The sequence below is a fragment of the Caballeronia sp. SL1002 genome (assembly GCF_057814995.1).
In genome coordinates, this window is the sequence record NZ_JBYMUW010000007.1 from 1 (window position 1) to 57,671 (window position 57,671).

Genomic DNA, 57,671 nt, shown 5'->3' on the forward strand with positions numbered 1-57,671 from the left:
TTGCCCCTGAACACGAAGATGTGGCCAGAGAATGGATCCTTCGCCAGCACGGTCTGCACCTTCGCGGCCAAGCCGTCAAAGCCGCAGCGCATATCCGTAAATCCGGCGGCAACCCAGATTCGCGTGTTTGCGAGCGGACCAATCATCGGATCAGGCACTGGATCACCACGCGAAGCGTGTTGGGATCGACGCTCCCTTCAACATGTACCTCGCCTCGTGGCAACTGGATTCGGAGCGTGCCAGGCGCCTGGGCCGAACGCGTCGCTGCATCCGGTTTGGCCGCGCCGCTGTCGCTGGCCGCATTCACGGTGACCGGCAGCAAGGCGCATTCGCGACCGTTCACGCCAAGGCGTCCATCCAGATACTGCTTGCGCCAGTCGAACAGCTGATTCGCGTTCACTTCGTGACTGCGTGCAATCTCAGCCACCGAACGTCCACTGGATAACGTCTCTTCGACGATCTGCCGTTTCTCGTCCACGGTACGCCGGCGATACTTCCGGGCGACTTTGACTTCGGTGAATTTAGTCACTGTGTCCATGATTCCTTTGTGGACACAGTCACATTTGTGCCCCCGGAAAGCATGGCGTCGCCTTCATCAAGCGTCTACACGGTCAGGGTCGGACGGTTACAGATCGCCCATGGCGACGGCAGTTTCAGCCGCCGCCTCGCCCAGCTCGCAAAGGTCGACGTGTTGCTACTTGACGATTGAGGATTGCAGGACCTGGACCAAGGTGCACGCAACGATTTGCTCGAAGTACTCGACGACCGCATCGGCACACGCTCGACAGTCATCACCAGCCAATTGCCCCTGGAACACTGGCATGCGTGGCTACAAGCCCCGACGCTCGCTGACGCGATTCTCGATCGTCTTGTTCATCAAGCGTCTGTTGACGAGCGACGAGCCGCCATTTTGCAAAGCGACGACGACCGATGAGATGATTCGGCAGAATGATCATACAACCGCCAGTGATTTTCGTTCGAGCGATCCATTCGCGTGAGTCTCGCCAAGAGCAGCGCTTTTGATCCCAGTCAGCAGTGCGATTGTGGTTTTTATGGCCAGCCTGTATGGGATAGATGAAATTATCAGATATAGGAGGCCAGCGTCGGATTCCCGATCAGGGGCGACACTGACAGGCGGTCGCCTGGCCAGACAACCAGAACTACTCGAACGGGCTGCCAAACTGCGTCAAGGCCCAGATCGCAAGCAAATAGACGCTTACCAAGGACTGAAATCCGGCTACGGAGCGCGCCCAACCGACAGCGACAAGTACGTAGTCATCAGTCTGCATTTTTGAGACCCATCCTCCGACGTTGAAGTCGTGCCAACCAATTTGGAACGCCGAAGCGAGGCTGAATTGTAAAGATTTCCACATTCGCCGCGTGCCCGTCAAAGCGAGGCGCTCCGCAGTGCGATCGGGATTAGCTGGGCTGGCATTCGCCCATACCTTGAATATAGAAGCGGCACCTTTTCCTGACATGGCGGGGTAATAGAGAATCGCGAACGCAGGAATAAATATGAGAATGATTAGTAACGCTCGCTCGGGTGCAAGGCCATACTTCGCCGTGAGATCGAAAAGAAACCATCTCAGAATGCCCTCAATATTTGAGCCGATGGACGGGCCTTCCGATGAGTCAGGGTCACGGTGTAGCAGGCGTTCCGTTCGCCGACGTTCGATCGCGTATGTCAACTGACGCTCTGCAACGCGACGACCTGCCTCTTTCATGCCCTGACGTACTGCAATTAGCCCTCGTGGGGACTCATCGAACGTCATATCTTCATTGACAAAGACGCTTCCGAGTATCGCGGTCGCGGGAAGAACGGCTTCCGGCTCAAATCGTGTGGAAGACAGATAGGCGCCCTGCATTCTTGCATCTTCCAACACGGTTCCGATCATAACCGCGCCAGATAATGATGCCGACGTGAGATCGGCGCCAGTTAGGTTTGCACCTGTTAGATCCGCACTAAAGGCAGTAACCCGCAGATTAGCCTTAATAAAGGTGGCACGACCTAGCCGTGCCTGTGATAGTTCCGCAGATTGCAAGTCTGCGCCATCAAAGATGGCCGAAGCAAAGTTTGAGCGAAAGAGCGTTGCTCTGCGAAGATTTGCGCGCGCAAAGCTCGCCTTCCTCCCCTCATCAATATTCGCGAGCGTTGCGGTAGAAAGGTCCGCACCATCAAATACAGCCTCATTGATCCTGCTTCCCGTAAAGTTCGCATTTCGCAGCGACGAACCTGTCAGATTCGCCTTCGTCAGATGAGCGTTCTGAAAATCTGCCCCTCGTAGCGGCAGCTTGGACAAATCCTGGAGAACCAGCCGTTCACCGCTCAGGTCGATGTTGCAAAAATCTTCCTTATGTATTTTGTCTGTCCTGAATTGCTTTACGGCTTTGACGAACTCTGCCGCGGAAGTCTTTTTTCCGTTGTAAGACCCTTCGCAGTCAGGGATGCGCGCATTTAAGGTAGCTGAAATCAATGAGGTGCCGGCAAGAACGAGCCATCGTACGAAACGGGCTTGATGACAGCTAAACCAGCCTTCAAAAAATTTGATCATCATCGTAGCCTTACGTAAGGATTGATGCGAACATTATGTGTAGATCGAGCTCTGGTCCCAGTCACATCACCCAGCTATGTGCGGAAACCCACACCACGAGCGTCGCGCTTGTTTCACCCCCAAAGCAAAAATACCTTTCCTGAGCGGGACATGCATGGTCGATTGCCCAAACGATGCGCGCATCGCGCCAATGGCTTCCCGCTCAAAGAACAGGTGCCCCATTGACATAACGCCTGTGTATCCCGAACACGAAAGGGAATCCAGAGGTCGGCGCCATTGAGGGCCGCTTTGGAGTGAAGTTATGACGTTCGAGGAAAGTCAACTGAAAGGCAGTAACGAGTCGATTTTCGCCGTTTGAGAGGGCCGAACGGGGATACGGCGTTATGTCAAAAGTGATCGCTGTGGGACCTTATATATAGCAGGACCGCATCGGCACGGACCGGTGCTCCTTCGGATTGCAACATCCGGCTGCGTTCGGCCGAGGCCGTGTCACAACTCAAAATCGCTAGGTTTTAGGGGGCGCCTTTACCCCTCCCGAGTAGCCGCGAGGCCGATGCAGAGCATTCTGACAAGCCGGATTTTGCGCTGAGCCGAAACGGCGTGCGTTTTGACACGCTCTTATATGGACACCGCCCGGTTTGCCAGGTCGATCTTGATGTGATGCCTTAACGAGGTATCGGCTACGGTCTTATATTCGGCCTTTTGCAGGCCGAAGCCGCGGGCCCTGATGGAATTCGCCAAGAACGTCCTCATCTGGGCCGCGTGCTTCAGGCACAAGAGCGTGTTCAGGTTTGCGTTCTTGCGGTCCGACCTGTTTCGCCATCACATGGATTCAACCTTAGCAACCTACCTGTCCCCCAAACGTTTCAATGCGTGATACTGCTAACTCGGTCTTATACTGACGTGACTCATTTCGTAAGTGCTCCCGTGTGCCAATATTGCCCACGCAGTTCGCGCCATCTTGTTCGCCAGCGCCACCGCCACTACGTTGCCAGGTCGCCGCTCCTGCATTCCCTTCTGCCAGGCAGTTGGCACCTTCGCGTGACACAGAACGGAGCGAGCTCCGTGGATCAGCAGCGTGCGTAGATACGGGTCCCCACGCTTTGATATCGAGCCCAACCGGATCTTGCCTCCCGTGCCGCTTTGCCGAGGGACAAGCCCGAGGAACGCAGCAAACTCACGTCCAGATTTGAATGTCTTCGCGTCTCCCATTGTTGCAACCAGGGCGGTGGCCGTGAGTCTGCCGATGCCCGGCACCTCGGATATCGCACGACACGCGGCTTCCTGCTTCTGCCAGGCGCCAATCCGCTTCTCAAGCTGCTCGATGTCTTGTTCAAACGCGTCGATGCGTCGTAGTTGGTCCTGAAGATTAAGGATGATCGATCCTGGGAGCACGTCTTCTAATTCAGCCATACGTTCCCGGACCTCGGCAAGCCCCGCCAATCGTCGCGCTCGAAACGTAACTCCGAATTCGTAGAGAAAGCCACGGAGCTGATTTACCTGCATTGTTCGAAACTTGACGAGTTGCGAACGCATGCGGTGCAAGCTGAGCATCGCTTGTTGATCCTCCGTCTTGGCTGCGACCGTACGCATTCCAGGCTGCTGCACAGCAGTCCAGATTGCTTTGGCGTCCGCTGCGCCGGTCTTGTTCGTTTGCACGAATGGTCGAATAAACGTAAGCGCTCGATCTGGCACACGGGACCAACGTGACCGCGTGGCAACAGTCGCGTCAATACGGTGGTTGGATCAAGCGTTGTTAAGCGGTCAAGGCGTATGCTTCGAGAAGTTAAACGGCAGCAGGTCGGTAACATCGGCGTCTAATGCTCGTTGCGGCAATTCGCTGAGTACCCGTACGAGATACGCATAAGGTTCGACGTTGCACGCTCGGCACGTGAGAATCAAGCTGTAGATCATGGCGCTGGCCTTCGCGCCAGCAACCGTGTCACTGAACATCCATGAGGATCTGCCGGTGCAGAATGGCCTGATGTCACGCTCGATCACGTTGTTATCGATTGGGGCGCGCCCATCGTTCACGTAGCGGCTCAGGTACGTCCACTGATTGCGTGTATAGGAGATCGCCTTGCCCAGCAGGCTCTCAGGAAGGATCTGCGGTGCCAGTTCGTCAAGCCATTTCTTGAAGGATTCGAGCAGCGGCACGCTGTGTAGCTGGCGCAGCCGGAAGGTGTAATCGACGCGCGTCTCGCTTTCGGGCAGATCCCCCTTTGCGAGTGTTTCGACCTGGTAGAGCGCCTTGAAGTATTCCAGTGCATGTGCGGCCCGCCCGCCTGGTTTCTTCATGCCCTTGAGGGCATCCACGAAGGCACGCCGGGCGTGGGCCAGGCAACCAAAGTGCATCGGACCTTCGAGCGTGCGCCAGGCGGCGTATCCATCGGTCATCAGCAGGCCCTTGTAGCCCGCGAGGAACGCCTGGGGATATTGCTGAGCGCGCCCTGGCTGGTAGTCGAACAGCACGACGGGTTCAGAGCAGTCTTCAGCGCTACGGTACACCCACATATACGAGGTGCTCTGAGCGGCTTTGCCCGGCTCCTTGAGCACCTGTACCGTGGTCTCGTCGCCGTGAATCAGCTGTTGCGACAGCAGTGTCTTGCGCAGCGCCTCGTACAGACGGCTGTAATGCAACTCAGCAGGCCGGATGATCCAGTTCGCCAGCGTAGCGCGTCCGACTTCGATGTCCGCGCGCGCCAGCGCATGGGCCATCCGGTACAACGGTGTTCCGTCAACGTATTTGCCCGCGGTGACCGTGGCGATCATCGCCGCACTGGCATTGCTGCCCGGCAACGGCTGGGCCGGCATCGGTGCGGTGATGACCGGCGTGCGCTCGGCGTGGCGCTCGCAGTGGCGGCATGCATACTTGAAGCGCACGTGCTGAAGCACCGACGCCTTGACTTCGATGTGCAACTGTTCGCTGAGCTCTTCGCCCATGCGGTGCAGCGCGTGCGCGCAGCACGGGCATACCTTCGCGCTCTCGGGCAGATCGTATTCGATGCGTTGGCGTGGCAGGTGCGCCGGTAAAGGCTTACGTCCCGGTTTGCTTCTCGTGGGTGCCGGCGGATCCGGCAGGCCCGTGTCGGGGAGCACAAACGCGTCGTCAGTGGCGCCGGCGTCCATGTCGTCGGGTTCGGAGCCGACGACCTGTTCGGCCTCGTCGAAGACGCGATCCTTGAGCTTCTCGCTGCTTGGGGCGAATCGCTTGCTTTGCGCGAGGCGGAACTGCTCTTCGAGCTGCGTGATCCGTTCGCCCAGCTGCCGATTGCGTGTCTCGAGTTCACGGATATAGGCCTGGGCGGCTGGCGGCAATCGGGAGAAGTCGTCCTCGTTCATGCTTCCACGATAACGAAGTGTCGCGCGCGATGGGTTTACGGGAATTTGTAACAGGCCGGCTGACGCTGACAGGTGACGCGCAATGCTCAACTGGCGTGATGATACGACCGTACCGGGTGGCGGCGCACAGCATCAATGTCGATGCCCTCCAGGAGCCAGTGCAACTGCTCGCTCGTCAGCTTGACTACGGTTTGCTGCCGGCTTGGCCAGACGAAGTGGTCTTCTTCGAGGCGCCTCAACATCATCCAGAAACCGTTGCGATCGTAGAACAGCAGTTTGACCCGGTCGCGTTTGCGGTTGTGGAAGGCGAACACGGCGCGTGCAAACGGATCGAGCTGCATGGACTGCTCGACGAGCGTCACGAGGCTATTGATGCCGGCCCTGAAGTCGATCGGTTCGCGATGCAGGAAGACCGCCAGGTCGGCTTCGAACCGAAACATCAGCGCGCTCCCAATGCGACGACCATCGCATTAACGATTGCCACGTCCTCTGCTGAACATTCGAGCTCAAGCTTCACGCCATTGGGCAGATGGGCAGACAGCCGTGCCAGTCGTGTTGAGCGTGGCGAAACGCGGGATGATTCTGCTCTGGTGGCGTGGTGCGACGCGGGCGCGGACGCCATGACCGCTGTCGGCTCGTCGATCGCTACGACCGGAACAAACGCTGACGGTGCGACCGGCTCGTTGTGCCCGATCGGGGGCCGGGCGCGATTACTCGCCTGAACCCATTTATGCAACTGGTTGGCATTAACGCCTGCCTTCAGGGCGAGGCCCGATAGCGAAGCGCCTGGCCGCAGACAGGCTTCGACGAGTCGTCGTTTGTCCGTCGGATCGAAGCTTCGCTTGCCGCCGACACCAACACGCGTCACGCGTAGGGGCAAAAAGCTGAGGTCATCTTCTGTCATGGATTGCGTCCGCAAAGTGAGGTTGCGGACGCAATCGTGAGCCTTCTCAACAACGCAAGCTAGGTGTGGGAAATCGCGCGCTTACGAATAAACTGCGCATGCAACAGCACTACTTCGTGCCCAAGCGCCCGAATCTTGCGTGCCCACCAGTGCGCGCTTCCGCAAGCTTCTAAGGCCACTCGACCAGCAGGACGTTGGGCTAGAAACGTGATTAAATCGTCGCGTCCAAACCGGCGATTGGCTATCTCACCGCTCTGTGCGTCGACCCAGTACATCTGGAACACCCGCTTTGCAATATCCAGTCCATATGTCGTAGCATTCATTTAGGGCCTCCGTTCCTCAAGTGGTTGTGTCGCAGCTCCACTTTGGCACATTGATGCCGTTCGGTTCTGGAGGCCCATCATGCCCACCTTCCCCGAAGGGAGGGTGGTGTCCATTCCATCTGGGCCACTTCGAGACGCTCGACAACTTGTGCTCAATCGTCGACAAGCTCTTCACAATGTTTGGATACGAGGAATCGGTGGCTGGCGCCGATCTGGAGAAACACGGCATACAACTTCCGAAAGGTGCAGTTCGCATTGGCGGGTTCGGAGATTCGGAGGCCCTGTCAGAATCTTTAATCGGTCTCCTGGCTGGTTCGAAGCGCGCGACCTGCAGCCTTTTGTGGTCCTACAATTTAACGGCGATGCAGTTCCCAAGGTAGAAGACACCGAAATCGTGCTTGATTGGCATGGACGACCAATTTTAGTTCGACACGTAACCGGGGTGGAAATCGTTCCGTTCGACTGCATAACAGATGATTTCGCGGCAAGTGAGGGAGAGGGCGATTGCTCGTTAAGGCATTGGCGAAAAGGAACACTTGCGTTACTTCACGGATGAGTGCGGGCGGATCGGTCGACGCGTTCAGAAATCGATGCCGCTAGTATGCGAGACGTTTGAGGTGCTTTACGCACTGCGCTGAATGTTCGGACGCGCGACCGCTTGTTGCATACAAAACATCGCAAACACGTCGACAACCGTTTGCAAGTTACGCGGCCCGCAAAGTTTTTATATTGCATTGGTCTTCGACCGGCCAAGAAGCGACCTTCCGCGGGCGACGGGATTGCAACACTCAGGCGTCCGTACGCCCTGAAGGCGGCCGTTGCCATCGCGGGAGGCGTAGGCTGCCTCTCGGCCGGAGCGGTCTTCCGCCCCGTAGCGCGGTTGAGCATCCGCAGTGGCGGCTTTCGAGAAAACGGAATGCCTTCGCTAACGCTATACTGCTTGTCGTCGCGATCTAAAGCGAATCGGAGACGACTTGCGCGTAAATTGTCCCGAGCTTATAGTCCGTGATCAGAATCCAACGGGAATTAAAAAAATGGTACACAAAGTTAATCTCGACGCCTTAATCCCACGCGAGGACTTTGACGTAAGCGATACTACAGTGCCTTCCGTACAGCCAACGACTATTCAAATCCGAAATCTGGAGCGCGCCGATTTTTTTTATAGCGTTATGCGCAAGCCTGATTTTCAACGTGAAACCAGTGATTGGTCTCCCGACAAAATTTGCGAATTTATCCAAAGCTTTATAGACGGCGATTTGATTCCTGCGCTCATTTTGTGGCAGTCGGGGAGTCAAATATTCGTTATTGACGGCGCTCATAGACTTAGCGCGCTAGTAGCCTGGGTTCACGACGACTACGGTGATCAAACAACTTCGCGTAGTTTTTTTGATGGAATTATTCCCGATGACCAAAATGCAGCGGCCGAGTTTACACGGCGATTGGTGAAGAGAAAAATTGGATCCTATGCCGAACACCAATTTGCAATACAGCATCCTGATAGAACAAGACCCGAAATTGTTATTCAAGCAAAACGCCTAGCTAGCCAATCAGTCCAGTTACAGTGGGTAAAGGGTGATGCAACGAAAGCTGAAGCTTCGTTCTTCAAAATAAACCAGCAAGCTTCGCCGATTGATAAGACCGAGCTACGGTTATTGAAGGCGAGAAAGTTGCCCAACGCGCTTGCCGCGAGGGCGATCGTTCGCTCGGGCACAGGCCACAAATATTGGTCCAATTTTTCTGAACCCATTAAGGCTGAGATCGAAGAGGTAGCAAAATATATCAACGAGCTTCTTTTTTCCCCCACTCTGCAGACCCCTATCAAGACGCTTGATCTACCTGTTGCAGGACGCGGGTACTCGTCACAAACCCTTCCTCTCGTCTTTGAGTTCGTAAATCTCGCGAATGAGGTCAGGGGTGACAGCTCGCTACTAAATGACGAAACTGGAGAAAAAACGATAGGGTTTTTGAAAAAATGTCGCGTAGCGGTCAATAGGATTTCCGGAAACCATGCTTCGTCACTCGGACTTCATCCGGCCGTGTATTTTTACAGCTCAACCGGAAGATATCAACCTACCGCTTTTATGGCGGTACTTGCTGTATTAGTTCAGTTCGAGAAGGACAATTCGTTTAGTGAGTTTATACGCGTGCGTCGGCCATTTGAGGATTTCATTTTAAAACACCGAAAATTGGTCAACCAAGTTACTGTTAAATACGGAAGCGGTCCGAAGGGGTACGCGCGGCTGAGAGACCTTTTCCTATGGTTGATAACTAAGTTGACCGAGAAGGAGAGCGAGGCCGCGATTCTTTTAGAAATGAGCAAGCACGCCAATTTCAGTTTCTTGCAACCCGCGGAACAAGACGAACTATCAAAACGGTCCGAATTTGGTACAGAGGCGAAATCCTCTGTGTTTCTACGGGACGCTCTCAAAGAGCCGCTGCGTTGCGGCATATGCGATGGTCTTATTCATCGTAACTCGATCTCCATCGACCATCTCGTCCGGCGTGCTGATGGCGGCAAAGGCAATACAGCAAATGGGCAGCTCACTCATCCCTTCTGCAACACTACTATCAAGAACTAGACAACTGTATGCGCACGTCGCATGAGGAAAACGAGGCTCAAGGACTGTTGCGTAACCGTCCGACCCTGACCGTGTAGACGCTTGATGAAGGTCAGTCGCAGCGCGTCAGAATCTGGTTGCCAACTTGCTGCGAATAACAGCGATGTTGCGCCTGATATCCCTGATTGTCGGTGTAATTCTCCTGGGTGTAGGCCGTATTGCCGATCATCTGCGTCGTTGCCTGCGAACTTTGGTTCTGGCTATAGTTGCCGTAGTTGTTGCCGCCGGGGATCGGTACCGGGTTCCATTGCAGGTTGCCAGCGTAAGCGGCAAAGGGAAGCAGAGCCAGCGCGAAACAGGATAGGTTTTTTTTCATTGGTTTGATCTCCGTGGGCAAGTGATAAAACCCTAATTTTAGGCGTCGTACACGCTGCAACAAGCGCATGTTGTTGCAGCGCACACGGTCGCGTCACTGAGCCCATCGCCATTTTCAGCGGCCGGAAAGTGACATCGAACGACTGCTCTGCGAAAACCATGAGTGTCGGGTTTTGGGGCGATTTTTTTCGGCGTGGCTCGAGCGCCCTTTCCGTCGGTCGGGCATTCGACCATCAAGACGGCTTGCCGGCTCGAACGGTCAGCAGATGACTAGCTGATAACAACCTTGGCATGACACGGCCAACGTTCAGTAATCGCGTCCCGTCTCAAGGAACTGTCGGTAACAAATGTGAGGACAGCAACGGGGGAAGCAATTAGACGTTCCACAAACGTAAGATTTCATCTAATCTTACGGTGTCACAAATCGTTACAGTAAAGCGGTAATATTTTCCACTTTTCCAACGCATGAGGCTGTTGCTATGAAAGCAAAGTTTCTGGTCCCAGTGAGTACGCTTGCTGCGGCGATGGCTGCCCAGCATTCCAACGCGGCGGTGATCACCCCGACGATCGACACGGAACATCATGCCACCCACGCGAAAACCGACGGTCTCGATTCGGGCAAGGCGTCTCAGGATCTGAACGTCAAGGCGGGCGGCGAGGCTTTCAAATTTGTCTTAAACCGCTCGGAAGCCGGACAACTGATGGCTTATCACAGCTCGCACTCGTCGCATAGCTCACATTCTTCCCATAGCTCTTCGTCTTACTAGGCATGGCTAGCATGAGCAGCTATAAGATCGACTTCGATCGAGGTGCGTTCGAAGTCGATGTCATTCAGAAGGCAGCGTATCGATTTATCGATCGGATGAGCGTCGAATTCCAGCTTGATGAAAAACACGTGCATTGCACGTTGGGCTTGGACTCACAAGAAGTCGACCACGACGCTCTGATTCAGGACTTCCACAAGGAAGTCCTCGATCAGGCCCTTCGGAAGCAGGTCGCTTCAGAAACCGAGTCGATCAGACATCTCATTCTTGCACACGCATTTTCGCGTACAGGGCTGACGTAGGAGCCGGATGTGGCCAAGTTTCTCCCGCCGTCCGCGTTCGACGCGGACGGCGACTATCAGTTGTTGCCGTTCAACTTCACTCAATTGGACGGCGAACGCTATGTCGTCACCAATATGGCAGGCGAGTATGTCACGCTCGGAAGACAAGACCTAAAGCGTCTCGTCAGCCACGAGTTGCGCCCTGACGAGCCAGTCTTTCGTAGTGCGAGAACGAAGCATCTGATCGAAGTCCGTGGCGACCAATCGCCTCGCGAACTTCTTGCGCTCAAAGCGCGAACCCGATATCAGCGCCTCCCGAACTTCACGAACCTCCACATTTTCGTCGTTACGCTCCGTTGCGACCATAGCTGTCCTTATTGCCAGGTATCGCGGCAATCGGAAAATCGCGAGGCGTTCGACATGTCTCGCGACGTCGCCGACGCATCGATCGACTTGATGTTCCGCTCTCCGTCGCCTGCATTGAAGCTTGAGTTTCAAGGTGGCGAACCCCTTCTGAACTTCGAGCTTGTACGTTACATCGTCGAGAAGGTGGAGCAGCGCGCCAAAGCAGAATCTCGCGAGCTGGAGATTGTCATTGCGACGACGCTGTCCCTCGCTACGCAAGAGATTTTGGAATACTGCCGCGACCATCGGATTCTGCTTTCGACGTCTCTCGACGGTCCCGCAGACCTGCATAACCGCAATCGTCCTAGACCTGGACGGGACAGCCACGAACGCTACGTCGACGGGCTGCAACGCGCACGTGAAATTGTTGGATTCGATCGGGTCTCGGCGATGATGACAACGACGCAACACAGCCTGTCCCGTGTCGAAGAGATCATCGACGAATACTTGTCGCTGGGTTTCGGTGGAATATTTCTGCGTCCGCTTTCGCCGTATGGATTTGCCGTCAAAACGAAAGCTATCAAGTCGTACGCACTAGCAGACTGGCTGCCATTTTACTTTGCGGGGCTGGATTACATCATCGACCTGAATCGGAAGGGGGTTCCTTTCCGGGAGCATTACGCGTCGCTCGTTCTGCAGAAGATGCTGACTTCGAACGATCCCGGGTATGTCGATCTCATGAATCCGGCGGGTGCGGGTATCGCTGCTGTAGTCTGCAACTACGACGGCGGCGTGTTCGCTTCAGACGAGGCGCGAATGCTCGCCGAGATGGGAGACATGACCTTCAAACTGGGTCACGTTCTGAAGAACAGCTACGAAGAGATTTTCCTTTCTGATGTTTTGTTGAATGCGCTTGAAGACTCCTTCACCCTTTCAGTCCCGATGTGTTCGGAATGCGCATTCGAACCATTCTGCGGCGCCGACCCAGTGTACGCGCATGCCATTCACGGTGATGTCGTCGGACGCAAGCCTTCCTCCGATTTCTGCCGTCGGAACATGGCGATATTCCGCCGCCTGATCACGATTATGGAAACTGATCCGGAAGCCAAAGCAATTTTTCAGGGATGGGTGGCGGCATGCTGACTTTACGCGGAAAAGTCGTATCTATTGTTCCGATCGAACAGCTGACGCCTAAGAGCGAGGTGATTCCCCGCGCAACGTCATCCACAACGCTGCTGCCTGTCGTATCTGGATCACGACCTGTCACAGCGGCAATCCGACGCTTGAGCGCCTTTTTCTTGCGTGACGGAGACATTCCCGGTGGTTACAGCCACTATTTCGTCCTTGAACGAGATGCAGAGCGCTTCCCGGCGCATATGGTCGACTCATCGCTCGTAGTGCTTTCCGACGAGTTTGCGTATATCGGCGACGGTGACATCGTTCGATTGAACGCCGACCAGAAGAGTATTCGCGTGTTGTACCGGCACGGCAGTCCTCACAACAGCATTCTTATGACTGAGCAGTGCCAGCACTACTGTCTCATGTGTTCGCAACCGCCGAAGAATATCGACGACAGCTGGCTGACCGATGAGAATCAGCAATTGATCAGGCTGATGCCTCGAACGGTCAAAGCTCTGACTCTTTCTGGTGGTGAGCCTACTCTGTTTGGCAATCGATTCCTTGAAACAGTCAGACTGACGAAGAACTTGCTTCCTCATACCAAAGTCCAGATTCTTTCGAATGGACGGACCTTCGCTCATCGTCCTTTCGCAGAGGATTACGCGGCGATTAACCATCCGGATCTGACTGTCGGCATTCCGCTGTATTCGGATGACGCGTCCACCCACGATTATATTGTGCAAGCAAAAGGTGCATTCGATGAAACTGTTCGAGGCATCCTAAATCTTAAAGAACTTGGGCAAAAGGTCGAGATCCGTGTGGTATTGCATGCTTTAAGCATTGGGACACTCGAATCGCTTGCTAACTTCATCGCCAGGAATCTCACGTTCGTCGATCACGTAGCGCTTATGGGTCTTGAAATAACGGGATTCACGAGGGCAAATATGGATTCGTTGTGGATCGATCAATTTTCCTATAAAGATATTCTTAGCCGGGCAGTTCGTGTGCTGGAAGCTTATGGCATTCCTCTGTCGGTTTATAATCATCAACTGTGTCTTGTGAACGATGACGTGCTGCGAGCATACCGGCGATCGATATCGGATTGGAAGAACGAGTACGTAGACGCTTGTGACCCGTGCGAACGCAAACATGAATGTGGCGGCTTCTTTTCATCGGCAGTGCAACACAGATATAGCGAACATATTCGACCATTCGTAAGCGAACATGCGAATTGAGCCATAGTAGGCGACTTCGCTTTTCGATATCGTCGATTCCCTGTCTGACGGTGTACGCCTTCGTACTCGGAGACCCTGCTTACTTCGGCCAGAGTCAGGCGGGAACATCTCAACAAGAACACGCGCTCTCTTACCGTCACCCTGCTGTCCGTGACGGGCCGGTGGTTTTTTTGTCCACTGACCTGTTGCGGCTCTTGGTGGCGTTTATATATATGATAATGTCCTTTATCACATATAAAGGCTGCGTTCTGCCGGATGTACGGTCTGCGCTGGAACCGGCACACTTTCACGACCCGGCAGCAGCGCCGCAGCGGGTTGTACGATCCAACGCCTATCAATTTCTGGAGCACCAGCATGGCAGATGTGGAGCAGTTCAAGGACGATCTCGAAAACAACGCGGACGGCCTGATCGGGGGCAGCCGCGGCGACTTCATGGAAGCGCTCGGGGAAGCCGTCTATGCGCGCGTCGCCGACGAGCAGCTGGACAGCATCATTGTCGCGTACCTGACGCTGCAGGCGGTGATGGATGAGAACGTCGATAACCTCGATGACGAGGCAGACGACGCGGTTGAAAACGCGACCGGCGAGTTCAACGAGACAGTCGGCAGGATCCTCGGGGTCTAACCGCTGGCACGTGGTGGTCCGACTCGGTCCAATGGCTGTCCGCTGCTAGCAACAAGTCGCCGTGACCGCGTCGCGCGGCTGGCGCACTGAGCTTCGCTGCCTGCGCTGCAGATGCAGCGGCTGGATCAGAAGACGTTTCTGTCGTAGTGCGTTGACTCTTTCGCCGGGCCATCATGGACATTCATCCGATTGACAACGAACGCGACTACCAGGAAGCGCTCAGAAGCGTTTCTGCCCTGGTTGACGCCGATCCTGCACCTGGTACACCCGATGGCGACCGTCTCCAGCTGCTCGCCACGCTGATCGAGCAATACGAGGCCGAGCATGTTCCGCTCGATCCGCAGCGACTGCCATCAGGACCAGAAGCCCATGAGACAGACCGGTCGCACCCGTGTCCGCCACCAGCGGGTGGTGACAGCGAATGAACCACCTCGTTCCTTGTGCAGGGGCGGCGCCGCTGCCTGCGCTGGTCGAGGCAGCGGGCGATCGCGCCGGCATCCGGTTCCTCGAATTCTTCGCGTCAGCGATCCGCAATCCACACACGCGCCGCGCGTATGCGCGCGCCGCGGGAGATTTTCTCGCGTGGTGTGCGGGCGCCGGCGTGACCTCCATTACTGCGGTGCAGCCGCTGCACGTGGCGGCCTGGATCGAACTGCAGACCCAGACGTCATCGGCGCCGACTGTTAAGCAGCGCCTGGCGGCGATTCGTCACCTGTTCGACTGGCTGGTGACCGGCCAGATCGTGCCGCACAACCCGGCCGCCTCGGTGCGCGGGCCCAGTCACACCACGAAAAAGGGCAAAACCCCGGTGCTCGATGCGACCGAGGCGCGCCAGCTGCTCGACAGCATCGATGTCACCACGCCGATCGGTCTGCGTGATCGCGCGCTGATCGCGCTCATGGTGTTTTCGTTCGCACGCGTCGGCGCCGCGCTCGCGATGCGGGTCGACGACGTCTATGTGCAGCAGCGGCGCCTGTGGGTGCGTCTGCGTGAGAAAGGCGGCAAACAGCACGCGATGCCCTGTCACCACACACTGGAAGAATATCTGCAGGCATATCTGGAACAGACCGGCCTGCGCGACGAGCCGAAGGGTCCGCTGTTCCGCACGATAACGCGCGGCACGGGCCAGCTGAGCCCGCGGCCGCTGCCGCAGGCGAACGCGTATGCGATGGTGCGCCGGCGCGCGCTCGCCGCGGGCATCGGCACGGCGATCGGCAACCACACGTTCCGCGCAACGGGCATCACCGCCTATCTGAAAAACGGCGGCACGCTTGAGAACGCCGCCAGGATGGCAAATCACGCGTCCACGCGCACCACCCAGCTGTACGACCGGCGCCGCGACGACATCAGCCTTGACGAGGTCGAGCGGATCCATCTCTGATATCCGTCGTCCGCTTCGGACGGACGGCTACATCCATCCCAGCTTGCGCATCGCGTCCTCGACCACCGGGCGCCATTCTTCCGGGCAGGGTTTTACCCGCGGCCCGCTGCGTCGGGAGCTGCGCATGGGCAGCCCCTTCTTTGCCTTCACGTCCGCGATCCAGCACGACTGCATCACACGGTCGTGGGTTCCTTTGACCAGCAGCTGCAGGTCCCAGTAGATGCCCATGATGGTCTCCATTTTGTCGATGCATGGTAGGCGAACACTGCGCAGATTGACGAGGAGAAAATAGTTGCTCCCGCGTCTCGCCACGGTCCATCAGGGAGCCTCTTATGGGATATCTGTTCACGCGGCAGCAGCTCTACGACCTGGTCTGGGCCGGGCCGACGACGACACAGGCGAAGTCGCTGGGCATTTCGGGTGTCGGTCTCGCCAAGGCGTGCCGGCGCGGCGACATTCCGGTCCCGCCCCGCGGCTACTGGGCCAGGCTGGCCGCCGGTCAGCGGGTCGCGCGCACGCCGTTACCGCGACGCGCGCCCGGTATGTCGGACCGCGTGACGGTGGGCGCTGGGCGACCGCAGGCATTCCAGCCGGCGCGTGAGGAGCATCACCACGGCAATGAAGACGCTGACGACAGCGTGAAGGCGGATCTGCCGCCCTCTCCCCCGATCTACGACGAAACACTGGACGAGGTTGAAGCGCGAATCCGCCGTACGCTGCCGGCAAAGTTCCGGTTCGTGCGGACATTGGAAAATGCGCATCCGCAGATTGCACGGCTGCTGCGGGAAGACGACGAGCGCCGCGAGGCGATGACGAAAAACCGCTACGCCTGGGACAAGCCTCGCTTTGAAAGCCGCTTTGAACAGCGCCGGCTCATTTTCCTGAGCAACCTGTTCGTGCTGCTGGGCCAGCTCAACGCGCAGTGTTCGGCGCGAGGACGTGAAGGCCGCGAGGTCAGCACCCATGTCGGGAACCAGTATGTGAAATTCAGGGTGGAAATGCTGGCTGCCCTGCGGCCGCGCACACGTCCGGCCGGCAAGCAAAGTGGACCAATGGCGATCGAGGTCGAGGTCGCCCGCTGGCAGCATGGCGAGCGCGAAGAGCGGCTGCTCTGGAGCGACGGCGAGGACGGGAAGCTGGAAAACCGGCTGCGGGAGATCGGCGTTGCGATCGTGCTGACCGGCGAGCGGCAGTACCGGAAGGCAAGAGCGTTCTCGTACTGGATGAACCGGCGCAGCTTTAATGAGCGGATGGAGAAAGCGCGGCAGGCCCGCGAAGAAGCCGAACGACTCGAACGCGAAGCGCGCCTGCAGGTTGAGCGGGATCGGATTGCTCGGCTGCTCGATCGGGTCAGTGGATGGCAGCAGGCGCAGCAGATCCGTGCGTATGTTTCAGAAGTGCTGTCGTCAGCAGACGCAGTGGAAGGGCGCGCGTTTGACGGCCATCGCGACGCCTGGGCCGACTGGGCATACAAGGTCGCGAACCATCTGGATCCGCTTGCATCGCCTGCCCCGTGTTCATCGGATAGCCGTTTGCAGAGGAGAGGTTTATGAAGCCTCCGGTCGACGGGTCCGCGCCTGCCACTGACGCCGAAATCTGCAAGGCGGCCCCATTTATGGGCTTCGTTCTGTGTTGCTGGGTCCAGCGCGGCTGGCTATCATGCGTCACCTATTAATTTGTTAGATGAAGGCTCCGCCGGAACGTGCAGACTTGCTCTTCCAAAAAAGCCGGAATCGGTTGCCATAAGTACGCTCTTCAATGAACGCCGTAGAAATAGAACAGGCCATTTCTGACCTTGCCCTGCAGCCGTTCGACGCTGCAGAATTCCCGTTCGCCTTTTTGGCCGCTTTCGGTAACAAAGACACGGCCATCAAGCGCCTTCGCGCCGGGAACAATAACGCCTCAGATGTGGCTGGCGGAGTGCTGCAGCGTGGCAATATCCACCTGTCCGTCTGCCAGCCTGGCGACGCCGTTGGCGACACTCTCCAGTCCCTGCGCAGCAGCGCGGGCACGGCGAAGGGGAAGGCTAAGTACATTCTGGCGACGGACGGCGAGACGTTGGAGGCGGAAGAGCTTGGCAGCGGAGAAACCGTCGTCTGTGCGTTTCAGGATTTTCCGAACCATTTTGGCTTTTTCCTGCCCTTGGCCGGGATCTCGACGATCAAGGAGATCAAGGACAACCCGATCGACGTCCGCGCGACCGGGCGCCTGAACAAGCTTTACGTCGAGCTGCTGCGCGAAAATCCCGAGTGGGCGACCGGAGAGCGGCGGCCGGACATGAATCACTTCATGGCCCGGCTGGTGTTCTGTTTCTTCGCCGAAGACACTGAGATTTTCCAGGGGCAGGGGCTCTTCACGCGCACCATCGAAGAGATGACCGAGCGCGACGGCTCGAACACTCATGAGGTGATGGCGGAAATTTTCCGCGCCATGGATACGCAGCCCGCAGATCGTCCTGCAGCCAACTTTCGCCCGTGGGCCACTAAATTTCCGTACGTTAACGGCGGCCTGTTCGCGGACAGGAATGACGTGCCGCGCTTCACGCGTATGGCCCGAAGCTACCTTATTCACGCAGGAAACCTGAACTGGCGGGAGATCAACCCCGACATTTTCGGCAGCATGATCCAGGCGGTAGCGGACGAAGAGGAGCGGGGCGCCCTCGGCATGCACTATACGAGCGTGCCGAACATCCTGAAGGTGCTTAACCCGCTGTTCCTCGACGATTTGCGCGCGCAGCTAGCTGAAGCAGGGGACAACGAACGCAAGCTACTGAATCTTCGAAAACGGATGGCCCGCATCCGGGTCTTCGATCCTGCCTGCGGCTCAGGGAATTTTCTCGTCATTGCTTATAAACAAATGCGAGAGATCGAGGCTGAGATCAATCGCCGCCGTGGCGAGTCGCATTTGAGCAGCCAAATACCGCTCACGAACTTCCGTGGTATCGAGCTGCGCCATTTTCCTGCTGAAATCGCACGGCTGGCCCTGATCATTGCTGAGTTCCAGGCGGATGTCCTCTATAGGGGACAAAAAGACGCCATTGCCGAGTTCTTGCCTCTGGATGCTCAGAACTGGATTGTTTGCGGCAACGCCCTTCGTTTGGACTGGCTCGGGATCTGCCCTCCGACGGGTACGGGCGTTCGCGTTACCGCTGACGACCTTTTCGAGACTCCTCTTAACCAAACTGAAATCGACTTCGAAAACGAAGGAGGGGAAACTTACATTTGTGGTAATCCGCCATATTTGGGGTTCACCTGGCAGTCTGCTAGTCAAAAGAAGGAGATGGAGGCAATCTTTGACCACCGCATAAAAGGGTGGAAATCACTCGACTATGTTGCGGCCTGGTTTATTAAAGCTGCAGATTATGGTACCCAGACGAAGGCTAGCGCTGCCTTCGTAGCTACCAATTCCATCTGCCAAGGGGAGCAGGTGCCATTGTTGTGGCCTTTGATCTTTAGTTCCGGTCACACCATCCTTTTTGCTCACGTTTCGTTCAAATGGGCTAATTTAGCAAGTCAAAATGCGGGCGTCACAGTAGTGATAGTTGGCATTTCGCGGGCAGCTCCGGCGAAGCGCAAGCTTTTCGATCTAGACGAGGAAGGCGCTACCTCCGTTCGAGAAGTTGAAAGTATCAATGCTTACCTTTCTCCCGGAACCAACATTATCGTAGAAGGATCCTCGCGATTGCCCGAGGGTTCCGATAGAGCGGTAATGGTTTGGGGCAATAAGCCTACAGATGGTGGTCATCTTTCGCTAACGGTTGATCAGCGCAACGATTTATTGTCGCAAAGCCCGGAAGCTGAAAAGTACATTAGACCGTACTTCGGCGCTGCGGAATATATTCGTGGCCTTACGCGGTTTTGCATTTGGGTAACTGATAGCGATTCAGAAGAGGCTAACAACATACCTGCGCTTGCCCGGCGGTTTGAAGATGTTCGCGCCTTTCGTGCTGCAAGTAAAGCTGCGGAGACGCGGCCAGCTGCCGAATATCCGCATCGTTTTCGACAAATTCAAGCGGTGGCAAGTTCGCACACGCTGATCGTTCCACAGGTCAGTTCCGAGCGAAGGCCTTATCTGCCTATCGGCCTCCTTCCGCCCGGATCAATTGTTAGCAACCTTGCTTTCGCATTGTATGACGCTCCGCTATGGAATCTCGCGCTCATCGCTTCGCGGATGCATATGGCTTGGATTGCAACAGTTTGTGGCAAGCTGGAAACACGTTTTCGGTACTCGAATACGCTAGGTTGGAATAGCTTTCCCGTGCCGACATTAACCGAACAAAATAAAGTAGATCTTACGAAGAGTGCGGAAGAAATATTGCTAGCCCGTGAGGCGCATTACCCTTTAACAATCGCGGATCTATATGAGCCAGATGAGATGCCCGAAAATTTACGTCGAGCGCACGAGCATAATGACGAACTGTTGGAGCGCATCTACATAGGTCGACGTTTCAAAAACGATACAGAGCGCGTTGAAAAGCTGTTCAGCCTTTACTCAAAAAATCCGGTAGCGGCGCGGAAGTCTGTAATCAAAACTACAGGGAACAGAAGATCATGAGCGGGGTTGCCGAGAATCCAACAAACGCTTTTACCGTGCCTTCGGTATCCATCGCCACTGCACGCACAGGCGAGTCATCTAAGTCTAACGCGCTCGGTATGCGGACCATGCAGGAGCGCGCCTACGCGCACCGCGGGGAGCAGTATCTCCTCATCAAATCTCCGCCGGCGTCCGGGAAGTCCCGTGCATTGATGTTTATCGCGCTCGACAAGCTGCACAATCAGGGTCTGAAGCAGGCCGTCATCGTGGTGCCGGAACGGTCAATCGGCAGCAGCTTCGCCAATGAGCCGCTGAGCCAGCATGGTTTTTACTGGGATTGGAAAGTCGCGCCGCAATGGAACCTGTGCAACGCGCCTGGGATCGACGAGCCCCGTGTCGCGAAGTCAAAGGTCGACGCGGTCAGGAAGTTTCTGGCCAGCGCCGATCCGGTGCTGGTTTGCACCCATGCCACGTTCCGGTTTGCGGTCGAAGAGCTCGGCATCGAGGCTTTCGATGATCGCCTGATCGCTATCGACGAATTCCATCACGTTTCGAGCAATCCTGACAACAAATTGGGCAGTCAGCTCGGCTCTCTCATCGAGCGCGACAAGGTCCACCTGGTCGCGATGACGGGCTCCTACTTCCGCGGCGACAGCGAAGCCGTGCTATCTCCTGCCGACGAAGCCCGGTTCGAGACGGTTACCTACACCTACTATGAGCAGCTGAACGGCTATAACTGGCTGAAATCGCTCGACATCGGCTATTTCTTCTACACCGGCCGGTACGTCGGCGCGGTGCCGAAGGTGCTGGACCCCGCGCTCAAGACCATCGTACATATTCCGAGCGTCAATGCGCGCGAAAGCCTGAAGGACAAGGAGCGCGAAGTTAATGAAATCATGCACTCGCTTGGCGAGTGGAAGGGCGTCGACGCGGCTTCCGGATTCCACCTGATCGAGACACCCGATGGGCGCGTGCTGAAAGTTGCCGACCTGGTCGACGACAGCGATCCGGCCCGGCGTTCGCGCGTTCTGAACGCCCTGAAAGACCCTGACCAGAAAAACAATCGTGACAATGTCGACATCATCATTGCCCTAGGCATGGCGAAGGAAGGGTTTGACTGGATCTGGTGCGAACATGCTCTGACAATCGGTTACCGCAGCAGCTTGACCGAGATCGTCCAGATCATCGGCCGTGCGACCCGGGATGCGAAGGGGAAAGAGCGTGCGCGTTTCACCAATTTGATTGCCGAGCCAGCCGCCGATCAGATGGCCGTGGCCGAAGCGGTCAACGACATGCTGAAGGCGATCGCGGCCAGCCTGCTGATGGAGCAGGTGCTGGCTCCCCGCTATGAATTTACGCCCAAGAACACGGGGCCGAAGGACGGGTTCGACTACGGCGAACAGGGCTACCAGGAAGACGGCCACAATGTCGGCGTCAACAAGGACACGGGGCAAATTCACGTCGAAATCAATGGCCTGGCAACGCCGCAAAGCCCTGAAGCGACCCGTATCTGCCGCGAGGATCTGAATGAGGTCGTCACGAGCTTCTTGCAGGACAAAACCGTGATCGAGCACGGCCTGTTCGACCAGGAAAATACGTTGCCGGAAGAGCTGACCCAGCTGCGCATGGGCAAGATCGTGCGCGAGCGTTACCCTGAGCTCAGCGACGTCGACCAGGAGGCGATCCGGCAGCATGCGATCGCCGCGATGAACGTCACGCAACAGGCCAAGCTTGCCCTCGCGCAAGCCGATGCCGCTGGCGCCGAGGCGGCTGGTGAGATCGAACAGGGAAGCACCGCTCTTCTGGATGGCGTTCGCCGGTTCGTCAATGTCCGCGACCTCGATATCGACCTGATCGATCGCATCAATCCGTTCGAGGCGGCTTATGCGGTCCTCGCCAAAGCGATGGACGAAAAATCTCTGCGCCAGATGCAGGCCAGCATCGCCGCGAAAAAGGTTTCGATCTCCGAGGACGATGCCCGCGAATTGGCCAAGCGGGCGCTGATGTTCAAGAATGAGCGGGGCCGTCTGCCTGATATCAACTCGGCGGACGCGTGGGAGAAGCGTATGGCCGAGGGAGTGGCCGCGCTGGCGCGTTACCGTGCGCAGGCCAAGGCGAAGGCAAACGGAGAGGTCGCCAATGGCTGATTTTGATGATGACGCGTTGCTGGAGGCCTTGGGAGTCGAGGCCGCGCCTCTGAAAGCGTCGAGCCATACCCCGCGCGAAGAGGGGATCATCGCCGGCTTCGAGGACATCCTGCGCTTTCATGAAGAGCATGGCAGGGCGCCCCAGCACGGCGAAGATCGCGATATCTTCGAACGCCTGTACGCCGTGCGGCTGGACCAGCTGCAGAAGCTGCCGGAAGCGAAAGCACTTCTGGCGGAAATGGATAGCGCCAACCTGTTATCGGGGGCTGCCGCCGCCGTGGTGAATGTCGACGAACTTGACGAGGACGCGCTGCTCGCCGAGCTGGGCGTGACCGACGAACCGGTGGAAAACGATATTACGAGCCTGCGGAACGTGCGGTCCTACGAAGCGCGCCGTGCCGCCGAAGAAATCGCCAATCGCACGCGATGCGAGGACTTCGAGGAATTCGAACCGCTGTTTGAGCGGGTTCGGCAGGAGATTAAAGCCGGCGAGCGCAAGATCATCAAGCTTGAAACGCGATCCCTCAATGAGATCCAGAAAGGCACTTTCTTTATTGTTGGCGGTCAAACCGCCTACATCGCGGAAGAAAAGGGCGAGTTCACAACCGACTATGACCGACGCGACATGCGTTTGCGAGTTGTCTACGATAACGGCACCGAGAGCGAGGTTCTGCAGCGATCATTTCAGCGCGCCCTTCACCTTGATAAGGTGGCTAGGCTCGTTACAGAGCCTGCTGTCGGCCCTCTTTTCGGAGATATCCCCGAGCAGGAGGACATTGAGAGCGGCACGATCTATGTCCTCCGCAGCCTGTCGAAACACCCGTACGTTGCAGAGCACCGCGAGGTCATTCACAAAATTGGGGTGACAGGCGGGAAAGTGTCTGCCCGTATCGCCGGTGCATCGAAAGACGCGACCTACCTTCTGGCCGACGTTGAGATCGTTGCAGAGTACAAGCTGCACAACATTAATCGGGCACGAATGGAGAACCTCTTCCATCGCCTGTTCGGAGCGGCGCAGCTCGACCTGACCATCAACGACCGTTTCGGCACTCCGGTGAAACCAAGAGAGTGGTTCCTCGTCCCGCTGCATGTCGTCGACGAAGCGGTAAAGCGCATTATCGACGGCACGATCACCGAAACGGCTTACGATCCAAAATCTGCCCAGCTCGTACCGAGTTGAATACTATAAGCTGGCTGCTCGTAGCGGCGCGGAAAAGCCTCCGCTGATTCGATAAGAAGGAAAGAATTTTGAAAGACGCACAAAAACCCGACCATCAGTCTGAATACATCCATGATTCCTTTGTGGACACAGTCACATTTGTGCCCCCCGGAAGCATGGCGTCGCCTTCATGAAGCGTCTACACGGTCAGGGTCGGACGGTTACGCTCTTTCTCTCGGCACTAGCGCACTAGAGTAATTGGCCCGCAGTGGCTACACGATCGGCTGCGCATACAGCTGGCTGGACGGCGGACAGCCGCTTGTGAAGCTAGGCAGTTCGGAGCGTAAGAGGCACCACCTTGTCTTGGCGGTCGAAAAAACTTGCCTCTATACCGGTAATCTCGCAGAGATCGCTGGGAAACAACGACAACCGCTCGACGAAATCGTCAGCGCGTATATGGCCGCTCTCAACAAGTAGCCGAATCGCCCGCGGAATCATCGACGGCATTTCGACCTGCGTTTCTTTATCAAGCGGCTCATTCCGCCGGTAACCTGCAGCGCTGATCTGTCGAAACAGATACTGCGACTGGTTTTGCGATATCAGATCCAACGAAGCCGCTCTGTACACCAGCGCCTGCATCGAAACTCCCCAGCGTCTCTTGAGCGCGAGGAGAGAGTCAAGCGACAACGAATACAGTTCCTTCGCCAACGAGTCACGAGGAACAAGCAACGCTCCACCAAATCGATGAGCTTGCTTTTCGATCAGTTTGAAAAGATCGCGATCTGCGTGGTGATCTTCTCCTACAGCCCTATGAAGGATGAGATGCCCCAGTTCATGTCCACAGTCAAAGCGTCCCCTCGCGAAAGGCATTTTGTTACCGAGAACGATGATCGGTAGATCACCTTGCCAGCAAGAGAACGCGTCAAGACCAGCGGAGAGCGGCATGCGTGATACAACAATGCCATTGTTTTCGAGCAATAACGTCAAGTTGGAAATCGGCCCATTTCCTAAACCCCAATACCGGCGAGTTTCGACGGCCAAGTGTTCGATATCGTCCTCCGACAATGTGTCGAAATCGACGACACCAAAGTCTGGAACGTTCACCTTCGGCAAATTCAGATGCTGGCCGAGCAAATGCATCACGTCGGCGATCCATCTTTCCCTGACGGCTGCCTTCGCTCGATCTCGCTTCGTTGCCGACTCAAGTTTGCGAAAGTTGAGCACTCCCTTCAGCGGCGGCCGCTCCGGCGTTGACAGGAAGAAAGTGGTCGGAACGGCTAAGGCTCGAGCAAGCGCCGCAAGAGTCTCGCTGCCGGGCACCTTCTTTCCGTTTTCGAACATGGAGATTGCTTGCCGCGTGATCTCGACCTTCGCAGCAAGCTCTACCGAAGAAAGACCTCGAGCTTCCTTAGCCTCGCGCAGGCTTGTAAAACTAAACTGTTCCCGTGCCTTCATTGCGTTCGCTGATCCAGAGTTGCGACATTACCTCGTCGCGGATTTCTTCAATTGGCTCATCGGTGACCAGCTCGACAATGCCCAGTGATCGAGATAGAACGACTGAGTTTCCCGACGCATCAGGGATAGAGATGAGAACAAACGCCGGTTTGTGTCCTATTCCACCATGCAACAAATGCCCGTAGACCTTCAGCGGAAGATCGGTAACAGGCTCATCCGCAAATAACGACATGTTTAGCGAGTTCGCAAAAGCCTGTCGAAACAGAGCGGATCGAGGCAGATTACCCTTATCTTCGACAAAATTCGCAGTGAGAACGATTCGCTGCGCGTGCAGTTCAACGTGTTGACAATTGTTGGCGACGTTCCACTTCAATTGAGCATCAACAGACGGCCACTTATCTGAAATCTCCCGCAGGCAAGCATCGACTACGACTCGCCGAATATGCGGACGAATTTCTCGACTGAGCTCGCCGCCGAACTGCGGGTAGGCCAGGATAATGCTCTCGGTAACGGTGTACGCCTTCGTTAAAGAGGCACTGATCGCCGCCTGAATCTCCGCCGGCAGGCATTCGTCAAAAAGGCTTCTAACGTCCGTTTCCATGGTGAAGTAGGATAATTTACACGAAACCGATTTTACAATTTTGATTTATTTTGTCAACCGAAAGTTTAAATTTTCATGAAAGAGAAACTACTGACTTGAACCTTTATGTAAAAGCCGGGCGCCAAGCCTTGCACGGCAACGCCCCCTCTGCCGTGGTATCTCAGACAACTAAAATTTCACCTAATACTATATTGAGTGGCACTTATTGCTATAATCAGTGCACGCTCTATGGTTGTTGCGTCTTCTGTGGGAGCCGCTATGCGCGCTGATCAACTCACCTTGGCCGAGCGCGATGCTCTAGAAAACCCGCTCGCGCAAGGCGCGACCGACCAAAGTCGGCGCGTCGCCGATTTCCTGCTCGCGTGGTGGAATCCAAGCGAGTGCGGTCGCTACGACCTCACCACTGGTTGGGGTTTGGATGAAGACCTGGCCGGCGACGTATGTTTAGTGTTTGCGCTGGCCACGCGGGCGAACAGCTATCCAGACGCGCAGGGCTACGGGCCGCAGTTCGAAGCCGTTGTACGCGCTTGGCGCCCCGAGCCGCTCGAACCCACCGAAGCCACACCCAAGGAAGCATGATGCGTCGAACCCGTTTCGATCTTGCGCAGGCAAGCGCCGCAGTGAAAGCCGGGGGCGTGCTCTCGGCCATCCTCCGGGCCGACAAGAGCTCGTTCTATATCGAACTGGAAACCCGTGAATCGGGCTTGGCCGAACTCGTGACCTCGAACGGGCGCGAGCGTCGCGCGTTTCGCGACCCCGGCCAGGCACTTAAGGTCGTGCGCCAGCTTGGCGTGGTGGCGGGCCGCTTTGCGCTCGAAGAATGGGATGCAAGCGCGCCCAAGGCCGCCGCGTGGAAACGCCCTGATCAGTCGGCCGACATGAAGGCGCGACATGCGCGCGCCGAACAAGCAGCTGCATTCGAAGCCGATGTCTTGCAAGCGCTCGCTGAAGCCGATGACCCCGCCACGCAGTTCGTGCCACATGACGAGGCGATGGCCCAACTCGAAGCGAAAATCGCCCAGCTTGAAAAGAAGACCAAGCGCAAGGCCCCCGCATGAGCGTGGGGCTGCGGGTCGTCTGGCTGCCGCGTGCTGTTGAACAACTGCTATCGATCATCGACTTCGTGAGCGAAGACAGCCCGGCCGCGGCGATTGCGCTAGCGCGCACGATCCGCACGAAGGCTGACACGCTTGCCCTCTATCCGAACCGCTACCGCGCCGGGCGCATCTCCGGCACACGCGAGCTGGTGGTGAGACCCAACTACATCATCGTATATCGCGTGACTGATAAAGTCGAAGTCCTGCGCGTACGACATGCGCGCCAGCAAAGCAAATGAGGAACTAGAGCTAAAAGCGATTCGCTATGCAGCGAAAGGCGCCGTGGCGCCCGCTTCGCGACACCCCTAGCCAAGTTGTGCAAGTCGTGATTCGAGCCGTTCTCAAGGCTTATTCCCGTTCCGATGCCCGGTTGTCAGCCGCAATCGCTTCAAGCGTTGAAACGACGCTGGAAAGCAGGTCTTCGTGATAGCGCTTCAGGTGTCCGTGAATATTCTCGTTACGGAGTAACCGGGCAACGAAGCCCTTCGCCACGACCAGCGAAAGCATCGAGTCGCCCATTGTATCTTCGACGGCCATGCTGTCCTGTTGTAGTCGCTCCATTTCCGCTTCCATACGGGCAATGTCCTCGGAAGATATTTGTTCCTGTTTTTTTGGTCGGGCCTTGTCCATTAGTGCATCGGGCCGGGTCGTGACAAGGATCATGTCGACATAAGTCTTTGTGTACTTGTTGGCCGCGATCATCATCTCGGCTGCTTCGATTTGTCGTAGCGGCTTCATCTTTCGCAAAGCGCCAAAAACGGACGGCGTAACTTGGCGGTCTTTTAACAATCGCGCGACTTCCGGTGCGATGCCGTCGAGTAGATGAGCTTTTTCACGCACACGCTTCACGTCCAGATTGAGTACTTGGGCAATCCGCTCTTCCGACGCCCCCTTAGCCAAGGCCGCGCGAATCATACGGTGCTCTTGTACAACCGCGATGCGAGTAATTTGTCGATTGAATGTGTACCCCTCGTCATCGAGCGAAACCATGCAGCGGGCCTTCTCTTGTCCTTGTTGCTTCAAAGCCTCTAGCCGCAAGCGACCGTCGAGCAAATCGTAATGGCCTGGCCGATCTCTGGTCGGATATACCGCCAATGGTTCGATCAACCCTAGTTCACGAACCGAGCTAAGGATCGTTCTGAATTTCGGCGTATGCAAGATGCAGGGCTGAATCGGCACAAGCGGGTGAATGCTGACAAGTGCAATTTCGACGATCAGCGGATCAAACCCATGCTTAACCGTGCTCATGGCAGCATCTCCGGGGGCAGGCGTTGTGCAATCGCTTCAGGAATGTCGGTGATTTGCTCGGCACGAAGTAGCGTGCGGAAATGCTCGTCAGATAGGAAACGGCGCATGGCTGAGGTAAGCAGCAGCAGTCGCTGCTCCTGGATGTTTGCTTTCTGGACATTGAGCTTTTGCCGCCGAACCTCGGTCTTATAAATGCGCAATAGTTTTTGTGGTGTGGGCTGGTCCACACGAGAAGAAGATGTCTTGGGGTAATAAGCCTTCCCGAGTGCTTCTCGCTTGCTGATCAGTTTGCGCACCTTGAGTAGTTGATCACCCTTGAGCGTGCCCTGTTCGTAGCAATCCACCATGGCCTTCTGCACATCATCGCTTGACGCACGGGAGATCTCTACAGCCAGCCAGATCGGCATAAGACGCTTCTCGACGGCGCGTATTAAGCGTTGTTCGCCGTTATCGAGTAGGTTGAGAATGCCGTTGATGTAACTGTAGTCAAGATTCGTTTTCTGGGCAATTTGATCGTTGTTATAGCCTTTAGCACGCAACACTTGAATGCCGCTCAGCAATTCCTCGGTGGTGTGCCGACGTCGAGCGATGTTCTCGGTCAACGAAATCAGGAACCGATCGACCTGCGGCGCATCGAAGACGCAGCATGGAATCATTGTCTCTCCGAGATGCTTGAGTGCTTCGAGTCGCCCCTGTCCACACAACACCTCGTACCATTCTCCGTCTTGGTCCTGCCCGCCATGCGCGACGCTGATCGGGCGCTTTAGCCCCACCATTGAAATACTTTCGACCAGCTGCGCAAAGAAAAAAGCACTGCGTGTGCGTGGATTAAGCACTCGCAACCGGTCGGCTGAGATCAATGTGATTTTGTCAGATCGCGTCAGCGACACGGGTTCACGCTCTTGGCTGCCATCCATGATTTCCCCCACGTAGTGGTACTCGACGCCCGAGATAGACCAGCATCGACAAGTCGTCATAGCGGTATGCGTCGAAGCCCCGCTCGTTATAGTCTTCGAGACGTAACTGTTCGGGCCAGACATCAATGGACGGAAGCAAGTAGTAGTCGCGAATCGACTGTGCATCCGGCTCCATGCGAACAGCGATCGTGATGTCAGGTTTGAGTGCTGTATCGAACCGGACAATCCAGCGATTGCTTCCCACGTTAGTCGTGCGACAACGACACAGGGCGAGCGAAACGGTGAACTCGCTGTTGATCCATAACAGGTCGGTCGAGGGGTTGCGCTCTACTCGTGCCCCCGCGGCGGACACGGCGTTCATCGCATTCGAAATAATTCCGGGATGGAGTTCTCGTAGGCGTCGATTTATTTCGAGAAAGCGATAGTCACGATCTGGCGTATAGCCAATCAGGGTGTATGTACGGATCAGACTACCAAAGCGGCCGGCAAACGCGCTGCTTGACGGGCAATCCGTCGTTTCGTCGATCACGATGCCGGAGAGGTAGCCGTTTCGTAGTAATACCCGGCGCAGCGCAGTCAACATGTCGTCGTCGGTAAGCCGGTACGAGCGCGCAAGGATAATCTGGCGCGCGGCGTTAAACATTAACCGCTCAACGATCGCGTCGAATGCACCTTCCGCCCGTGCCCACGCGGCCGGGGGATTTCTGACGCGCTCTTCTTTGAGTTTGAAGGAAGTACGATTCCAGACGTTGTCGCCCACATACTTGTCGTTGATCAGGACCTGATGCACTGTCCCACGCGTCCAGGCGGTTCCCCGGTCTGTATGCCTGCCCTCGCGATTGAGCAGCGCGGCGATTTCAGATTCCGTTAGCCCGTCTTCCACGAACGCCTTGTACATCCAGCGCACCGTATCTATTTCCTCGCTCGGACCGGGTACGAGGATTACGCGATCGGTCTGGATTGACTTGTGCTCGCCGGGTTTCAGCTCCGACTTGCACGCGCCGGTGTGGTCAATCAGCATGCGGCGCAGACCATACCCGGCCGGACCACCCTGGCGCACGCCGAGTTGGATGAGGCGCATCTGGCCGGCATGTACCTTGACGCTCAACTCGCGGCTGTACTCGCCGGCCATTGTCCGCTTCACGTTCTTAATAATGCTCGACACCGCACTACCGTCATTCTCGAACTGCTCGGCGCAATACAAGACGCGCACGCCAGCATGTTTGCAACGGATTTCGTAGCTGGCGCTCTCGTCAGGATCCTGGAATCGCCCCCACCGGCTCACGTCATAGACCAGGATGACGCTAAAGTCCGCCTCGCCTGATTCGACATCGCGCAGTAGGGCTTGCAATTGGTTGCGACCTTCAAGCCGCAGGCCACTTTTCCCCTCGTCCGCATAGACCTTGACGATCTCCAGATCACGCGCCCCAGCGAACGCAATGATCACGTCGCGCTGGTTTTCCGTCGAGTATTGCTGGTGCTCGGTGGACATCCGCACATAAGCAGCGGCACGTTCAAGGCCGCCGGTATCTGTTGCGTGATTTTTTCTCCCACGTCGGATCACGACATTCTCCAATTTTTCGAAACGGCGCTTTTCGGGCCTTGCACATCGCTTCACCGATCACATTGACGTCGGAACCAATATACTTTTGGAGGGCGGAAAGATGTTGCGCGAGACACGCACGAAATTGCGGGGCGAGTTGAAAAACGTCACCGACAGCGAATATGCATTCGCTATTGCAGTTGCATTGAAGCAGGAGATGGGAAATGCCAAGAACACCGCAAAGAAGCTGGCGCGAGTCACTGGCGCAAGCGAGCGGACTGCGCAAAACTGGCTATCGGCGGTGAGAGGACCGAGCGGCCTACATCTAATTTTGCTAGCGCAAAATTTTGCAGCTGTTCGCGCGACAATTACTCAGCTTGCTTGCCAAGAGAAATTCTCGGATGACGATATTGATACCGTGGTTCAGATGCTTTCCGGAGCGATCTCGCTTCTGCTCGTACACAAGTAAATATAGGCGAGAAGACCGACGCGCAAGCATGCATCCAGCCTCATTCGATCCACTTGTCGAAGGACTTAGCGTACCGGATTAGTTGCGCGTGGTCAGCACGGCGATTGCAATAAAAACCGGATGCCGTGGATTGCATTTCGGCGGCCTGGTGGTCCACGCAACGCTCCGCGGTGAGCGGCGAAGGGGCGTCAGGGTACCGATGATTCACGAGCGCTAGCGTGTGTGGCAGTGGGGTCAGCGCAGGGTGGGCTCGGTCTCGCGCCGCGCATAGTATTCGGCGAGCGCCTTGAGCACGCGCTTTTTCTCGGCCTGCACGTAGATCGTGGTCGTCTGAAGTGACGCGTGACCCAGTACCTTTTGCACCACGTCGACCGGCACCTCATCGGCGACCGACTGGGTGCCGAAGGTATGCCGGAACGCGTGCGCATTCGCTTGGCCCAACAGAACGCGCTCATCGGGACTTAAGACGGCCATCGTCTCGACAAGGACCTTGAGCATCCGGCCGATCAACCGGTTCAGGCCATCGGCGGTGTACCCCGCTTCGTGCACACCCGGTGAAACGCCCGGCTCGGCCTTGAGCGTGCCAGCCGCCTGACCCTGTCGATGTCGCCGGCGCGAGGCGTCGGTCCACGGAATAATGACGGGTGCCAGCAGTGGCCCGGCGGGTGCCAAATCAGGTGCCACGCCAAGTACAACGCCAGGTACGCCCTCTCCTCCCGCATCGAACGCCACGCCCCGATCGGCCCAGTGCGCACGCAGCGCCGCGAGCGTGGCGCCGCTAACGGGCACGGTGCGCTCGCGCTGTCCCTTGCCCACCATCGTCAGTTCCCACACCGGCCGCTCGGGCGTGCCATACGCCGACGCCTTGAGTTGCTCCCGGCGTGCGCAGGCGGCTTCCTCTCGACGGAGTCCCGAGTCGCCCATCAGCAGGATCGCTGCACGCACCGCGCGCCACTGCTTTGCTTCTCGTTGCGCGCATCGATCATCGAGTTCATCCCGCAAACGTCGCCACAAATCAATAGGCAACGCGCGCTCGATTTTCATCGCCGTGGCGCGCTGAACCACCGGCGGATCGTTGACCGCGCTCCACGGGTTACCCGCCAGATAGCGCACGTCCACGAGCCACGCGAACGCGCCCCGCAGCACCCGGATCGCATACCGCTGCGATTCTGCCGACAGCACATCATTCGCGAACGGCCGCCAGCGCGGCGAGTTGCGGGCAAACCGCTCGCCCACGAAGCGCGGATCCGGGTTTTTCAGGAAATCCTTATACGCCTCGCAGTCATCGACCAGGAGCGAGCTCATCGGCTTGCCGCGCAGCACCACCGCCCACAATAAAAACCGCTCGAGTTCCTTGGTGTAAGCCCGCAAGGTTTTGGGCTGATCCCGATAGCGATTCAGATACGCCCGCACCGCCTCGAGATCGTGATGAGCCTGGATATAACAGAAGGCGCGCGAACGGTTTTCCCCCTCGGCGCCGGACAGCGCCTGCGGCAGGGCCAGCCGCTCAAGCGGCGCGAGCGTCAGTCGACTCGCGAGCGCCGAGGACATCGGGCCGTCCGGGCCGGATTCCGTCACCTTTGCGTCCGATGCCGCAGCAGGAACATTGCCGCCCTGCCCTGGCTGGCCGTATCTGACGGCGTTGTGCGCCGGCGCCACCTCCACGCATTCAGCCGCGACCAGCAGCACCCCGTCCTGCTCGAGCGAGTCGACGTCGGCGTCGACCGTTAGTTGCAAGATCGCCGCTTGTCGTCGCAGCCAACTCACGATGGCGCGCGCCCGGCCCGGGCCGATGCGGGGAATCGAACGCCACCAGCTACCGCCGCGCCGGTTGCAGAACGCGACCAGCTCGCCGAGCGTCTTGATCCCCTCGCCTGTCAGCCGCCGGGCGACCCTAGGACGCAACCAGGCGCCGATCGCGTGGTCCGGATGCGGCGGCATTGCCGCTAACTGTGCCGCATCGGTGACCATTCGATACGTCACCGCCGTGAGCTTGGCCTGCCCGTGCTGACGGATCGAGGCGCGCAGATGGTCGGCCAGCACGCTCGAGCCATGCGCGATTGCCAGCTGCACCATCGTATCCAGCAGCGTCGTGAGATAACGCTCCATCGCGCCGGCAGTTGCCGCGTGCGGATCCTCGTCCGGATCGTAATAGGTGCGGGCAATCACTGCGGGCGGGATGCGTTGCACGTAGGCCCGCAGCGCCGTGAAATCTTTCGCCGTATAACCGCGCTCAACGGTGAGCGTTTCCGGGACGGGTGGGCGTTCAAGCTCGCGCTCAGCCATCGTCGCGCTCGCCGTCGTCCGACTCCATCGGCGGCTCCGGCCGTCGAGACCGGAAGCCCTGCAATGCAGCCTGCGCCTGCGCCATAAACACGTCCGGCCAGATGCCGCACAGCGCGTTGAAAGGAATGCGAGCAGTAAGGAGGCGCGCCGCAAGCCGCACGTCTTCAGCACGTTCGCCCCACAGGACGCGCTGGACCAGCACCACGGCGCCCCTTTCCACGATGAAGTTGAGCACCGGCGTGAACGGCCCTTCCTTGACGATCGCGGGACCGTAGGCCTGGGCCAGCGCGGTAAGCACGGCGAGTTCGACGGGGGTTGGCCGCGGGGCGAGCGGCGGCTTGAGCGTGCCGGACGAGATCTGCCCGCCCTGGGAATCCGGCGAGGCGGCCAACGCCTGACGTCGCCGGGTAATCGTGGCGTCGAGCACAAGCACCAGGTAGGCGACTTCGGCATCGGATGCGGAGTCGGAGTCGGAGTCGGGATCGTCGTCTGCGGCTCGCGCCATGGGCGTGCGCCCTCTCAGGTAATTGGATTTAGCCTAATTTTACCCCGCAAACGCTATCCCGATAATAGACATTATCAGGCTTGACCAGCTCGTCTTGATCAGCATGCTTTCCGACGCAAGGCGGCGGGCGGAGCCCTCAGCCCTGCCCTATGCCGGTCTCAGTACAGCCAGAAGGAAAGACAAAGGCGACTGTGGCGATTAGACGCCCATGACACGTGATAACTTCAACGCTGCGGATTGATGTCCAGCCACGGACGTGGATCGGCCACTATGTCGACGCCTACAGTGGCCTCAACATCGCCGTGACGGTGCGGCGCCGGGGAATCAGAGGGTTGTGCTGGACGGCCTGGGCATGCGTCCGATGCGCATCGACGTCGAGCCGCTGGACACGGGGCAGTCGCTCACTCGAAGTGGCGCCCAGCCGCTGACGCTGGCCCATCTGCACCGCATGCTGACCGTGGCGGATGGACACGTTGGCTCAGCTGGTGCGCTGGTCCGCGCGCAGGAGGACCGCCTCGGGACGCTCGCGTGCGAAGGACGATGCGCTGCGGGGCCAGATTTTTGTTGGGTAACTACGCGAGACCTTCAGACGATGGCCGGACACCGCCAGTTGATTGCCGAACAAATTGAGCGCTCGAGACTAAGGCGACAAAGATCCGAGCGGGTCGATCATCGACGATCAACCCCGCTGCATCCGTCTCAATGCAGCGGACCCATGCCTTCTAGATTCCCGCTTCATTGCTTATAAGGGCTAGACGAGCCGGACGTCGCTAGCCAAGTTTCGCCGCGTAGTTGGCCGGCGGGTGCGGTCGGCCCCATGCTGTTCCAGACACTGCCCGAAGATCGAACGGACCCGTGGCAACGCAGCGCAGTCATGAAACCCAATGCCGCGGCACCTACGGTTCTCCGTCCCGACGGACGCTTGGCGGACCACTACATCGACGCCAACGGCGCCTTCGACAAAGTACGCGATGGGCGTCGCCGGGGCGGTCAACGCCGCTGCGATCGACGGTTTGGGCGTGCTTCCGACGCGATTTGACGTCGCGCCGCGAAGCTCTGCTGAGCCGCCCAGGCGGAAAAGCGACGCCTAGCCGCTGAGCCTCTGAACAACGCGCTGGCTTGGCGGATCGGGACATCGGTGCGGCGAGGCGCTCCCCCCATGGGCAGGAGGACCGCCGGACGACGTTGTCCGCGACGGAGACTACAGGGCGCGGCGACATGGATTGTTGAGGCTCACAGAAATGCCTGCGAAGCGGGGCGGACGCCCGTAACCAACGCTCTTGCTAGCTAAGCTCTCGCCATCGGGGAGTCTAGCCGAGATGCGACCTGCTTCATTGCGGCAATCCCTCCTGGAATGACAGTTGAGCTGTCGTCGTAGGCAGTCAGACTAGCATGCTTCGCGTGTTGGGCGATCGATAAACCAGATTGGTAGTTGCATTTCGGCATGCTCTCGGAAGCAGCCGACATATCGTCAATTAGCGGGATGGTGTTCGTCGTAGACGATGAAGTAGCAACGGGGACGTTGCTGCCGGCATCGAGCGATCGTCCCCGCCGGCAATTGTCTCCGACCAATTGCCCGCCGAGGAGCAAGATCAAAGAGTGGAGCAGTCCGTCCATCGACCAGCGCGATAAAATATTTTTCGGTGCCCGCTGGATACATGCGCACGAAAGCGCGTTTTTGCTGCAAGTCTCGCGGCGACTAGTTCACCCGGGTGAACTCTCAGACTGTAGTGATGCCAAGAAAGCGCGAAGCGATTCCAACTTTTCTGGACCTAGGGTTGCCTTATCAATGTCGATAGTTGCCTTCTTGTCTGTCTCATTCCAAGTGCCGAACGCAAAGTTCACCCGGGTGAACCTCTGGGCGCTACGATTGATAAGGGCTTCGTAAATCGCCTTCGGCGGAAGAGACTTGCCTGCGATTGCTTTCGCTGCACTAATAACCGCGGCGGAATCAACATCAATGACCTGCCGTAACTTTTCAGCCCACTTCGGCTGGATATCGCTTGGCGACCGAAACGCATTCACCACGGCAACAGGCAGTTCAGCGAGTGCACTGTACCGGCTCATCAAACTTTTGGTTTTTCCCAGTACGGCTGCGATCTCCGACCAGTTTCGGTAGAGCTTGAGATCAATCCCTCGTCTGTAATGCATGGCGAGTTCATACGCCGACAGGTCTTTTCGCTGTTCGTTTTCCCTGCTCATCTCTTCGAACAGGTCCTTGTCGGACATGTCCTCCTGAATCATTGCCAGGACCGGTAGTCCAAGTTCTAAGCACGCTCGATGTCGTCTGTGTCCAAACACAACTTCGTAGTTCGGGCCAATTCGCCTCACCTTGATTGGCTGTACGTTTCCGCCCGCGCTCAAGATCTCTTGCTTGAATGTTTCGAATGAAGGTCCTTCAAACGAACCCTCGATTCGATTTGCAAACTTCGACGCTTTGATCGAATCTGCTGTGAGTTTCCGTGTCGGGAGCGCACCATCGTGAAGCGCAAGTCTCCTTTGCGCCTCGCTCAGGTCCCTTTCGACCTTTTCGAGTTCTCCTGTGAAATCCGTGACTCTATTCATCGCGATTCGCGGCGTTCTACGCTCCAAACGTGGCATCGGCGCCGGATCCAATGCCGCAGCGGCGAGTCGGGCCGCCTCCTCTTTCTTACTTGTCATCAGCTAACTCCTCAATTAACCCAGACGCGCCTGATTTGAGCCTCTACTTGGTCGACGGCTGCGTCATAGGCAACTCGCGCCGTCTGATATGTCTTGGCACTACCCGTGTACTTGGTTATGTCATAGACCGTAGAAAACTTCGTCCCGGACGAGCTCGATACAACTGTCTTCGGAATTTCGCCTGTCATTAGCTTGTCCCCGTACGCCACTTTTACCCATTCCCTTACCACGCTTTCGTTCACATTTCCCTGCCCCTCGGTCATGCAAAGCAGCACGTCGATAAATTTCCACGTCTTCTCAGCACCCGCTTGCTCGGCAATCGAAGAAGCTAAACCCGAAAAAAGAGTCCAGAACTGGCTCGAACTGGCGAAGTCCATGCCGCGAGGTGGTATCGGCATGATCAGCCCGTCAGCAGCGAAGAAGGCGTTCAAAGACAAGTAGGAAAGCGTTGGCGAGGTGTCAATTAGAATGACGTCATACTCCGCTCGAAGGTCCTGCAATCCTTTGTTCAGCACGTCATAGAACCGAAAATCGGGCTCGCGCTTCGACTGTCGACTTGGGATGTGAAACTCCGCTGCGAAGGCGACTGGGCTACAACCGACGACGTCCAATCCATCCCAGTAGGTCGGCTTGACTGCATACTGGAGCGACAGCTCATCCCCAGCGCATAGCGGCAAAATAGTGTCTTCCTCTTGGACTTGAGTATCTGGCAGGTAACCGCATAGGCTCGTAAGCGACCCCTGCGGGTCCAAATCTATGCATAACACCCGGTACCCAAGAAGCGACAGCCCTTGTGCCATACACATTGTCGTAGTCGTTTTACTTACACCGCCTTTGCTGTTTCCGGTCGTTACGACTACCGCCCGGTCATCTGGTCCTCGCGTATAGGACCGCCCGTAAGCACGTGCCCAGCGCCGCGCCTCGGCCAACGTGAAATCGCGACGAGATTTGTTTATTTCCTTGCCGGCGGGAAGATCTCCCTTTGCGACCCGTCTCATGAGGGCGCTGCGATCGATGCGGCAAAGAGCAGCAAGTTGGGCGACGGAGAAAGTAGGGGACTTTTTGATGTAATCCGGCGAAAAAATGCTGTTCCGAACACGCTCTACAACGTCCGCTACGCGATTGGCCTGATCCTCAATGTCGTCGATCGTGTATTCAGGGCGCAAAGGATCAATCATTGTCCGTCCGATTAGAAATTGTTGTTATACTCGAAAAAAGTAATCGGCAATAGAATACCTGATCGACGCCGAGGAACAAAGCAAATGACAAAGAAAACGCCGAGTTTGATTTCCTCCGAATTTCTTGAATCCCCAGATACGACCGAGAAGGTAGCAGTCAAGGAGACAGCTCTCGAGATCGTCGCCCGGCTAGAGAAATCCCTCGCCGGGAGGAAGAGCTCAAATCAACAGTCGCCACGACCACCGACTCGTGTCCAGATTCCGCTATGGTCGGAAGATCATCGGCCCGTGCTGCACGATCTGGTTCGGTCCGCGCTCTTCACCTGCGGGCAAAGGGATGCACGTATGGATCTCAAGGCGAAGCCGATCTGTGCGCTAGAACACATCAAGATCACGTACACGGGAGAGGAACTGCGTCAGCGCGACTATGACGTGTACTTGCAGATCCTCCATTTGTCTCGCGGTGCCACTGTTGACAATCGACAGGAGTGGGTCGAGTTCGAGGCCCGTTCTCTTATAAAGATGCTGGGCTGGACTCAAAACTCTCGCAGCCTCGTAGAACTGCGGGAAACCATACGTCGATTAACGGCGTGCGCGCTGGAAGTAACTCGCTCCCGCACGAAAAGCAGCGCTCCCGTTGTCTACGGCGGACCACTCCTGCTGAAATACGCCGGTGCGCAAGAAGGCGGTTTTGACGAAGTGACCTTTTGGAAGGTGCAGATAAACAGCGAGGTCGCAGCACAGCTCAAACCTGGGGATTACACACGTATCGACTGGCAGATTAGGACCAAGCTTTCTCCTTTGGAGAAGTGGCTGCATGCCTTCTATTCGACCAATCAACATCCGTATCCGATGAAGGTCGAGACAATACACAAGCTATGTGGATCTCGTATGGCTGAGGTCAAATTTTTCCGCCGCGCGATCAAAGCCGCACTGGACCGCTTGACGGAAGTAGGGTTCCTTTCGTCTTGGCAATTGGACGAAACGGACAAGGTAAGGGTGGTCCGCAGTCAAATGCTTACTGCCAACACCGATAGAGTAGCGAGCGACGGAGTCCGTTGACCCAAGGCCAACGCAACCGCCACTCGACTTCAGTCAAATGATCACCAGCGCTTCAATCAGCGGTGACCATTTGACTCGAGAACAAGATAGCCAGCAGCCCGGAATCAAGTCAAATAGTCACCAACAGAGCGACAAACCAACTTTTCGCCCCAAGCTGCAGCGGTCTGTGACGTAAGAAATACAAAAAAGTGCCAGTTTTATATGCACAAGGGATGAGAAGCGCATTATCCACAGAGCAACAGTCAAATGCTCACCGCTCTAAGTCAGATGCGCACCGATACAAGTCAAATGCTCACCCCAACTAGTCGGATACACACCCACTGTAGTCAAATAGCCACCGCTCGACCGGCGTAAACAACTGAATGTATTAGGAAAACGTGGTCGCTCGGACAGGTGCTAGAAGGTTCTAAGAAGGTTCTTAGCTCTTTCTTAGACAATCTAAGATATGAGGATTGAGCAATTAGATGCAAAGAGGGCGGGAAGACGCTTTTTCTAAAAAATGCTCGTTGCGATAGGCGCCGTATTCGTGTGTGCAGAGCGAGAACCACTTCCAAAGCCCGCGTCGCCACGCTGATTGCCTCGATCGCTGCCTTGGGGTGCTAGCGTCTAGGTAAGGCTACCGCACGGCAGCCGGTCAAGCGCAAAGGACCGTCTGCAATGCGGGCGCTCCGCTTTGGGTTGAGGAGCCGCTTATCAAAGACAACAGGAATGGGCTCTAAGAACCTTCACCATTGTTTGCCCTCAACGACCCTCCACGGAGCGCGGACAAGGCGATCGCACTCGGCAGACACGCGGTCAGCAGAGTTTTGCTCGAATGAGCGAGGCAGTAGCGCCGCTCGTGCGCACATTGTCGCAAATCGCTCACGGTGACGACCGGAGCAATGCCAAGGCGTCGCCCTCTATGGTCAGCGACCTTTCAACGTCTCACTCAGATAAGTCCTGAACGGCTTCAGCCGAAAGGCGGGCCGTTGGGCCGACTACCTCGGAAAACCGCACTTCATCTCACGATCCGGAGCCATTCCCATTGCCAGCCTCAGCACGCGCCAATAGCTGAGAAGGCGACCATTTCAAGACTTCACAAATCCGAAGAATATTAAGGATCGTGACGTTCCGCTCGCCGCGTTCAATCTTTCCCATGTGACTGCGGTCGATGCGGGCCTCATGCGCGAGCACTTCTTGCGAAAGGCCGCGTTCCTTGCGCAGCGCGCGAATAGCCCGTCCTAGACCGATAAGATAGCCGGTGCCGTCACTAGCAGCTGAGATTCTTTGCATACCTCCATGGTCAAGATGCTATGCTTTTATGACCACGGTATTTACGACCCATTTATGCGAACGAAACGTTTCGAAGTTGCACGCGGGACGGCGCGATCTGCCACGTTTGACCTGCCACGGACCGATGTAGTGGCCTTATTGCGCGAGCTGAGCGCACGCGGACCGGAGGCTGCGCTGCCGCAGAACCTGAGCGACGTGCGATTGCGCGCGCTAGTTCGCGATATCGTCGCCAATGACGGGCTTCACGATCAGATGGCCGTGAAAATCCTGGCCATGACTCTCGCCGCCGTGCAAAAGCCGGATTTGAAGTGGGAAGAGACGAGGGACGGCAACCACCTGTTCGAGTCAGAACCCTTGTCGTCTTACCTTCGAAGCTATCAGCTCACTCTCATCTCGGAGCTTGTTGATCGGCAGGTTGGTGTGCATGGCGCGGAATACAGCGTGGAGAATTTTTTCGATCAAGTAAAGGCTAGCCGCCGGAACATGAATACGGTTTGAAGCGCGGACGGCGAATCCCGAGCGAGGAAGAAGGGCAGGGCCGCGCCATCGACCAGTAGTCCAGTTGCAATCACGAAGGGCCATGGAGAACAACGTCATGCTTGAAACAATCCACCGCCGCTGGCGATCGCGTCGCGGGTTCTTTCACCCGAAACGCTTGCCGCACTTCGTCGCTCTCCCTATCACCTTGCGGCGTGGCGGATCGCCGATCGATGGGCGCTTGAGCAGCCCGAGGATTTGCGCGCGCTCGGGAGACAGGGCGAAATCTTTGTGCTGATTCGGCTGTTGGAACAGCAGCAGCTTGAGCACGAGGCGCTGCTCGACGCGTCCGAGGCGTTGCGAGAAGGCTCGTCACCCGCAGAAGTTTTCCAGCAGCACGAGATCGAACTTCGCTTGTGATAGGCGTGCATGATGGGCTGGCTCGCCGGGGCTACACGCTGGGCTCGTGACGAGCAACGGCACTGCCTGATCAGATGGGCGCGCCTCAAGGCCAGCGCGTTCGCGTGCTCGGTATGCTTTTCGAGGACCTTCCTGTTGATCGCCTCGCGGGTGTGCGCGACCTTCTCGCGATGCTGCGCGTTCTGGCCGCTATTCCGGCGTCGGATGTTTGCTGGAGATAATCGCTCCGCAGTGTCGACGGCGCTACCTCCAACTGCATAAGTGCGGCGATCTTTTCCAAGGTCAGGCCACGGCTCTGCCGAAGACGAGGGTCGGCATCTCGGTTCACGGTTTCCTGCTTTGCGAAGCGATCGTCGGGCAACTCAGCATGGATCATTTATATCGATTCGATCGCCCAGCTGCTGGCAGATCGGCGGACGGGATTAGACGACGAGGCCGACAACGACGGCGATTTAGACGGTGAAGCGGACCACGAGGATGGACCGAAGCGTTGAACACTTGACTAAGCCGGGACAAGCAGTAACGGCGTATACCGACTACTACTACTGCGTCGACGGGTAAGCGGACGACGACCGGAGCATCGAGGACGTTTGACGATGCACCGGCAACCGATAGTTGCGAATGCCAGCCGCACGGGAACAACACCCACCTGGCAGCTACAACGGAAGCCCGATCGGACATCCCGCTCTCGCCCAAAGGCAACAGTCTGCGGTCGAAAGGAATGCCCTAGGCGCTCGACAATGGCGCATGGACGGCGTACCAGCAAGCACAATCGTTCGATGAGACGGCGTTCTTGCGGCCGTGGACCTCGTCGGTGAGCGGGCTGAATGGATCGTTCTCCCAGACGTCGTGCAGGGCGGAATGGCGTCGCTGGAATTCTCGCTCGCGTGGAAAGAGCGCCTGCGCTAGATTCCGACGAAGCTCTGCGCCGCACCGGACGGCGTTCAGCTAGATGACGTGGCGCGGGAGCTTTGTCCAGCCGCAGGGATTTGTATCGGCGGTTCGACTGAATGGACGAGGCCACTGCGGGCGCATGGGATCATTGGCCCGCCGCCGCAATTGTCATCTTTACGTTGGACGGGTGAATACAGTTCGCCGGAGCGAGATCTGCGCCGCCGCAGGCGCGAACAGCATCGACGATACGAGCGTCAGCGCGCTACGCCAAGACCCTTTCGAAGCTTGACGCGGCATCGAGGCAAGATGATTTCTTTTCGACCGCCCACGAGAACGTTCGCGACGCGGAGCATGCTAGTAGCGACGTCGACCTTTGCGCACTAATGCATTACGCCGCCTGATGCTTCACAGGTTCACCGGCATTTTCACAAAATCTTTGCTCGTTCTGGTCTTGGTGGGCGCGATCAGTCGCCCCACCGTCCGCAGAAGGTAGACTTGCCGCTGCGCTAGAAACCCTTCAAACGGCTTGCCCGACACGTAGTAGACCAGGTCCCCCGCCCGTAGCTCCACGTCTTCCAGCAGTTCGGTCCGTTCATCCGTCGCCATACTGGCGTCCGCAATCGCTGTCAGCGTCATCGCCATGTTGTCTGCTTCATTCGCAGGCGGTGCGATTGCATGGCTGTCCGGGCCTACGAGGTCCAGGGACGTATATTTTTTACTGACGACTGCCGGCGCTTCCGTCCGCTCACTGTAGAACTCCAGTGCCCCCGGCGCCGACCGCGAAGAGGGCAGTGCAGCCGGCGAGGCCGGTCGCGTCGCCTCTGTTCCCAGGTTATCCACGTTTCCGCTGGGTTCGACGTGCTCCTGTACGGGGGCGATTGTGACCGTTTCCCCCTCGTTCGTTTTGAAGGCATCAACGAGCAGCGGTGCCGCCTGAGTCTAGTTCGTTCGCGTGCTCGATATGCTTTTTGAGGACTTTCTTGCTGATCGCCGCGCGGGTTTGCGCGACCTTCTTTCGGTGCTGCACGGTCTGAGCCGCCACTTCGGCGTCGGATTTCAGCTGAAAGTAATAGCTGCGCAGGGTCGACGGTGCGATGTTCAGCTGAAGGAGTTGCGCGATTCTTTCGAAGGAAAAGCCTCGTTCCCGGGCCGCAATCAGTCTGCTCAGCAATTGCCCGATCGCTTCTCGCCCCACAAAGCGATCGTCCGGCCGTTCACTAAAGATGGCTTCGAGCACTCTCTGACGAGCTACTTCGATGTCATCCTTTTTGATTTTCCCCTGGGTCGATGCCATGCCCAATCCTCATCTATCGAATGTTCGTGTCGTTATCCATTCATAGTACCAAAGACATTACGAATGGAGTTGCAGTTGCGCGCCCTCCAGAGGTGACCCATGAGGCGACCCGAGAGGTCACCCATGAGGTGACCCGAGAGGTGACCCATGAGGTGACCCGAGAGGTGACCCGAGAGGTGACCCGAGAGGTGACCCATGAGATGACCCGAGGGGTGACCCGATCGGTGACCGCCTAGGTGACTCGATAGTTGACTCCATAGTTGACTCCATAGTTGACTCCACTGCGAACAGCTTGAGGACAGGATATGGAATGTATCCACGCGACAAGTCGCGCGGATACGTCGGAGCGAAACGCTTGGTGGCCAGCGGCCCCCGTCGCGCTTCGATCCTTTCCGTTGAACTCAGGGCGCCGCCCCGAGACCCTTTCCGCAAGTGAGATGCAAAGAACAAAAAGCAGCCATGAAAAAAGACAGTGAAGCGGGGAAGAGTGAGTCGATTCGGCTGCGTCTCACAGCGGAAGACAAAGCCGCCATTGAAGGCAAGGCGCAGGACCGGAAGTTGACGGTGACGGAGTACCTCACGCGCGCCGGGCTGGGCCGGCCGATGCGTCAGCGTTCCGACGTCGATGCGATCAATCTGCTGCGCGAGTGCGTGGACGAGCTCAAAAGCATGCACAACATCCTGCAGGGCGTTCCGGAGGCTGGGCGCGCACTGTCGCCGGCCAGCATGGAGCACACGATGGAGGCTGTATGTGTCGCCATCCAGCGCGTCTGGCAGAGCGGAGACGAGCGATGATTCCCAAAGTCGTGGCGAATCGCCGGGACGGAAAATCGTCGTTCCAGCAATTGGCCGCCTACGTCACGCACGGCATAACGCAATCCGGCGATCCGCCAGAGAAATACAGCTGGTCGACTCTCACGCAGTACATCACGAAAGAAAGTGTGCTGGACGCGCTGGGGGATCAGGTCGAAAAGACGATCGGTGTGGAGATCAGTCAGGTGTCGTCGCTCGCGAACGCGCCAGCGGAAATGTATGCCGTCGCGCAGCAGGCACCGCGCGTGAAGGAGCCGGTCTGTCACTACATCCTGTCCTGGCCGGAACACGAGCGGCCGGCAACGCAGGACATTTTCGCCGCAGCGCGCCACACGCTGGCGGCGCTCGGCATGCGGGATCATCAGTACATCATCGCGATTCATGCCAACACTGATAACTTGCACGCGCACATCGAGGTCAATCGCATTCATCCGAAGACCTTCCGGGCCTTCGATCCTTATTACGATTACCTGACGCTCCATCGTGCGGCGCGTGAAGCCGAGATTCAACATGGCTGGCACCACGACAACGGTGCTTTCCATGTCACGGTCATCGACGGGCAAAAGCGTATTGTGCGTAATCTCGACTACCGTGATCCGGACCTGGCGCCCAGCCGTGCCGGCGCACAACGCGCAGAGGTTTGGTCGGGTGAGCAGTCGCTGGAAACCTGGTGCAAGGGCGAGCCGGCTGCGGACCTGAAACGCGTGCTAAAAGACGCAGCGACAGGAAGCTGGCAAGACGTGCATCGCGCGCTTGCGCTGCATGGATTGGCGTTGCGCGACGCCGGTGGAGGAGGGTTGCGCGTCACAGTTGTGGGTGAGGACGCGCTAGCCAAGCACGGCAAGCTGCTGGCTGTCAGCGCCTCCGCGGCGTTTCGTTTTCTCCGGCGAAAGGAGCTGGAGGCGCGTTTCGGACCCTTTGAGGCGCCATCGGCTGAGACGAGCGTCGAGCCCAAGCAAACCTATCGCCGCGATCCGAATAAGCGCCTTGAGTCCCGGGTGGAACGTCGTGCGTTGCGCGATGAGCTCCATGCTCGTTTTAAAATCGAGGAGAAAGGCGCCCGTGCGTGGCAGGCAGAAGCACGCCGGCAACTGGCGCCCTTTGTCGCCGAGGATCGTGAGCGACATCAGGTGCTCCTCGAGCACCATAAAGAAGTGCGAGCCGCGATCCGTCACGATCCATTGCTGAGCCCTGTCCAAAAACAGCAAGCGTATATGGTCGCGAAAGTCTCGATGGCGCGCCTGCGCGCACAGCTTGTCGAGCAGATCCGACAGGAACGCGATACGCGGCGCGAACTGTTGCCGCCCATTCCGACCTGGCGGGAATGGGTCGAGCAGCAGGCACAGCTCGGTGACGAGGCGGCGATCAGCGCGCTACGGGGGATGGTCTACCAGGAGGGTCGGAATCGTACAAAGAAGGAAGGCCTCGATGAGGTCGATGCCGAGGTGAACGCGATTATGCCGGCTCAACCCCAATACACCGATCCTCAGGCGCGACGCTTCGAGGACCTTGTCTGGCGTGTCGCGAAGAATGGCCGGGTCACTTATCAGTTCCCGAACGGCGAGGACGCCTTCCAGGACGAGGGCGAGCGCATCACTTACAGAAGGCCAGTCGTGTCTGATGAAGCGTTAGCCTTGAGCCTGCGGTACAGCGATCAGAAATGGCCCGACGGCATTCGGGTGAACGGCGGCGACTTCGAATTCAAGGCGCGGGTCGTGCGTATGGCGGTCGAACACAGCATTGCCATTCGCAATATCGAATTGCGAGAGCTGCAGCGTCAGTTTCAGGCTGAGAAAGAGGCGATCGGGTCGACGAAGAGTGAGGCGCATCTGAGCCAGCGGCCCGCCCCGGTGCCGTCACCCGACGCAGGGGTGAGTGATTCGGACATCAAGCAGGCGATCCGCCAATCGGATCCGAACGCGACCATTTCGCGCGCGAACACGCAGAATAAGCGTTACCCCGGACCTATCCTTTGGGAGGACGCTCACTTCGTAGCGCAGTCGGTCGGCAAGCACGAGTACGTGCTGCACGAGCGCAGTCGATTAGATCGTCAACCGAGAAAAGGCGAGCACGTCACCATTCAATATCAAAGCGGCAAGGCGCTCATCTTGGCACGGAAGGGACGCGACACCGGTCGAAACAATCGCTAGGAGCACCGCCGCATGCTGCTTTTTCTAGATACAGAATACACGGGGGAAGGGCAAGCCGATCCGGGGTTGATCAGCCTGGGCTTGGTCGCTGAAGATGGGCAACGTGAGTTCTACGTCGAGCTGGCCGACACATGGCGGCTTGCAGACTGCAATGGGTTTGTCCTGCGCGAGGTATTGCCGAGACTGGACGGTTCACCGCTGACGATCGCGCAGGCGCGCCTCGAGCTACGGCTCTGGTTGGCCGCGGCACCGCGCTACGTGCAGGTGGCATGCGATTCGGCGACCGATTTTCGTTTCCTGCAGCAACTGCTTGGCGAGCCTTGTCCCGGGAACCTGGATGGGAAGTATTTTGATCTCCGCCCGCTGATCGATACGACGGTCTATGACCGTGCCGTAGCGACTTACTACGACACCAATGACGCGCGTCTGCATCACGCCCTCGTGGACGCTCGCGCATATCGCCAAGGTTGGTTAGCGTGGATGGACTCGCACAAGTCGGGAAGCCAGTAGCCCAAAAATGCGCAACGCAAAGCGACTTAACCAAAATGCACTTTTGCAGAACGCAACTAATGGTCGAGCAGCAGGTAAGCAACCTTGTCGGCCGACCTGAACGTACGACAGCGGCAGGCGGTCCCGATGCTCAGCACCAGAGCGAGTTCCACGGCCAGTAACGATATTCTAGATCGGCTTTTAAAAAAGTATGTGTTTGCCCGTCCTCTCAGAGCAAAGCTCTGGAGGAACGAAACATTGGTGCTTGTCGTGGCCTCCGCTACCTTCGTCGGACGTTTGAACGCAGGTTATTGCGATCACCTCGAATAAATGACGTGGTTGAACAAAGGAGGTCCGAATGTTGATCGAGTATCTATCGCGCGACGCCTGCCCAACGGAAAAGCCTAGCGAATTTGGCACGAAAAAGAGATTGTTTAGAGAAGACTTCGAAGCGAGGATTGCATGAAAGCGATCACGTATCGATGTGCAATTCTCACGTTAACGTTCGGCATCCTTCTAACCGCATTTGAATCGAACGCTACGACAGTCTCCGGTTCTCTCGACGACACGGAAATTCTTTTCGTAGCAAAAAGGGCCCAAGGCGCTTCTTTTTTTCTCGCGACCGAGGGAGTGGTCCGCGCTACCGGCCAAGGATCGATTTCCATTGAGAACCAATTCGATTTGCCGATCGAACTGGTGCGATCAGATAGCGCAGGAGGCGCGTGGTTCACCTATGGCGGATTAAGTCTGCACCACCTCAATCTGGACGGGCGAGTCACTTCGACTCCTCTACAGTCCGTCCCGATCGAAAACCCAATTGTAATGGTCGTGCCATCGGGCGAAAGCGTATTCGCAATACAACTGTGCGGGGAAATAACCCGAATCGACCAAACCGGACAAGTGAAAAAGAATACGACTGAAAAGCGAGAGACTTGCGATCGAGTTGTAACGGCGGCCACTCAAATTGGCACGAAAATGTGGCTCGCGTTCAATGATGGAAGCATCACTTCATGGGACGCAGTTACGCGCGTCACATTTAGAGGAACTCTGAATGCCGATCCCGAGGATTTGGTGCTCATGATCGCCTCAACGAACGAACAAGAGGTGCTCGTTGCCAGTCAGAGCGGTATGCTATTCGCAGGAAGCGAGGTCGGAAACGAAATCAAGTTCGAAAGGGTCCCGATACCCGCAGAAATGGGGAACGTGTCCGCCATTTTCGCCCTCGGGAAGCAGTTCCTGATCGGCTTCAGCACAGGAGCTATCGGGTTTCTTGATCAGGCAGTATTGCATGTGGCGATAAAGGCTTCGGAAGCGTTGCATTCCGATCGCGACGGCACGACATTTCGAATGGACCCTCTTCGCTCAGATTCGCCATATGCGATCTTGGCGACCTCGCGTGGTGACATTTACAAAATCGTTGATCGAAAGATCCAGAAGGTCGGTAATGCTCAATCACCGATCGCGGACATCGTCAGCAATCAAGGCGGCGAGACCTGGGTGATCTGCCGCGACCAGTTGTACAAGGTCTTTGGCAACGAAGTCTTCGAGATATCCGAGTTCTCTAATCTGTCGGATCCCGTTACACGGATTTTCGAAGTCAAAGACGGGATATGGTTGAGCCGGTTCTACGGAGGGGCATCGTTTTATCCGCATCCTGCGTCTACTGTTTCTCTCAGCGACCGAAAGATCGCAGATGGGAAGTTTGGTGTCAGCGTAAACGCGGCGAACTCTTCGGCGGGAGCATTGATTGCAGCATTTGTCACTCTGTCCGAAAGTGGAAATCAACACACGATCCGCGGATCTATTGCCGGCACGGCTGTCAGTTTCGATATACCAACTGACATGCGGCGCCCGCAAGTACTGGACGTACACGCTTTCGCATCATCTGGTCAGTCCGTTCAGTGGAAGGAAAGTTCTTCATTGCCCATCCAGTTAGTAGCCAGTACCACTTTCACCGAGCACGTTGCCCAGGTGGCGAAGCTGTCGGGCGCCGCTCTGGCGATTTTCGAAGCCATTTTGTTGGCCTACCTATTTGCTCGCTACAAATCTTCTGCCGTCGCGCAGGCTGTAGTCTGGCGCAATCCCACGCTACGCAAGATTCTCACGCTTGGAATTTTGGATGCTATGTTGAATTTCCGGAGCGTAGCGGAATTTCTGGTGACGCCCGTTGCTAAAAGGTTTAAATCGCAGGCACCCACTGAACCCTTCTACTTCGACGGGGTAAAGGCCGTCGAATTTAGAAACGATAAGTCCTGGTCAAGCCCTGAAACATTGGTGAACCTTCTTTCTGATCCTTTCGGCCGGGTCTTACTAACCGGAACATCAGGCTCAGGGAAAAGCGCTTACGTCAGGTACCTAGTCCAAAGAACCCAATCGCCAGCAATCCTAATCGGTGCAAAAAAATGCGAAGAAGGCGTACTGCAGGGAGTCTATGCGAGGCTCCCCGAAGAGGCGTCAGATTTTAAGATAATCGAACGAGCACTGGCGGTTGGCGCACTTGGAATTATCATCGACGGCTACAACGAATCAAGCTTAACAGCACGAACGCGCATCGTGGATTTCTGCCTCAGGTACCCAACCGCAAATATCATTCTAACGTCGCAGCCTAGCTTGCTGCCGGATTTACCTGAGTACCGCCGCCTGCAAATCATTTCGCTAGATAAGGAGATGGCCCAAGCTTACCTCAGCGAAGCGTTTAAATACGAGCAGGGTGATGGCCCTAATCCAGATGTCATTTCCGAAGCCGTTGTCAGATTGCTTGGAAACTCGGAGTCTGGTGACGGACTAACTCCGTTCGAACTCGACCTTGTAAGACAGTTACTTAAGCAAGGGGTATTCGTCAGCAAAAGCCATATTATCAAGCAATGGACAGAGACAATATCAGTCCGCTATAGAGAATTGTTTTTCGGCGAGTTTCCGCTCACGAAAATTGGAAAGATCGCGTTTAACGAACGTAAGATCAATAGTTCGCGTTTCATAGCAAATGACTTTCCTCCAGACGAAATCGAGTATTTTCGTAATGAACGATTGATCTTGACGGGCGGCATTGCTGACCAGGTTTATGCGTTCAGGCATGAGCGGTTACAGGATTGGTTCATAGCCAAGTACTTGAGGGCGCAACCAGACATCTGGGGTGATGCGGCGACTTTCCCGGTCATGGCGCAGGCTTTTAGCTTTTTGGCGGAATTTGTGTCGACTGAGGGTCGGACGCGGATCATTCATATAGCCGCAGAGGTCGGAGCTCTGAGCGGCGACCATACGATTGTCGATGCAGTAATGAAGCACATCGACCAGCGCGAGTCCCAATATGCTTAGCCAAACCGTCGTTGCGCGAATCTCGACCGCACTTATGTTTGTTGCTACCTCAATTGCTTCGCTACAGGCGTGGGCCGGCGGGGAAGTCGATCCTCAAAACGCAAATTACGTATATTCCATGAACCTGTCCCGACTCTCGTCGGACCTGAATCTTTCCTTAACCTACAATTCACGATCATTGATCAGTACCGCCTTCGGCTTCGGATGGTGCAGTGGGCTTGGAACAACGCTTACTCCACGGCCGGAAGGGCTTGTTCTAAATGTGTGCGGCGGAGGAAAAGAAATAACTTTCGTCTCTCCCACACATAAGGAAAAGTATGCCCTATTCCTGCAACGCCATGAGACACAGTTCAAAGAGAAAATTCCGAATTATGGATCGGTGAACGAAAATAAAGATATGCAAATTGCGGATTTTTTCTTGAATCAGTCATCCGTTGGTTGGTATGACGAGTTCGATATTGACTCGTACAAAGGAACTGCAAGTGCTCGGTTGAACAAGCTAAGAAGCGGCGTCGTGACCCAGGTTGACTCCTCTACCTACAGATTCGATCGTCTCGGAAGATTAACCAGGCAACGTGGAACTAATTCTCGCAATGACATGTTTCAGTGATTTCTTGGATTTAAAATTATCGGTTTTCGGAGTGGAGGTGGTGCAGGCTTATTGAAGATACGACAAAATCACTTCGGCCTAATTACAGCTGTATTCGACGCTGGATCGAAGGTTGATTTTTCTTATTCGTCTGATAGCTCCCCAGCGAGCCAAAATATGCTCTCGACGGTGAGAATGGGACAACGCTTCTATCAGTTCAGTTACGATAACCTATTCAATATGATCGATCAGCGTGGAAATGAGGCGCCAGTGGAGACTGTGCAATACGACAAAGAAAAGGATTGGGCAATGCGCCGGACCGTTGTCGGTGACTGCGACTACGTTTATAAATACGGTTTCGTGTCCAATTACCATTACTCATCAAAGGTGATTGAGACTTGCAAGGGCAGCTCCGCTCGCACATACACGTACGTTTTCGATTTTGCGGAGCCCTCACAGCCTGGCGGTGCGAACGTGACTACCGCTCAATACGGAAGCCGAATTATCTCCTATGATTCAGGAACGAGATTGTTACAGCATTTTTCTGACGGGCCCATCGATGAAAACCGCATACTTGTCCCTGTGTTCGGGAAATACATAGCATTATCTCGGGGCGGAGTGGTTGAGAATTCGATTGATAATCGATGCGGACGATTGACCCACACGACGACTTTAAATTATTTAACTATCCAATACAATAACGAATGCGATCCGCTTCGGGCGAAATGGCGTAACCATGGAAGTTACAGATTCGATTACGATAGGAATCACGCCCTTTCGGGCGTCACTGACATTGATTCTCAAAAGCGCTATTCCATTATTCGCAGCACCGGCGGGAAGATCGATGCGGTCGAACTGATCGGTGTCTGGCGAGAAAATATCGGTGAGCGATCGCGCGCAGCGACGTTGCGCTCACTTTCAAACTCGAAGTTAGAAGATTTAGCTGAGATTTTGAGAACGGTCGGGCTCGACGATGTGGCAGACGTTATTTCGATCGAATCAGACGATCCGTTTGCGGCGTGGTGCCGTTGCGGCCTGCCTTTGTTTCCTCCTCGGACTTTACATTAAAAGGTTACGGGAAGTTTCACAGCATTTCGCAAAGCCGCTGGTTGCCACTGTTTGCCTCAAATGTCGTTTCTAATGAAATGGCCAATTTTGAAAAAAATGTTCGGAGAACTTAAATGCGAACGGTGATGTGCTTGTTTTTGCTCTTTCCATTTGTCGGTGTGAAGGCGCAGGTGAACAACGAGTGGGTGAGCTTCGCGGACGCCAGCCCGGAAAATGGTGATCAAAGTTCGACTGGAAAGAGATGCGTCTTTCGGTTTATAAAGGAAAGGACAATAACACTCGGTAGCCATAGGGACAGCGATCATACGAGCGTAGGAACCTTCACGGTGATTGGACATTATCGGTGGATAGTTCGCGATGTGCCGACGTGTTCACTAAAAGTAGCAGTCACTGACAATAAATATGACATCGTTCGGGTTTGGGACATGTTTCGCGTTGATGGATCTCCGCATAGTTATAATTTGAAATTTAAGAGTTGTGATGGATCGGTTGAGTGCGACGGAAAAACGATGGATAAGACGAATTTTAATTTTATGTTCCAAGTAAGCAACACAACGGGGCGGGTATTAGGCGATCAGTACTTAGAAAGATTGCATTTCAAACCATCAAATTTGAATAAAAAAGAGACTTACGGAATCGTTAAGAAATTCGTCGATAATATGAAATCAATAAATTTAGATCAGGACGACTCGGGCCTGGCTGCTGTCGTATCACCGCTAGCGTACCCACAAACGACACAAGTGGCCAGGCAGTATCTTCGCTTGCGTACTGCAATTGTGCAAAGCTACGAAATAAAAGAGGCATTTCTTATATCTGACCAGGAAGATGTAGGAAATCGTTCGCCAATTGTACATGCCCTTTTGCGAGAGAAATCCAAGACGGGATACGGGGGGGCAGTAACGATCGAATTGATCCTTGCGGATGAAAGTTGGAAGCTTCTTTCCATTTGGCTTGAGTAAAGTAAGGGCTCCGCGACTATCGGCGACGTATAGCGACGCGAAGCGCCAGATTGTCGAAAGGAGTTCATCCTGTGGGCGTTCTATGGCGGAGATGCACCCGGTGAGGAAGTCATTGGAATCACTGTTAGACCGGCGTATCAATATCTCGAAGGTCGACTCGGCCTAGACAACTGCGGCTGCACCTTCCTGCCGGTCACCGTGAATGAAGCCAGTGAAACTGGCGCGGCCCAATAGGCTGGATCTACGTCTGCGGCACAGGCACCCGGCACGTCGGGCACCGGCCAGTCCTATGTACTTCGTGACCACGCCCTTAGATATGCCCAGTGACGCGGCGATCCGATCGTGCGAGAAACCGCCGTCGAATTTAAGTCGTAAAACGTCCTTTATCATCCGCATGTTCATCCGGTGCGCCAGGTGCGCCGGCATGCTGTCTCCGGCCAAAGCCGGCGAGCATAGCCCACGTGGTTGATGTCATGCGCAACGCCAATCCAGCCCTTCGGTCCGCTCGGTCACGTTTCCGAAGTGACCGGTCACGTTGCCGAAATCGCCGGTCACGATCCCGAAACGTAACCGTCCGACCCTGACCGTGTAGACGCTTGATGAAGGCGACGCCATGCTTTCCGGGGCGCAAATGTGACTGTGTCCACAAAGGGCTGCACCCGGTACCCGGCGCCAATGACTAAATTACTCTGAAGCTGCCTTCAAAGATCAGCAGCGCGACTGGCTGCATTGGTCGATTTTTGCCACTCGCGGCGGGCGGACGTGGTCAGGTGTTACGTCAAATGACGCTGTAGGTGGATGTCTGCTTACTAAACGGCATCTGAACTGTCTATGGAGAGCTTACAATCAAGCTCCGCTACATGTTGAAAGCAGGCGGCTGGTTGGACCCGGTGCCATGTCTCAGGAGGACCGCTTCCTCGTCTGGCTGGAGCCGCACTAGCTCCTTCGAGTCGATCCAGAGCTTGAGCGCAGCCTGTTCATCGTAGGACGCCTTTGATGATCGCGTCGTAAGCAACCGCCGATCGTTCGACTGGATATACGCGCCGGAGCTGTTTGCGTAACCTGGATCCATGGCCACTTTAGCCAGGCCCGCTCCCGAAAACTCCTTGCTGCCGATGGTGACGCCGAGCTTTCGCATTAACCAAACAGCAAATGCTGAATTGCTCAGCCACCGAACCGGTTTGGGCATAGACTACAGTCTGCGACGGTGGACAGCGCTCACCCGATACCTCGATGATCCGCAGCTTCCTGTTGACAACAACTTGTGCGAAAACCAAATAAGGCCCATTGCAGTGGGCAGAGGGAATTGGCTCTTCGCGGGCTCAGCTCGCGCCGGTCGGCGCCAGGCTGCAGTGATGAGTCTTATCCAGTCAGCGAAGCTTAATGGACACGATCCCTATGCCTATCTGAAAGACATCCTGACGCGGCTCCCTACGCAGCCCGCCAGTCGGCTCGATGAGCTGTTACCGCACCTCTGGCAGCCTCAGCTTCAACAGTAGGCTGACATCGGCTCCCGAACCCCTGAGATTGCCGAGCGCTTACGCTGCAAGGTCTCCACGGTCATATGGACTGGAAGCAGACCAGTGGACGAACGAGCGACTTCGAGTGGCAATCGAGCGACGTTGCGGCAAACTTTATTCTTGCAACCACGTCTGGAAAGTGGCGACGGACGTCGGTTTGGCGCACCTGCTGAGTAAAGCGCAAAAGTAATTTTCCGGATGGCGCAAAGCGGCCAGCAAGCGACATCTATCGTCGATAAAACTGTGCCGTCCATGCGGCCGTTTCGCTTGGGATTCAGCCATTGCGCGAAGGTCTTGTCGTAGAGTGGCCGGCATTTCCATCGCTTAATCTAAATTCGACTATCATTCAGAACGCGGTTCTCGGAAAAACCCTCTATCTGTTGCGCAAATCAAGGATCTACGGGAGGCACTGTGACTGATCGTCATTTGGTTGCCATCGGCTCGGAAGATTTGATTCGTCAGATTACCGAAACGAACTTTGGAGAGGGCATTCGGGTCGGCATCCCGCGGCCGGCCGATGGGCTCGTCGACGCCGTCGATGCACCGCTCGGCCCTGAAGAGATTCGTCTGACGCTCGAGATGATCAGTCTCGCGATCTCGACCGCGACGTCCGCAGTCGTTCTCCTGCAGAAAATCAAGAACTTGCTGGCGACGCGGCCCGTCGCAAACAACCCGCCCTTGTGCATCGTGATTAAGGATGCGCGCTCTGGGCAGACACTGGTCATGGTCGACGCCGAGACCAACGCCGAAACGGAGGCCGCAAACCTCACGGATGATCGGTCGTGATTCCTTTGCTGCAGTTCGATCCAGCTTCGATGACACTGTGGTACGACGCGCATCTCATTGGTCTCTCGCGGGGGCATCGGGAGATCAATCTGGCGCTCGAGCACGCGATTGTGGGCGACGATCGGCGGCTACGCCATGTCATCGATTGCATTGACGATTCCTGGGTGCAGACGCGCGCTGCCAACATCGCTAGTGCAGTGTGGCACGAGAAGCGGCATTTTCTCGATTTCGTGCTGACCAACTATGGCGCACTGCGCACTCGCACACTCTTTGAGGTCTATGCCAACCTTACGGGCGTCCTGACCCATCACGGCAAGGAGCAACGCCTGATCGTGCCACTGGATATGAATCTCGACGACCTCGCGCGCGAAGCGCTGAAAGTCGACAAGCCCAGCGACGAAGTGCTCGAAGTCGCAAAGGCGGTTGCCCGTCGCAAACAGATGATTCAGGACGATCGGCGTCCAGTTCATTCGCCTCTCGGTTTGTTCGAGGTTGGCGGTGAAGCCTTGATGGAGGCAGTCGCCTATCATGTGCAGACATGCAAGACGCATCGCGTGCTCGGCCAAGCGATGTGTGGCCGCGTTCAAGCCGACCAGGCCGGCGCGGAAGTGACCAAGGCCAAGTACAACTGGCTATACGAAGTGATGATTCGTGCCGGTCTCCTTCGGGTGGATGGGGAAAATGACGGATTTTTGGAAATTCGCGGCGAGCCGTTTCTACCGCTATGTTACGCCGCGCTGGCAGGTCGCTTTTGGAAACAACAACAGACATCCGGGAAAGAGGTGTCCTCCTACTTGCCCGGCGAACGCTTTGCGAGCCTTGCCTTCGCGATTCGCAAGTGGCATCCAAAGTATTGCGATGCGACCGTAAGCGAAGCATGGCGGATCGTCAACGACGTCTGCACCCAAATATTTGGCCGAAGTGTAATTGAAGAGACGCAAAGCGACTTTGAGCACGAAGAGCGCTATATCGGCGCGATCACCAATGGGTTTCCCGACACGCACTTGTCCGCCGCAGTGACGGACCTTCACGAATTGCGCGGCCGCTGGATCAAAGTGCTGAAAGAAGAACCGGAGGCAATCCTTGATCAGGCGGTGTGGTGCGACGAGACCGTGAATCGATGCCAGCCGTGGATCGTCGTCGCCGCCTCGGCAGGAGAGATAGGGAAGCCGCCGGACGGTTATGAACTCTTGTCGGGATTCGCGGAGCCCGACTGCGACTTCGCCAAAACGCCAGAAGCGCGATGGTGGTGGGCTGCAATGAATTTCCGTTGGCCAGAAGCTGAAAATAGCGACGCATTTGCACTGCGCAAGCGCGAGGCATGGATGTACATAGCCTCGCAATACGCTCCGCTGGGTAAGCTGCTTTACGCGGGTAATAAGATTCGGGTGATGTTGGGCCCCGAATTGTTCGCGGCGCGAATCCGATATGAGCGCAGCACCGGCGTGAAACTCGTGATCTATCCGCCGTTTTGCCATCCTGGTCACACACACGATGCAGCGTTTTGGTATTACATCACCGGCAATGACACTTTCCGCTGCGAGCTGTCCAGTGAGACCGTGCGAAAGCCCGAGGGCTTCATGCTGGACCCGTGGGAACTTCGGCTCCGGCCGGGGCTGTGGCACACGCTCCTTGGCAGCGTGGCCGACCAAAACAAGATGATGTACACGATCAAACGAGATTGGATGCCCTGGCTATTGAGCGAAGAATTTAGCGACTATTTCCGCTCTTTCTGTACTGATGACGCAGCGCTATATCGCGCGCTATATCCCGAGGCAGATCGCAACGCCTAAGCCACCGCCGACTTCGCCCGCCTGAGAAAGTCTCGCACCGTAAGCGTGTTACGTTCATAGAGTTGCCAGGCGTCGATGTCCGCTTCTCGCTCACCCAGAACGGCAACGAGGACGTGGCCGATCGATTGCACGCAGAGCGCCACATCCGTGGACGTCCCCCCCTTGCGGCACGGGCGTGCACCCAGTAGCTCAAACCAGTCATGCAGGAAGGGATCGCGGCGATGCTGCAAGAACCTCCGATTCCTCAACAATTGAGTCGTCAGCTCCGTGACTGCAGAGTGAATCGGTGTTTCCATTTTCGTCCGCTTTGCCGTTTCCCTTTGCAGCCACGACGTCGCAAACCGTACCTCGAATCGCTCGCTCGGCGATGCATCATCCATGTGGTTCAACCGGAATGGCAACTCGATTACCCAGTCCGCATCGTTCAGCATCTTGATGATCGCCGCGTCGATCGAATCGCCGTTGAGCCTGCCCTCCGCAGGCCCTGAAAGCAGCAAGTAGTCGATCATCTTGAGAACGATGTCTTCAATCTGATCCGGGCTTCTCGTCGGTTGAAGGGGTGGTGGATATTTGGCTCGCGGTGTCAAAGGTAAACAGGCGCATTTGGTCTCCCGGTTAAGCAGGCGAAGCGAGAGCTGTCCAGATGATACCGCGAGCGGGTGGCCGCAGTGACGTAGCAGTTGCGCCGACAGCACGGCGCATTCGGCAGCGGCCTCGATTTCGTCGTGCAGTTCCAGCCATTCCGCGAGACTGCGCCATCTTTTGCCTGCGCTCTCGAATTCTTCCAGTTGCGCCCCGGCGCGATCGCGACGCCGCCCAGCAATCATCGGCTCAAGGGCGTCGACCACCAGATGCAGTGTCAAGCTGTTGGCATTTTCCGGGTCAAGTTCGGGGAGGTTCAGACGGACCCAGTCGAACCCTTCGCGACCGCCGTTACGCCAGTTTATAAACGTTTTTGCCAGCGCGATCGCAAAGCTCAGATCGGAAACCCGTTCGCCGCATTGAGCTGCCGCGGTGAAAAAGTCCAAACTCTGCTGCCCGGAAATCGCAACGATCTTGTCGTGCCGCCCAAGGGCGGCGTGATCGCCGGCAAATGAATTGAAGATAAGATTCAGTGCAGGTAACGCCGCAAGAATCATCTCGTTTTCTAGTCCGAGATAGGAGCGAG

At 56.6% G+C, this 57,671-nt stretch carries 49 protein-coding genes and 5 pseudogenes (1 of these 54 running past the window's edge); 30 read left to right on the forward strand and 24 right to left on the reverse strand.

Going from position 1 to position 57,671, the window contains the following annotated elements; all coding sequences use genetic code 11:
- Window positions 1-146 (reverse strand): IS66 family insertion sequence element accessory protein TnpB (gene tnpB, locus AC3D25_RS30785; RefSeq protein WP_488892359.1); only part of this gene is annotated, 146 nt, incomplete at its 3' end.
- Window positions 143-538: an IS66-like element accessory protein TnpA gene (tnpA, locus tag AC3D25_RS30790; RefSeq protein WP_488889784.1), complete on the reverse strand. Its 396-nt coding sequence runs from the start codon at window positions 536-538 to the stop codon at window positions 143-145. The genes tnpA (AC3D25_RS30790) and tnpB (AC3D25_RS30785), both read right to left, overlap by 4 nt.
- Window positions 539-598: 60 nt before the next feature.
- On the opposite strand from tnpA (AC3D25_RS30790), the pseudogene AC3D25_RS30795 reads away from it, so the two are divergent.
- Window positions 599-934, forward strand: a pseudogene (locus tag AC3D25_RS30795) (ATP-binding protein); the annotation flags it as partial.
- Between the two features lie 226 nt (window positions 935-1,160).
- Here the strand turns inward: AC3D25_RS30795 and AC3D25_RS30800 are convergent.
- The 6 genes and pseudogenes from AC3D25_RS30800 to AC3D25_RS30825 form a co-directional block, all read right to left on the reverse strand.
- On the reverse strand, window positions 1,161-2,555 hold the full coding sequence (locus AC3D25_RS30800) for a pentapeptide repeat-containing protein (RefSeq protein WP_488892314.1): 1,395 nt from the start codon (window positions 2,553-2,555) through the stop codon (window positions 1,161-1,163).
- An 879-nt stretch (window positions 2,556-3,434) separates the two neighbouring features.
- Window positions 3,435-4,226 (reverse strand): annotated as a pseudogene (locus AC3D25_RS30805) (IS110 family RNA-guided transposase); the annotation flags it as partial.
- 90 nt (window positions 4,227-4,316) lie between these two features.
- Window positions 4,317-5,894, reverse strand: a complete 1,578-nt coding sequence (gene tnpC / locus AC3D25_RS30810; RefSeq protein WP_488888343.1) for an IS66 family transposase — start codon at window positions 5,892-5,894, stop codon at window positions 4,317-4,319.
- A gap of 86 nt (window positions 5,895-5,980) precedes the next feature.
- Window positions 5,981-6,334 (reverse strand): IS66 family insertion sequence element accessory protein TnpB, encoded by a 354-nt coding sequence (gene tnpB, locus AC3D25_RS30815; protein ID WP_309787806.1) that lies wholly within the window; start codon window positions 6,332-6,334, stop codon window positions 5,981-5,983.
- The gene (gene tnpA / locus AC3D25_RS30820; protein ID WP_309787805.1) at window positions 6,334-6,798 is read right to left on the reverse strand and encodes an IS66-like element accessory protein TnpA; all 465 of its coding nucleotides are present in this window, start codon (window positions 6,796-6,798) and stop codon (window positions 6,334-6,336) included. Before tnpA (AC3D25_RS30820) ends, tnpB (AC3D25_RS30815) begins: the two co-directional genes overlap by 1 nt.
- A gap of 83 nt (window positions 6,799-6,881) precedes the next feature.
- Window positions 6,882-7,121 (reverse strand): annotated as a pseudogene (locus AC3D25_RS30825) (IS110 family transposase); the annotation flags it as partial.
- Window positions 7,122-7,200: 79 nt separating this feature from the next.
- On the opposite strand from AC3D25_RS30825, the gene AC3D25_RS30830 reads away from it, so the two are divergent.
- Complete coding sequence (locus AC3D25_RS30830) at window positions 7,201-7,677, forward strand: hypothetical protein (protein WP_488892315.1); 477 nt, start codon at window positions 7,201-7,203, stop codon at window positions 7,675-7,677.
- Window positions 7,678-8,155: 478 nt separating this feature from the next.
- Complete coding sequence (locus tag AC3D25_RS30835) at window positions 8,156-9,700, forward strand: GmrSD restriction endonuclease domain-containing protein (protein WP_488892316.1); 1,545 nt, start codon at window positions 8,156-8,158, stop codon at window positions 9,698-9,700.
- Window positions 9,701-9,791: 91 nt separating this feature from the next.
- Here AC3D25_RS30835 and AC3D25_RS30840 read toward each other — a convergent pair whose 3' ends face one another.
- Window positions 9,792-10,055: a hypothetical protein gene (locus tag AC3D25_RS30840; RefSeq protein ID WP_488892317.1), complete on the reverse strand. Its 264-nt coding sequence runs from the start codon at window positions 10,053-10,055 to the stop codon at window positions 9,792-9,794.
- A gap of 478 nt (window positions 10,056-10,533) precedes the next feature.
- Here AC3D25_RS30840 and hxsA2 point away from each other — a divergent pair, with 478 nt between their 5' ends.
- The 7 genes and pseudogenes from hxsA2 to AC3D25_RS30875 all read left to right on the forward strand — a co-directional run bounded on the left by hxsA2 (window position 10,534) and on the right by AC3D25_RS30875 (window position 15,803).
- Entirely contained in the window at window positions 10,534-10,821 is a 288-nt protein-coding gene (gene hxsA2, locus AC3D25_RS30845; protein ID WP_488892318.1) for a His-Xaa-Ser repeat protein HxsA2, read from the forward strand.
- An 11-nt stretch (window positions 10,822-10,832) separates the two neighbouring features.
- Window positions 10,833-11,120 carry a His-Xaa-Ser system protein HxsD gene (gene hxsD / locus AC3D25_RS30850; RefSeq protein WP_488892319.1) on the forward strand — a complete coding sequence of 96 codons (288 nt, stop codon included), beginning with the start codon at window positions 10,833-10,835 and terminating at the stop codon, window positions 11,118-11,120.
- A 9-nt stretch (window positions 11,121-11,129) separates the two neighbouring features.
- Entirely contained in the window at window positions 11,130-12,587 is a 1,458-nt protein-coding gene (gene hxsB, locus AC3D25_RS30855) for a His-Xaa-Ser system radical SAM maturase HxsB (RefSeq protein ID WP_488892320.1), read from the forward strand.
- A complete protein-coding gene (hxsC, locus tag AC3D25_RS30860) occupies window positions 12,581-13,798 on the forward strand; it encodes a His-Xaa-Ser system radical SAM maturase HxsC (RefSeq protein WP_488892321.1) in 1,218 nt (405 codons plus the stop codon). The genes hxsB and hxsC overlap by 7 nt, the downstream gene beginning before the upstream one ends.
- Before the next feature lie 354 nt (window positions 13,799-14,152).
- Complete coding sequence (locus AC3D25_RS30865) at window positions 14,153-14,422, forward strand: hypothetical protein (RefSeq protein WP_488892322.1); 270 nt, start codon at window positions 14,153-14,155, stop codon at window positions 14,420-14,422.
- 173 nt (window positions 14,423-14,595) lie between these two features.
- Window positions 14,596-14,760, forward strand: a pseudogene (locus tag AC3D25_RS30870) (transcriptional regulator); the annotation flags it as partial.
- Window positions 14,761-14,843: 83 nt separating this feature from the next.
- A complete protein-coding gene (locus AC3D25_RS30875; protein ID WP_488892323.1) occupies window positions 14,844-15,803 on the forward strand; it encodes a tyrosine-type recombinase/integrase in 960 nt (319 codons plus the stop codon).
- Window positions 15,804-15,830: 27 nt separating this feature from the next.
- Here the strand turns inward: AC3D25_RS30875 and AC3D25_RS30880 are convergent, their stop codons facing one another.
- Window positions 15,831-16,031, reverse strand: coding sequence for a hypothetical protein (locus tag AC3D25_RS30880; protein ID WP_488892324.1), 201 nt, complete (start codon window positions 16,029-16,031; stop codon window positions 15,831-15,833).
- Window positions 16,032-16,135: 104 nt separating this feature from the next.
- On the opposite strand from AC3D25_RS30880, the gene AC3D25_RS30885 reads away from it, so the two are divergent.
- From AC3D25_RS30885 to AC3D25_RS30900, 4 genes are all read left to right on the forward strand, one after another.
- The gene (locus AC3D25_RS30885) at window positions 16,136-17,356 is read left to right on the forward strand and encodes a hypothetical protein (RefSeq protein WP_488892325.1); all 1,221 of its coding nucleotides are present in this window, start codon (window positions 16,136-16,138) and stop codon (window positions 17,354-17,356) included.
- Window positions 17,357-17,561: 205 nt separating this feature from the next.
- Window positions 17,562-20,357: a class I SAM-dependent DNA methyltransferase gene (locus tag AC3D25_RS30890; RefSeq protein WP_488892326.1), complete on the forward strand. Its 2,796-nt coding sequence runs from the start codon at window positions 17,562-17,564 to the stop codon at window positions 20,355-20,357.
- The gene (locus AC3D25_RS30895; RefSeq protein WP_488892327.1) at window positions 20,354-22,483 is read left to right on the forward strand and encodes a DEAD/DEAH box helicase; all 2,130 of its coding nucleotides are present in this window, start codon (window positions 20,354-20,356) and stop codon (window positions 22,481-22,483) included. The genes AC3D25_RS30890 and AC3D25_RS30895 overlap by 4 nt, the downstream gene beginning before the upstream one ends.
- A complete protein-coding gene (locus tag AC3D25_RS30900) occupies window positions 22,476-23,663 on the forward strand; it encodes a GIY-YIG nuclease family protein (RefSeq protein ID WP_488892328.1) in 1,188 nt (395 codons plus the stop codon). Before AC3D25_RS30895 ends, AC3D25_RS30900 begins: the two co-directional genes overlap by 8 nt.
- Window positions 23,664-23,969: 306 nt before the next feature.
- Here AC3D25_RS30900 and AC3D25_RS30905 read toward each other — a convergent pair whose 3' ends face one another.
- Both AC3D25_RS30905 and AC3D25_RS30910 read right to left on the reverse strand, forming a co-directional pair.
- Window positions 23,970-25,097 carry an ImmA/IrrE family metallo-endopeptidase gene (locus AC3D25_RS30905; RefSeq protein WP_488892329.1) on the reverse strand — a complete coding sequence of 376 codons (1,128 nt, stop codon included), beginning with the start codon at window positions 25,095-25,097 and terminating at the stop codon, window positions 23,970-23,972.
- The gene (locus AC3D25_RS30910; RefSeq protein WP_488892330.1) at window positions 25,075-25,698 is read right to left on the reverse strand and encodes a hypothetical protein; all 624 of its coding nucleotides are present in this window, start codon (window positions 25,696-25,698) and stop codon (window positions 25,075-25,077) included. The genes AC3D25_RS30905 and AC3D25_RS30910 overlap by 23 nt, the downstream gene beginning before the upstream one ends.
- A 258-nt stretch (window positions 25,699-25,956) precedes the next feature.
- On the opposite strand from AC3D25_RS30910, the gene AC3D25_RS30915 reads away from it, so the two are divergent.
- Genes AC3D25_RS30915 through AC3D25_RS30925 form a run of 3 tightly spaced genes read left to right on the forward strand, consistent with a single transcriptional unit; the run spans window position 25,957 to window position 27,034 of the window.
- Window positions 25,957-26,277: a DUF7673 family protein gene (locus tag AC3D25_RS30915; RefSeq protein ID WP_488892331.1), complete on the forward strand. Its 321-nt coding sequence runs from the start codon at window positions 25,957-25,959 to the stop codon at window positions 26,275-26,277.
- Entirely contained in the window at window positions 26,274-26,756 is a 483-nt protein-coding gene (locus AC3D25_RS30920; RefSeq protein WP_488892332.1) for a hypothetical protein, read from the forward strand. Before AC3D25_RS30915 ends, AC3D25_RS30920 begins: the two co-directional genes overlap by 4 nt.
- Window positions 26,753-27,034, forward strand: a complete 282-nt coding sequence (locus AC3D25_RS30925) for a type II toxin-antitoxin system RelE/ParE family toxin (RefSeq protein ID WP_488892333.1) — start codon at window positions 26,753-26,755, stop codon at window positions 27,032-27,034. The genes AC3D25_RS30920 and AC3D25_RS30925 overlap by 4 nt, the downstream gene beginning before the upstream one ends.
- Window positions 27,035-27,143: 109 nt before the next feature.
- On the opposite strand, the gene AC3D25_RS30930 is transcribed toward AC3D25_RS30925, so the two are convergent.
- From AC3D25_RS30930 to AC3D25_RS30940, 3 genes are read right to left on the reverse strand one after another with little or no spacing between them, the layout of a single operon-like run.
- Window positions 27,144-28,043, reverse strand: coding sequence for a ParB/RepB/Spo0J family partition protein (locus tag AC3D25_RS30930; RefSeq protein WP_488892334.1), 900 nt, complete (start codon window positions 28,041-28,043; stop codon window positions 27,144-27,146).
- Window positions 28,040-28,960 (reverse strand): plasmid partitioning protein RepB C-terminal domain-containing protein, encoded by a 921-nt coding sequence (locus AC3D25_RS30935; RefSeq protein ID WP_488892335.1) that lies wholly within the window; start codon window positions 28,958-28,960, stop codon window positions 28,040-28,042. Before AC3D25_RS30935 ends, AC3D25_RS30930 begins: the two co-directional genes overlap by 4 nt.
- The gene (locus AC3D25_RS30940; RefSeq protein WP_488892336.1) at window positions 28,938-30,524 is read right to left on the reverse strand and encodes a recombinase family protein; all 1,587 of its coding nucleotides are present in this window, start codon (window positions 30,522-30,524) and stop codon (window positions 28,938-28,940) included. The genes AC3D25_RS30935 and AC3D25_RS30940 overlap by 23 nt, the downstream gene beginning before the upstream one ends.
- A gap of 100 nt (window positions 30,525-30,624) precedes the next feature.
- Here AC3D25_RS30940 and AC3D25_RS30945 point away from each other — a divergent pair, with 100 nt between their 5' ends.
- The gene (locus tag AC3D25_RS30945) at window positions 30,625-30,972 is read left to right on the forward strand and encodes a hypothetical protein (protein WP_488892337.1); all 348 of its coding nucleotides are present in this window, start codon (window positions 30,625-30,627) and stop codon (window positions 30,970-30,972) included.
- A gap of 234 nt (window positions 30,973-31,206) precedes the next feature.
- Here AC3D25_RS30945 and AC3D25_RS30950 read toward each other — a convergent pair whose 3' ends face one another.
- From AC3D25_RS30950 to AC3D25_RS30965, 4 genes are all read right to left on the reverse strand, one after another.
- Complete coding sequence (locus tag AC3D25_RS30950) at window positions 31,207-33,258, reverse strand: site-specific integrase (protein WP_488892338.1); 2,052 nt, start codon at window positions 33,256-33,258, stop codon at window positions 31,207-31,209.
- Window positions 33,251-33,763 carry a hypothetical protein gene (locus AC3D25_RS30955; RefSeq protein ID WP_488892339.1) on the reverse strand — a complete coding sequence of 171 codons (513 nt, stop codon included), beginning with the start codon at window positions 33,761-33,763 and terminating at the stop codon, window positions 33,251-33,253. The genes AC3D25_RS30950 and AC3D25_RS30955 overlap by 8 nt, the downstream gene beginning before the upstream one ends.
- Before the next feature lie 1,704 nt (window positions 33,764-35,467).
- Entirely contained in the window at window positions 35,468-36,424 is a 957-nt protein-coding gene (locus tag AC3D25_RS30960; RefSeq protein ID WP_488892340.1) for a ParB/RepB/Spo0J family partition protein, read from the reverse strand.
- Between the two features lie 11 nt (window positions 36,425-36,435).
- Window positions 36,436-37,602 carry an AAA family ATPase gene (locus tag AC3D25_RS30965; protein ID WP_488892341.1) on the reverse strand — a complete coding sequence of 389 codons (1,167 nt, stop codon included), beginning with the start codon at window positions 37,600-37,602 and terminating at the stop codon, window positions 36,436-36,438.
- A gap of 84 nt (window positions 37,603-37,686) precedes the next feature.
- On the opposite strand from AC3D25_RS30965, the gene trfA reads away from it, so the two are divergent.
- Window positions 37,687-38,664 carry a plasmid replication initiator TrfA gene (gene trfA / locus AC3D25_RS30970; protein WP_488892342.1) on the forward strand — a complete coding sequence of 326 codons (978 nt, stop codon included), beginning with the start codon at window positions 37,687-37,689 and terminating at the stop codon, window positions 38,662-38,664.
- Window positions 38,665-39,666: 1,002 nt separating this feature from the next.
- Here the strand turns inward: trfA and AC3D25_RS30975 are convergent.
- Window positions 39,667-39,936 (reverse strand): helix-turn-helix domain-containing protein, encoded by a 270-nt coding sequence (locus tag AC3D25_RS30975; protein ID WP_087128818.1) that lies wholly within the window; start codon window positions 39,934-39,936, stop codon window positions 39,667-39,669.
- Window positions 39,937-39,942: 6 nt separating this feature from the next.
- On the opposite strand from AC3D25_RS30975, the gene AC3D25_RS30980 reads away from it, so the two are divergent.
- Entirely contained in the window at window positions 39,943-40,434 is a 492-nt protein-coding gene (locus AC3D25_RS30980; RefSeq protein ID WP_488892343.1) for a hypothetical protein, read from the forward strand.
- A gap of 144 nt (window positions 40,435-40,578) precedes the next feature.
- Here the strand turns inward: AC3D25_RS30980 and AC3D25_RS30985 are convergent, their stop codons facing one another.
- The 3 genes from AC3D25_RS30985 to AC3D25_RS30995 form a co-directional block, all read right to left on the reverse strand.
- Window positions 40,579-40,743 carry a hypothetical protein gene (locus tag AC3D25_RS30985; protein ID WP_488892344.1) on the reverse strand — a complete coding sequence of 55 codons (165 nt, stop codon included), beginning with the start codon at window positions 40,741-40,743 and terminating at the stop codon, window positions 40,579-40,581.
- 1,389 nt (window positions 40,744-42,132) lie between these two features.
- A complete protein-coding gene (locus AC3D25_RS30990; protein ID WP_488892345.1) occupies window positions 42,133-42,369 on the reverse strand; it encodes a hypothetical protein in 237 nt (78 codons plus the stop codon).
- 271 nt (window positions 42,370-42,640) lie between these two features.
- On the reverse strand, window positions 42,641-43,021 hold the full coding sequence (locus tag AC3D25_RS30995; RefSeq protein WP_488892346.1) for a hypothetical protein: 381 nt from the start codon (window positions 43,019-43,021) through the stop codon (window positions 42,641-42,643).
- A 459-nt stretch (window positions 43,022-43,480) separates the two neighbouring features.
- Between AC3D25_RS30995 and AC3D25_RS31000 the strand changes: the two genes are divergently transcribed.
- The 10 genes and pseudogenes from AC3D25_RS31000 to AC3D25_RS31045 all read left to right on the forward strand — a co-directional run bounded on the left by AC3D25_RS31000 (window position 43,481) and on the right by AC3D25_RS31045 (window position 56,503).
- Window positions 43,481-43,816 (forward strand): plasmid mobilization protein, encoded by a 336-nt coding sequence (locus AC3D25_RS31000; RefSeq protein WP_488892347.1) that lies wholly within the window; start codon window positions 43,481-43,483, stop codon window positions 43,814-43,816.
- Window positions 43,813-45,984: a TraI/MobA(P) family conjugative relaxase gene (gene traI / locus AC3D25_RS31005; protein ID WP_488892348.1), complete on the forward strand. Its 2,172-nt coding sequence runs from the start codon at window positions 43,813-43,815 to the stop codon at window positions 45,982-45,984. The genes AC3D25_RS31000 and traI overlap by 4 nt, the downstream gene beginning before the upstream one ends.
- Before the next feature lie 12 nt (window positions 45,985-45,996).
- Window positions 45,997-46,494 carry a 3'-5' exonuclease family protein gene (locus AC3D25_RS31010; RefSeq protein ID WP_488892349.1) on the forward strand — a complete coding sequence of 166 codons (498 nt, stop codon included), beginning with the start codon at window positions 45,997-45,999 and terminating at the stop codon, window positions 46,492-46,494.
- A gap of 441 nt (window positions 46,495-46,935) precedes the next feature.
- Complete coding sequence (locus AC3D25_RS31015; RefSeq protein WP_488892350.1) at window positions 46,936-49,788, forward strand: hypothetical protein; 2,853 nt, start codon at window positions 46,936-46,938, stop codon at window positions 49,786-49,788.
- Window positions 49,781-50,398 carry a hypothetical protein gene (locus AC3D25_RS31020; RefSeq protein WP_488892351.1) on the forward strand — a complete coding sequence of 206 codons (618 nt, stop codon included), beginning with the start codon at window positions 49,781-49,783 and terminating at the stop codon, window positions 50,396-50,398. Before AC3D25_RS31015 ends, AC3D25_RS31020 begins: the two co-directional genes overlap by 8 nt.
- Before the next feature lie 174 nt (window positions 50,399-50,572).
- On the forward strand, window positions 50,573-51,445 hold the full coding sequence (locus AC3D25_RS31025) for a hypothetical protein (RefSeq protein WP_488892352.1): 873 nt from the start codon (window positions 50,573-50,575) through the stop codon (window positions 51,443-51,445).
- A 113-nt stretch (window positions 51,446-51,558) separates the two neighbouring features.
- Window positions 51,559-52,404: a hypothetical protein gene (locus AC3D25_RS31030; protein WP_488892353.1), complete on the forward strand. Its 846-nt coding sequence runs from the start codon at window positions 51,559-51,561 to the stop codon at window positions 52,402-52,404.
- A 1,166-nt stretch (window positions 52,405-53,570) separates the two neighbouring features.
- Window positions 53,571-53,903: pseudogene (locus AC3D25_RS31035) on the forward strand (transposase domain-containing protein); the annotation flags it as partial.
- Window positions 53,904-54,335: 432 nt separating this feature from the next.
- Window positions 54,336-54,710: a hypothetical protein gene (locus tag AC3D25_RS31040; RefSeq protein ID WP_488892354.1), complete on the forward strand. Its 375-nt coding sequence runs from the start codon at window positions 54,336-54,338 to the stop codon at window positions 54,708-54,710.
- Window positions 54,707-56,503 (forward strand): hypothetical protein, encoded by a 1,797-nt coding sequence (locus AC3D25_RS31045; RefSeq protein ID WP_488892355.1) that lies wholly within the window; start codon window positions 54,707-54,709, stop codon window positions 56,501-56,503. The genes AC3D25_RS31040 and AC3D25_RS31045 overlap by 4 nt, the downstream gene beginning before the upstream one ends.
- Here the strand turns inward: AC3D25_RS31045 and AC3D25_RS31050 are convergent.
- Window positions 56,500-57,671, reverse strand: partial view of a hypothetical protein gene (locus tag AC3D25_RS31050; protein WP_488892356.1) — the 3' portion only. 10 nt of this gene lie beyond the right edge of the window; the window shows 1,172 of its 1,182 coding nt (coding positions 11-1,182); its start codon lies off the right edge, out of view; its stop codon occupies window positions 56,500-56,502. The genes AC3D25_RS31045 and AC3D25_RS31050 overlap by 4 nt on opposite strands.

Coding starts and splice junctions, on each gene's coding strand:
- tnpA (WP_488889784.1), bottom strand. CDS start 538: ATGGACACAGTGACTAAATTCACCGAAGTCAAAGTCGCCCGGAAGTAT.
- AC3D25_RS30800 (WP_488892314.1), bottom strand. CDS start 2,555: ATGATGATCAAATTTTTTGAAGGCTGGTTTAGCTGTCATCAAGCCCGT.
- tnpC (WP_488888343.1), bottom strand. CDS start 5,894: ATGAACGAGGACGACTTCTCCCGATTGCCGCCAGCCGCCCAGGCCTAT.
- tnpB (WP_309787806.1), bottom strand. CDS start 6,334: ATGTTTCGGTTCGAAGCCGACCTGGCGGTCTTCCTGCATCGCGAACCG.
- tnpA (WP_309787805.1), bottom strand. CDS start 6,798: ATGACAGAAGATGACCTCAGCTTTTTGCCCCTACGCGTGACGCGTGTT.
- AC3D25_RS30830 (WP_488892315.1), top strand. CDS start 7,201: ATGCCCACCTTCCCCGAAGGGAGGGTGGTGTCCATTCCATCTGGGCCA.
- AC3D25_RS30835 (WP_488892316.1), top strand. CDS start 8,156: ATGGTACACAAAGTTAATCTCGACGCCTTAATCCCACGCGAGGACTTT.
- AC3D25_RS30840 (WP_488892317.1), bottom strand. CDS start 10,055: ATGAAAAAAAACCTATCCTGTTTCGCGCTGGCTCTGCTTCCCTTTGCC.
- hxsA2 (WP_488892318.1), top strand. CDS start 10,534: ATGAAAGCAAAGTTTCTGGTCCCAGTGAGTACGCTTGCTGCGGCGATG.
- hxsD (WP_488892319.1), top strand. CDS start 10,833: ATGAGCAGCTATAAGATCGACTTCGATCGAGGTGCGTTCGAAGTCGAT.
- hxsC (WP_488892321.1), top strand. CDS start 12,581: ATGCTGACTTTACGCGGAAAAGTCGTATCTATTGTTCCGATCGAACAG.
- AC3D25_RS30865 (WP_488892322.1), top strand. CDS start 14,153: ATGGCAGATGTGGAGCAGTTCAAGGACGATCTCGAAAACAACGCGGAC.
- AC3D25_RS30875 (WP_488892323.1), top strand. CDS start 14,844: ATGAACCACCTCGTTCCTTGTGCAGGGGCGGCGCCGCTGCCTGCGCTG.
- AC3D25_RS30880 (WP_488892324.1), bottom strand. CDS start 16,031: ATGGGCATCTACTGGGACCTGCAGCTGCTGGTCAAAGGAACCCACGAC.
- AC3D25_RS30885 (WP_488892325.1), top strand. CDS start 16,136: ATGGGATATCTGTTCACGCGGCAGCAGCTCTACGACCTGGTCTGGGCC.
- AC3D25_RS30890 (WP_488892326.1), top strand. CDS start 17,562: ATGAACGCCGTAGAAATAGAACAGGCCATTTCTGACCTTGCCCTGCAG.
- AC3D25_RS30895 (WP_488892327.1), top strand. CDS start 20,354: ATGAGCGGGGTTGCCGAGAATCCAACAAACGCTTTTACCGTGCCTTCG.
- AC3D25_RS30900 (WP_488892328.1), top strand. CDS start 22,476: ATGGCTGATTTTGATGATGACGCGTTGCTGGAGGCCTTGGGAGTCGAG.
- AC3D25_RS30905 (WP_488892329.1), bottom strand. CDS start 25,097: ATGAAGGCACGGGAACAGTTTAGTTTTACAAGCCTGCGCGAGGCTAAG.
- AC3D25_RS30910 (WP_488892330.1), bottom strand. CDS start 25,698: ATGGAAACGGACGTTAGAAGCCTTTTTGACGAATGCCTGCCGGCGGAG.
- AC3D25_RS30915 (WP_488892331.1), top strand. CDS start 25,957: ATGCGCGCTGATCAACTCACCTTGGCCGAGCGCGATGCTCTAGAAAAC.
- AC3D25_RS30920 (WP_488892332.1), top strand. CDS start 26,274: ATGATGCGTCGAACCCGTTTCGATCTTGCGCAGGCAAGCGCCGCAGTG.
- AC3D25_RS30925 (WP_488892333.1), top strand. CDS start 26,753: ATGAGCGTGGGGCTGCGGGTCGTCTGGCTGCCGCGTGCTGTTGAACAA.
- AC3D25_RS30930 (WP_488892334.1), bottom strand. CDS start 28,043: ATGAGCACGGTTAAGCATGGGTTTGATCCGCTGATCGTCGAAATTGCA.
- AC3D25_RS30935 (WP_488892335.1), bottom strand. CDS start 28,960: ATGGATGGCAGCCAAGAGCGTGAACCCGTGTCGCTGACGCGATCTGAC.
- AC3D25_RS30945 (WP_488892337.1), top strand. CDS start 30,625: ATGTTGCGCGAGACACGCACGAAATTGCGGGGCGAGTTGAAAAACGTC.
- AC3D25_RS30950 (WP_488892338.1), bottom strand. CDS start 33,258: ATGGCTGAGCGCGAGCTTGAACGCCCACCCGTCCCGGAAACGCTCACC.
- AC3D25_RS30955 (WP_488892339.1), bottom strand. CDS start 33,763: ATGGCGCGAGCCGCAGACGACGATCCCGACTCCGACTCCGACTCCGCA.
- AC3D25_RS30960 (WP_488892340.1), bottom strand. CDS start 36,424: ATGACAAGTAAGAAAGAGGAGGCGGCCCGACTCGCCGCTGCGGCATTG.
- AC3D25_RS30965 (WP_488892341.1), bottom strand. CDS start 37,602: ATGATTGATCCTTTGCGCCCTGAATACACGATCGACGACATTGAGGAT.
- trfA (WP_488892342.1), top strand. CDS start 37,687: ATGACAAAGAAAACGCCGAGTTTGATTTCCTCCGAATTTCTTGAATCC.
- AC3D25_RS30975 (WP_087128818.1), bottom strand. CDS start 39,936: ATGCAAAGAATCTCAGCTGCTAGTGACGGCACCGGCTATCTTATCGGT.
- AC3D25_RS30980 (WP_488892343.1), top strand. CDS start 39,943: ATGGTCAAGATGCTATGCTTTTATGACCACGGTATTTACGACCCATTT.
- AC3D25_RS30990 (WP_488892345.1), bottom strand. CDS start 42,369: ATGGCGATGACGCTGACAGCGATTGCGGACGCCAGTATGGCGACGGAT.
- AC3D25_RS30995 (WP_488892346.1), bottom strand. CDS start 43,021: ATGGCATCGACCCAGGGGAAAATCAAAAAGGATGACATCGAAGTAGCT.
- AC3D25_RS31000 (WP_488892347.1), top strand. CDS start 43,481: ATGAAAAAAGACAGTGAAGCGGGGAAGAGTGAGTCGATTCGGCTGCGT.
- traI (WP_488892348.1), top strand. CDS start 43,813: ATGATTCCCAAAGTCGTGGCGAATCGCCGGGACGGAAAATCGTCGTTC.
- AC3D25_RS31010 (WP_488892349.1), top strand. CDS start 45,997: ATGCTGCTTTTTCTAGATACAGAATACACGGGGGAAGGGCAAGCCGAT.
- AC3D25_RS31015 (WP_488892350.1), top strand. CDS start 46,936: ATGAAAGCGATCACGTATCGATGTGCAATTCTCACGTTAACGTTCGGC.
- AC3D25_RS31020 (WP_488892351.1), top strand. CDS start 49,781: ATGCTTAGCCAAACCGTCGTTGCGCGAATCTCGACCGCACTTATGTTT.
- AC3D25_RS31025 (WP_488892352.1), top strand. CDS start 50,573: ATGGGACAACGCTTCTATCAGTTCAGTTACGATAACCTATTCAATATG.
- AC3D25_RS31030 (WP_488892353.1), top strand. CDS start 51,559: ATGCGAACGGTGATGTGCTTGTTTTTGCTCTTTCCATTTGTCGGTGTG.